Below are 55,062 nucleotides of genomic sequence, written 5' to 3'. Positions count from 1 at the left end.
GAGCACCGTCGTCCCGAAGACGAGCGTCTGGAGCAGGCCCAGTCCGACGACGACTCCGGAGACGGCGAAGGGAGCCATCGAGAGCACGCCGACCGCGCGGGCCAGTCGACCCTCCCGGGTCGAGGCCAGCGCCAACAGCACGCCCATCGGGACCGCGAGGAGCAGGGTGCCGGCCCCAAACAACAGGCTGTTGCGCACCGCGAGAGTGGGACTCACCTGCGCGCTCGTCGCCTCCGCGCCCCGTTCGAGCAGGAACCGATAGTAGCGCAGCGTCAGCCCCTCGGGGCTGGTGACGCTGGCGGCGAGCATGCTCACGATGGGCAGGAGGAAGACGCCCGCGACGACGACGCCGTAGCCGGCGAGCGCGACCCGCTTCGCGTCGAACCGGACGAGGGGGTCGCGGTCCAGCGGCGAACTGACGCGGTCGCCACGGCTCGTCGCGGCCTCGTACCGGAGATACGCGTAGGTGAGTCCGAGCGAGACGACGGTCTCGAGCACCGCGAGCACCGCGGCTTCCTGGATGTCGAGTTGGCCGACGCGGTTGTAGAGCCACACCTCGACGGTCGCGTACTCCAGGCCGCCGAGCGCGAGCACGATGGGAAACGACATGAAGGTGAAGATGAAGGTGAGCAGCGCGCCCGTCGCCACCGCCGGCAGCAGTTGCGGGACGACCACGTCGCGGAACGCCCGGGCCGGCGAGGCACCCAGCGAGCGCGCGGTCTCGACGGCCCGCGCGTCGACGCTCTCCCACGCGGCCGCGACGATACGCGTCACCAGCGGCGCGTTGTAGAAGGCGTGGGCGATGATGATGATTTCGAGCGAGAACAGCAGTTCGACGGTCGGGAGACCGAGCGCGGCGAGCGCGCGGTTGAGGGGGCCGTTGACGCCGAACGCGGCGACGAACCCGACTGCGACCATGATGGAGGGGAGCACGAACGGGACGGCCGTCAGCGACTCCAGCGTCCGGCGGCCGGGGAACTCGAAGCGCGCGAGCACGTACGCCCCTGGCAGGCCGAGCGCGAGACTCGCGACCGTCGAGAGCAGCGCCTGCCACGCCGTGAACCCGAACAAGCCGAACCCCGGAACGACCCCGGCGAGCGCGCCGAGCACGCCACCGACGCCGGCGAGGACTGCTCCGGGCCAGCTCCGGAGTCCAGTCTCGAACGGTGAGACGAGCGTGCCCACGAGACCGGCGAGCGCGCTCGCGATGTCGCTCGCGCTCGCAAGGAGCCAGCCTGCGAGTCCCGCGGGTATCGACGCGGGCGACCGAATCGCGTCCGCGAGCGCGCCGGTGTAGAAGTCGTCGGCGAGCACGCCCCGAATCGGCGCGAGGGTGACGCCGCCGTCGGTGACCGCCTCCGCCAACACCGACCCGACGGGGTAGTAGAACATCACCACCAACAGCGCGGCCGTCGCGACGCCGGCGAGCGGGGCGGCGACCCGGTTACTGGGCAATCTCTCGCGCCCAGTCTTCGACCCAATCCTCGACGCTGCCCTGGAGTTCGTCGTAGGTGAACGTCACCGGCTGGTCGGGTACCTTCGCGTACGTCTGGAACTCCTCGGTGAGCGCCGCCTCTGACTCGGGAATCGCCGGGAACTGGACGTTCCGGACGGCGATTTCGCCCTGTGCCTCGGCGGTCAGCATGAAGTCCATGAACACGGCCGCGAGGTCGGAGTTGTCGCTGCCGGCGAAGCGAGCCATCCCCTCGGGGTTGGCGTACCCCTGTCCGTTGAGCGCGGCGACCTGGTGGCGCGTCATGTCGTAGTCGTAGCGGTTGGCGAACACCTGGTCGGTCGAGTAGGAGACGACCATCGGCCGCTCGCCGTTCATGTAGGCGTTGCTGTACGACTCGGTCCAGCTATCGAGGATGGTGACGCCGTTCGCCTGCAGGTCGCGCCAGTAGTCCAGATAGCCGTCGGTGCCGAACTCCTTGATGGTCCACAGTAGGAACGCCCGGCCCGTCGCGGCCGTCTGGGCGTTCTGTGCGAGCAGGCCGTCTTCCCACTCCGACTCCGTCAGGTCGGTGAACGTCTCCGGGCGTGGGACTTCCGACTCGTCGAAGACGACCGAGATGTACCCCGTGTCGTACGGGACGGCTCGGCCCTGTGGGTCGAACCGGAGACCGTCCTTGACGTTGCGCCCGTTCGACAGCTGTGGCGTGTCGAATAAGTCGGTGTCGAGGTTGCTGTCTGCCGTAATCAGCTGGTCGACGTTCAAGCCGACGTACATGTCGGCGTCGATTGGCGCGCCCTGCTGTTTGCGCTGAACGTAGTGGCTCACCTCGCCGTCCGGTGTCACGTACTCGACCGTCACGTCGGGGTACCGTTCCTCGAACGTCTGTTTCAGCCACGGGCCGGCCGCGCCCTCGTCTTCCACCCACGAGGAGTAGGTCGCGACGGTTAGCGTCCCCGACAGCGACTCCGGCGTCGCCGTCGGCGTCCCCGTCACGACCGGCGTGTCCGTCGCCGTCTCGCCTTCGGGTGCGGCTCCGTCTCCGCCGCTGGAACAGCCGGCCAACATCGCAATTCCCGTGCCGGCAGTCGCTAGATACGCCCGCCGGCTCACGCGCTCGTCTGTCATTACCCAGTGGTTCCACTCCGTGGTCTTAAACGACGCGGCTCGCTGCCGGGGCAAAAGGTTACTCCGCGGGGCGGAGAGTCACAGCCGTGCCCCGCCGGAACAACCGCTACGTCCTCGCTGGCATCCTCGTCGGACTGCTCGTTCTCGCGGGTTTTCTCCTGCGGGCCGTCATCACGACGGCCTTCTTCGCGATCACGGTCGCGTACGTGTTACACCCGATGCGGGAGTATCTGCGCCGACGCGGGCTCTCGCGGCGGTGGTCGGCGGCGGCGCTCGCGGTCGGGGCCTTCGGAATCGTCCTCACCGGACTCGGGCTGGCGGCGTTCTCGCTGTACCGGCGTCGCGACGCCGTCATCGCGCTCATCACCGAGTTCCCCTCCGAGTTCACCGTCCAGTTTGCCACCTTCAGTTACACGCTCGAACGCGCCACGTTCGTTGAGCCGCTCGCCGGTGTCGTCCGCGAGATAGCGGTCAGCGCCGCCAGCGCCGCGCCCGTCCTCGGGTTGAAACTCCTCCTGTTCAGTCTCATCGTCTACGGGTTGCTCCTGCGGCCGGGTGCGGTCTCACAGACCGTCTTCACGGTCGTCCCGCGACGGTATCACGACATCGTCGAGCGGTTCCACCTCCGCATGCGCGACACGCTGTACGGCATCTACATCCTACAGGCGGCGACCGCCGCCGGGACGTTCCTCGTCGCGCTCATCACGTTCCTCCCGCTCGGCTACCCAGCGCCGTTCACGCTCGCGCTCATCGCCGGCGGACTTCAGTTCATCCCCATCCTCGGGCCAGGAGTCCTCCTCGGCGTGCTCGCAGTCGCCGACATCCTCGCCGGAAACATCGGACGCGCCGTCCTCGTCGCCGTCGTCGGCGGCGTCCTCATCGGGCTGGTCCCGGATATGGTGATTCGGCCGCGGCTCGCCAGCTACGCCGCGGACCTCCCCGTGACGCTCTACTTCGTCGGCTTCGTCGGCGGCATTCTCTCGCTCGGCGTCATCGGCTTCATCGCCGGACCGCTCATCGTCGCACTCGTCGTCGAGGCCGTCGCGCTCGCGTCCGTTCACGAGGACAGCCAGCAATCTACGTTCTGATTAGCTCGCCGCCCTCGCGTTCCCACTCCGTCAGCGACCCCTCGTAGAAGGAGAGCCGTTCGTAACCGAGGTGGCGCAACACGGTGTAGGTGTGGCTGACCCGGCGTGCGGTGTTACAGTAGAGTACGATGTGGTCTTCGGGGTCGACACCGCGGTCGGACAGAATCTCCCGTAGCTCCGACTCTGGCTTGAGTCCCCGCGTCTCGTCGTCGACGAACGCCCGCCAGTTCAGCCGGACGGCCCCCTCGATGTGGCCCTCGTCGTATTCGTCCTGTTCGCGCGTGTCCACGAGCGTCGCGCCCGCCTCGATTGCCTCACGCACCTCGTGCATCTCGATGAGCGGGCCGCGGGTGTCGAACTGTGCCTCGTAGTCGGTCGGCGTTCGGGCCGTCTCCTCGCTCGTCGTCTCGTACTCCCGTTGCCACGCGGTGAAGTCCCCGTCGAGTAAGGCGAGCCTCTCGGGGTCGTGGCCGTACAGCTCCGCCGTCACGAGAAACCGGGCCGCGAAGACGCCGTGGTGGTCGTCGTACGCGACAATCGCATCCTCGTTGCCGATGCCGGCCTCCTCGACGAGCGCGGCGAACACCGCTGCCCCCGGCAGTTTGCCGGCCTCGCCGTCGTCGCCTCGGAAGCTGTCGAACGGTATGTTAACCGCGCCCGGGACGTGGCCGATACCGTCGAACTCCCACGCGTCTCGTACGTCTACGACGACCGCCTCGTCGGCGAGCCACGCCGGCGACACGACTGTGTCCATACGTGTCGGTCGTCGCCCGCCCGCTTGAACCCGACGCCATCGCTCGCGGCCGGCGACTCCACGATACCGGCAACAAATACCTATAGAATCACTCGATACGGCTCTCGGGCGCTTTTGGCGGCGTTTTGAACCGATTCCGTGCGAGCAGTTGACACGATTGTAGCGGCAAAAATATCTGGAAAACGAGAGTGGTGGCCGAACTGTCCGAATGGAGGGTATCTATGAAGGGGGCGGTCGTTGATAGGGTGAGTTATGACTGATTATGCAAACGACGTGATCGTCTCCGCCGACTGGGTGGAGGGGCACCTCGATGAGTTCCAGAGCGACGACCCCGACCATCGGCTGGTCGAGGTCGACGTGGACACCGAGGCGTACGACGAGGCCCACGCGCCGGGCGCGGTCGGCTTCAACTGGGAGACCCAACTGCAGGACCAGCAGACCCGCGACATCCTCGACAAGTCCGAGTTCGAGAATCTGCTCGGCAGCCACGGCATCACCGAGGACACGACGGTCGTCCTCTACGGTGACAACTCCAACTGGTTTGCCGCCTACTCCTACTGGCAGTTCAAGTACTGGGGCCACGACGACGTGAAGCTGCTCGACGGCGGCCGCGAGTACTGGGTGGAAAGCGACTACCCGACCACCGACGAGGCCCCGAGCTACTCCGCACAGGAGTACACCGCCTCCGGGCCGCGCGAGTCCATCCGCGCCTACCGCGACGACGTGGAGAACGCCATCGAGCGCGAGATTCCGCTCGTCGACGTTCGCTCGCCCGAGGAGTTCTCCGGCGAGATTCTCGCGCCCCCGGGCCTGCAGGAGACCGCCCAGCGCGGCGGCCACGTCCCCGGTGCCCGCAACATCTCGTGGGCGGCCGTGACGAACGACGACGGGACGTTCAAGAACTTCGACGAGCTGGAGACGCTCTACGCCGAGGAGGGCATCGACGGCGAGGGGACGACCGTCGCCTACTGCCGTATCGGCGAGCGCTCGTCGGTCGCGTGGTTCGCACTGCATGAACTGCTCGGCTACGACGACACTGTCAACTACGACGGCTCGTGGACCGAGTGGGGTAACCTCGTCGGCGCGCCCATCGAGACCGGCTCCGCAGAGTAAACAGCCGCTGCTCGGTTTTTTATACCAGAATCTCCACGTCGTAGCCCTCGGCTTCGAGTGCGGCGATGAGCTCGGCGACGTGGTCGTGACCTCGCGTTTCGAGGTCCAACTCCACCTCCGTCGCGCCGACGCTCATCTCCAGGGAGGTGCGCTCGTGTTCGATACCGAAGATGTTTGCGCGCGCGTCGGCGATGATGCCGATGAGCCGTTCGAGCGCGCCGGGGCGGTCCTCCAGCGTGGTCTTCAACTTGAGGTAGCGGCCGTCCTCAACCAGTCCGCGCGTAATGACGTTGCGCAGGACGTTCAGGTCGATGTTTCCCCCACACAGCGCCGGGACGATGACTTCCCCCGCCTCGTAGTCGAAGGCCTCCTCCACGACCGCGGTGAGCGCAATCGCGCCGGCCCCCTCCACGAGCGTCTTCGACCGTTCGAGCAGGTCGACGAGCGTGCGGGCGATGGCGGCGTCGTTGACGGTGACGATCTCGTCGACGCGCTCTTTCACGACCTCGAAGGTGAGCGAGCCGGGCTGGCCGACGGCGATGCCGTCGGCGATGGTGTCGACGGCTTCGGTCTCGACGCGCTCGCCCTTCTCCAGCGACTGGGCCATCGCCGAGGCTCCCTCGGCTTGGACGCCGACGACGCGCGTCTCGGGGTCGTTCGCCTTCACCGCCGTCGCCACCCCGGAGATGAGGCCGCCGCCGCCGATGGGAACGACGACCGTCTCCACGTCGGGCTGGTCTTCGACGATTTCGAGACCCAGCGTCCCCTGTCCGGCCATCACGTCGTAGTCGTCGAACGCGTGGACGTAGGTGCGGCCCTCCAGCTCCTCCAGCTCGTGGGCCTTCTCCTGTGCGGCGTCGTAGTCGATGCCGTGGAGGATGACCTCCGCGCCGTACGAGCGAGTCGCCTCCACCTTCGAGACGGGGGCGTACTCCGGCATGACGATCTTCGCATCGATGCCCGCCCGATCTGCCGCCAGCGCGACGCCCTGTGCGTGGTTGCCGGCGCTCGCGGTGACGACGCCGGCCTCGCGCTCGTCGTCGTCGAGGTGTGCGAGCTTGTTCGTCGCCCCCCGGATCTTGAACGAGCCGGTTCGCTGGAGGTTTTCGAGCTTGAGATACACGTCTGCTCCGGTCGTCTTCGAGAAGGTATGCGAGTAGTCGAGCGAGGTGCGGCGGGCGACTTCCATCACCCGCTGGCGCGCTTCGAGTACATCTGCAACGTCGAGCATACCTACGGCTACCCCGCCCGGGGTCCTATCGGTTTCGACAGAAGGGAAGGAGCGTGTGCAGCCGTTTGTACGGCGTGTCGGTATATAAACTCCCGCCATCCAGAGCGGAAGTGAAATCGCGGGACGGGAGCAGGGTGAAACTGCTGTCAGACGGGTGTCTGCTGTGTGTCGCTCAGACGACGTGCTCGGTGTCGTAGCTCCCGAGCACGCGCACCCACCCCTCGTCTGCGATCTCCTCTAGCTCAGCGACCGCACCTTTCGTGCGCCCCTCGTAGAGTCCGGCTTCGATGTCGATATGGAAGACGTAATCGCCGAGTCGCTCGCCCGAGGGCCGCGATTCCACTCGCGAGAGGTTGATGTCGCGCTCGGCGAACGGCTCCAGCAGGTCGAGCAACAGCCCCGGGTGGTTCGTGTTCGGATAGACGACGAAGGAGGTCTTCCCGCCGGCCTCGCTGCGCTCGGATTCGGGCGCGACGACGAGAAAGCGCGTCGCGTTCGAACTCCGGTCTTGGATGTCGCTCTCGAGCACGCGGAGGTCGTCGCCCGCGTTCGCCGGGTGACCGATTCCGGCGACGCTGCTGTCCTCGCGGGCGCGCTCGACCCCGCGGGCAGTGGAGGCTACCGGCTCGGTCACCACGTCGGGATACTCTCGATTCAGATACTCGCGACACTGCGCGAGCGCCTGCTGGTGGCTCGCCACCGTCTCGAACGTCTCGGTCTGTGCGAGCAGCGAGTGTCGAATCGGCGTGACGACCTCGCGCACGACGGCGACCCGCTGGTCGGCCAAGGCGTCGAGCGACTCCGTGACGCTGCCCTCGATGCTGTTCTCGATGGGGACGACACCGCGGTCGTACGCGCCCGTCGCGACTCCCTCGACGATGGCCGTCACCGACTCGGCGAAGTCGATGTCGTCGGCGACCGACTGCGTCGCGCGGTGCGAGTAGGTCCCCTCCGGGCCGAGCGTGAGTGCGTTCATACACCCGTCTCGCGACACGCCCGTATCAGGGTGTCGACGGCCACAACGACCGAAGATGTTCGCCACACTACCCATCCGACGGTCGCTGTTATCCAATTGTGATGCGACAACTCGCCATCGTCCTCGTCGGTTTCCTCCTGCTCGCGGGGGTCGCGACCGGCGTTCCGCTCCCCGCGCCAGCAGAGACACAGGCCCAGCCGACCGGACAGGCCCACCACGGTCACGGCAACCACACCGATTGCGACGGTCCACGCGGCCACGGTCACGAGCACGAAGGGCACGGCTACGAGAACCAGAGCCACAACCCACGGTACCGACACCACGCCAGCCAGCAGCCAGCCCACGCACAGCAGTCGCTCGGCGAGAGTGAACAGCCCGTCGGCGTGAGTCCCGGCGAACAGCCGGACGGCAACTGCGACGACGACTGCCGGTAGCTATCGGTTCAGCGTGTGAACCGCGTGCCCCTGGGCGTTCATCGCGGCCTCCATCACGGCCTCCGACAGCGTCGGGTGCGTGTGGACGGTCGACGCGAGGTCCTCCAGAGTTGCGCCCATCTCGATTGCCAGGCCGACCTCGCCGATGAGTTCGGAGGCCTCCGGCGCGACGATTTGGGCACCGAGCACGAACTCCGTCTCCGCGTCGGCGACGATGCGGGCGAACCCGTCGGGTTCATCCATCGTGAGCGCGCGCCCGGAGGCGTTCATCGGCATCTGGCCGACGACCGGCTCAAAGCCGGCCTCCTCGGCCTCCGTCTCGGTCATCCCGACGGTCCCGATTTCGGGGTCGGTGAACACCGCGCCCGGAATCGACTGGAAATCCATCGCGGACGGCTCGCCGGCGATGTGCTCGGCGACGACCTCCCCCTCGGCAGAGGCCTTGTGCGCTAACATCGGCTCGCCGGCCACGTCGCCGACGGCGTAGACGTTCTCCACGTCGGTCTCGCCGAACTCGTCGCTCTCGAGGAACCCCGCCTCGGTCGGTTCAAGCCCGATTGCGTCGAGACCGAGCGTGTCGGTGACGGGTTGGCGACCCACGGCCACGAGGATGTGGTCGGCCTCGTAGGTCGACTGTTCGCCGTCGTCGGTCTCGGTGGTGAGCCGGACGCCGCCGTCGACGGTTTCCTCCCACTCGCTCGCGCCCTCGCCGAAGTTGAAGCCGACGCCCAACTCCTCGGCCCGCTTTCGGACGACCCGTGCCACGTCGTCCTCGTAGACGGGCAAGGCGCTGTCGAGCATCTCGATGACCTCAACGTTCGTCCCGAGCTTCGCGTACGTCGTGGACAGCTCCATTCCGATGTAGCCGGCCCCCACGACGAGCAGGTCCTCGGGGACGCTCGTCAGGTTCAACGCGCCCGTCGAGGAGAGGACGTGCTCCTCGTCGTACTCGAAGCCGGGAATCTGGATGGGTCGCGAGCCGGTGGCGACGATGGCGTGTTCGTACTCGATGGTTTCTGAACCTTGGCCGTCGCCCCCGTGCATCACGCGGACCGACCCTTCCCCGTCGAACTCCGCCGTCCCCTCGATGAGGTTGACGCCGTTCGCCTTACACAGCTTCTCGACGCCGCCGGTCAGCTGGTCGACCACGTCGTCTTTCCAACTCGACAGCGCGGCCATGTCGACGGCGGGATCGGCGTGGATGCCCATCCGCTCTGCCGACGCGGCGCCGTGGGCGGTGTCCGCCCCGGTGATGAGTGCCTTCGACGGGATACAGCCCCGATTCAGACAGACGCCGCCGTAGGCGTCCTTCTCGACGAGCGTCGTGTCGAGACCGAGCTGTGCGGCGCGGATGGCGGCGACGTAGCCGCCCGGTCCCGCGCCGATGACCAGTACCTCAGTGCCAGTTGCGATGTCTCCGACGACCATTAGAGTAACAAGAGTTCGGGGTTCTGCAGGTGTTCTTTCACCGTGTTCGTGAACGCGGCCGCCTCGGCCCCGTCGATGACGCGGTGGTCGATGCTAAGAGAGAGGGTCAACACGTGGCGGGGAACGACCTCGCCGTCCACCACGCGCGGCTTCTCCTTGATAGCGCCCAATCCGAGGATTGCGGTCTCGGGATAGTTGATGATGGGCGTGGCGTACTCGCCGCCGATGGCTCCGAAGTTCGTAATCGAGAACGTGCCGCCCTGCATATCTTCGCGGGCGATGGAGCGGTCACGCGCCGCCGCGACCAGCTCGTTCATCTCCTCGGACAGCTGGAGCAGCCCCTTCTGGTCGACCGCATCGACCACGGGCACCATCAGACCGGCGTCCGTCGCGGCCGCGACGCCGATGTTGTAGTAGTGTTTCGTGACGATTTCGTCTGCCTCCTCGTCTAGCTGGCTGTTGAGCACCGGATACTCGCGCAGTCCGGCGACGACGGCCTTCAGCACGAACGGCATGTACGAGAGCTTCTGGCCCCGAGCTTCGGCCTCCTCTTTCAGCCGCGCGCGCGTCTCCACCAGCTTCGTCACGTCCACCTCGTCGTGGTGGGTGACGTGTGGCGCGGTGTACTTCGAGGTCTCCATCTGCTCGCCGATGGTGCGGCGAATCCCGGTGTACGGTTCGCGCGTCTCGCGCTGGTCGACCTGTTCGGGCGTGGTCGAGACCGCGCCGGCCTCCTGGCCCGCCTGCACCGCTTCGGTGTCGGCGGCCTGTGCGGCCCGCTGCGTCTCGGCGAACTCACGCACCTGTTCTGGCCGGACGAACGCCTCGCCGTCGCGCGTCTCGTCGGTCGGCACGTCGTCGAGATTGACGCTCTCCTCCTCGGCCAGCCGTCGGGTCGCCGGCGCGGCCAGCGTCTGGTCGCGCCCTGCGCGCGCTACGTCGCCGGTCGGCGCTGGCTCCTCCTCGTCGTCCTCCCCGACCTTCGCGGTCGCGGGTTCGACCGCCGACTCGACTGCTTCCTCCTCGTCGTCGCTCGCTGCGTGTGCCCGCACGTCGGCGTCGGAGACGCGCCCGCCGGGACCGCTCCCCTCGACGGCCGCGATGTCCACGTCGAGTTCGCGGGCGAGTCGGCGCGCGCTCGGCGAGGCGAACACGCGGCCGCCCTTCGCGGCCGTGCCCCCGGCCTCCGCATCTTCGTCTTCGTCGCCGACTTCGGAGACGGCCGAGATTGCCGATTCGGCTTCGCTCTCGTCCGATTCCGTGTCTCCGCTCTCCTCGCTCGCGGTCTCGTCCTCTTCGGTGGCGAACGTGATGATGACGTTCCCGACGGGGACCATCTCGCCTTCCTCGGCGAGTATTTCCTTCACAGTGCCGTTGACCGGCGACGGCACCTCCACGACCGCCTTGTCGGTCTCGACCTCGGCGACCGGCTGGTCTTCCGTCACCGCGTCGCCGACGGAGACGAGCCACGAGACGACTTCGGCCTCGGCCAGTCCCTCGCCCACGTCGGGCAACTCGAACTCGCGGACCATCAGAACTCTACCGCCTCCCTGATTCCGTCCTCGATGCGCGCGGCTTCTGGCATGTAGTAATCCTCCAGCGCATACAGCGGGAAGGGCGTATCGAAGCCGGTGACCCGCGTCACGGGTGCCCTCTGGTAGCCGAGTGCCTCCTCCTGAATCGTGGCTGTGATCTCAGCGCCCAGCCCGCCGGTCTTCGGGGCTTCGTGGACGACGACCGCGCGACCCGTCTTCTTGAACGACTCAACGATGGCGTCCCAGTCCATCGGCGACAGCGTGCGGAGGTCGACGACCTCCACATCGATGTCGCCCTCGAGTTGCTCCGCGGCTTCGAGCGACGGCCGGGTCATGGCTCCCCACGTGAACACGGACACGTCCGACCCTTCGCGGCGGGTCTTCGCCTCGCCGAGTTCGACGGTGTAGGTCTCGTCGGGCACCTCCTCGCGGAAGGCCCGGTAGATGAGCTTCGGCTCCATGAACACGACCGGGTCGGGGTCGCGGATAGAGGCCGCGAGCAGCCCCTTCGTGTCTCGGGGGGTCGAGGGAACGACGACCTTCAGCCCGGCCTCGTGGGTGTAGAAGGCCTCCTTCGACTCGGAGTGGTGTTCGGGTGCGCGGATGCCGCCACCGTAGGGCATCCGGAGTGTCATCGGCACCGAGAAGCGACTTCGCGAGCGCGTGCGGAGCCGCGCGGCGTGTGAGACGATCTGGTCGAAGGCAGGGTAGGCGAAGCCGGAAAACTGCATCTCGGGCACGGGCTTCATCCCGTAGGCCGCCATCCCGATTGCGGTGCCGACGATGCCTGATTCCGCAAGCGGCGTGTCGAAGACGCGGTCCTCGCCGAACTCGTCGTGAAGTCCCTGCGTGGCGCGGAAGACGCCGCCGTTCTTGCCGACGTCTTCGCCGAAGACGACCACGTCGTCGTCGCGTTCCAGTTCGCCTTTCAGTCCGTCGCGAACCGCCTGTACGAGTGTGAGATTCTGTGTGTCGCTCATTCCAGTAGTTCCTCGTCACCGTGCTTCGACTGGAGCCGGTCGAGATACGCCTTCTGCTCGCGGAGTCGCTCCGGCATGTCGGCGTAGACGTGCTCGAACATGCTGTCCGTCGTCGGTCGCGTGAACCCCTCCGCGGTCTCGATCGCCGCTGCCACCTCGTCCTCGATGGACTCGGTGATTTCGGCGACGCGCTCGTCGTCGAGGACACCGCGGTCGCGCAGGAACGTCTCCATGCGCGGAATCGGGTCTTTTGCCTTCCACTCCTCGACCTCGTCGTCCTGTCGGTAGACGGACGGGTCGTCGGCGGTCGTGTGGGCGCCGTACCGGTACTGTACCGCCTCGATGAGGGTCGGACGGAGTTTGTCCCCCTCGCCGTTGCGCGCGCGGTCGACGGCCGCCTTCGCTACCTTGTAGACGGCAAGCGGGTCCATCCCGTCGACTTGCACGCCGTCTATCCCGTAGGCGATTGCCTTCTGCGCGATGGTCTCGGAGGCGGTCTGCTTCTCTCGCGGGACGGAAATCGCCCACTGATTGTTGTTACAGAAGAAGACGGTCGGCGTGTCGAAGACGCCGCCGAAGTTCAGTCCCTCGTGGAAGTCACCCTCCGACGTTGCGCCGTCGCCGAAGTAACACATGAACACCTCGTCGGTGTCGTTGTAGTTGGCAGCCATCCCCAAGCCGGCGGCGTGGGGGACCTGTGAGGCGATTGGCACGGCGACGGGGAAGATGTTCAGATCGTCCAGCTTGTTGCCTCGCTCGTCGCCCATCCAGTAGCGAAGCGTCCCTTCGAGCGTCAGCCCGTGGACGTAGGACGCAGCGTGCTCGCGGTAGGACGGGATGAGCCAATCCTGCTCGTCGAGCGCCATCGCGGAGCCGACCTGTGCGGCCTCCTGCCCCGCTAGGGGCGGGTACGTTCCCATCCGGCCCTGTCGCTGGAGGCTGACGGCACGCTGGTCGAAGTGGCGGGCCAGCTTCATCGTCCGGTACATCTCCACGAACTCCTCCTCGGAGAGGTCGGGGACGGTCGCTCCCTCGACCACCGACCCGCCCTCCGCGAGCACCTGCACCTGCTCGCGTGGGTCCGTATCGAGTACGCTCACCGCCGTACCACCCGGTCTATCATACTCGTGGTGTCAGAGCCACCGGACAAAGTAGTTTCGTAAATACCTTTCGTAGGCCGTGACTATTGCCACGAGATACGACGAACGGTCAAAAATATCGCCTCCGCGTTCGGCATTTTCATGTGTTTGTCGGCTCTCTCGCGGAGGCGTGGTACGTGATGGCGTCTCAGTCCCCCCGGGCGTGGGCCTGTTCGCGCGCCTCCGCCGGCGACAACCCCTCGCGGGCGACCGCCTCCACGAAGAACTCACCCGCCTTGAACGAGGAGCGTACCATCGGACCCGAGGCACAGTAGCGGAACTCGAACCGCTCTTCGGCGACGGTCTGCCACGTGTCGAACTTGTCGGGGTGGACGTACTCGAACACCTCCAGATGGCGCGTCGACGGCTGGAGATACTGCCCGAGCGTGACGATGTCGACCCCGACCTCGCGGAGGTCGGACAGCGTCTGGTACACCTCGTGGTCGTACTCGCCGACCCCGAGCATAATGGAGGTTTTCGCGTAACAGTCGGAGTCGGCAATCTGTGCGAGCACGTCGAGCGACTGCTGGTAGCCCGCCCGGCGGTCCCGTACCGGCCACTGGAGGCGGTCGACCGTCTCGATGTTGTGGGCCAACACGTCCGGTCCGGCGTCGATGACCTCCTGGACTGCGCGTTCGTCCCCCTGGAAGTCGGGGATGAGCGCCTCCACGAGAATCGACTCGTCGCGGCGTTTGATTTCCCGAATCGTCTCCGCGAAGTGGCCCGCACCGCCGTCGGCGAGGTCGTCGCGGTCCACGCTCGTCAAGACGACGTAATCGAGCCCGATTTCGGCGACGGCGCTCGCGACGTTCGCCGGTTCCTCGGCGTCGAGCGACTCCATGCCGCCGGTCTGTACGTCACAGAAGTTACAGCCTCGCGAACAGCGGTCGCCCATCAGCATGAACGTCGCCGTCCCCGGGCCGTTGCGCCCGGACCAGCAGTCGCCGAGGTTCGGACACGACGCCTCCTCACAGACGGTGTGGAGGTCGTGCTCGCGCAGCGTCGACTTGATGTCGGTAAAGCGGTCGCCAGAGGGGGGACGCATCTTCAGCCACTCCGGCTTTCGGGGCCGGTCACGCGAGCGACTCATGTCTGTTCGTTTGCCTCTGTCAGCAAAAACGTGCTGTCCCCTCGGTGGAGTTGGATACTCGGTTTGTTTTCTTGTCTCGGATGGTCGGGAACTGCTGGATGTGTCGGTTGGTGGTTTTGGCTATCTCGGTTGCTCTCGTAGTGCTGTTGTGTACGGCTTGAACTCTCTGGGTGTGTCGCCCGCTGACTGCTCTGTTGTGAACGGCCCGAAAGTCCCGGGGGTGTCGCGGTCTTGCCGGCGGCTTCACCGCCGGCTGCTTGGGAGCGCTTCGCTCTCCCTCTGTCCCCGTGACATATCGGTCGCTCACTGCGTTCGCTCCCGATAGTGGTCACGGAGCCGACCATGTGAACGCGACACGCCCGTCTGAGCAAGACGCTGCGCGTCTTGCTGACCCTGAAGTCTGCTATGGCCGACTTCAGGACCCCTTTCAGTCCACCCGACAGCACCGCCCACGAGCCTCCCCAGCCGACTCCCTCGCTACGCTCGCTCGTCCCTCGCGCTGACTCGCGCGCACAGGGCGCGCTCGGACCACGCCACTACGTCGCTTGAGTAAGCAACCGAGGCGGTGGCCTGACGCACCGCTCGCCGTGCGAGCGTGTGCGTCGTGGGGAAAGGTTGGTATGGTTGCGGTGCTGTTTCCCCGAAGCCAAGCGACGAGCGTGGTCGCGGTGCTGTCGAAGTCAGAGCAAACAGCGCATTGCTGTCGATTTCAAACTAAATTCCGTCAGAACACGCCTCCTACGTCCATCGCATATCGAGACCACGAACGAGCGCACCGAAGACGAACCCGAGAAACAGCGCGAGCGCCGCACCACTAACAGGGTCGAAGGCGAGCGTCCCGGCGATGAACGCGAGCACCGCTACCAGCGCGATGACCGCATCCTGTCGGTCCATATCCGTACTCACCGGGGGAATGGAAAAAAACGGGCGGGTCAGTCAGCAGCACGAGGCCGACCACCGGACCCTCCACGCCGGCCACCAAGCGTCACCACGTGTAACACCGCCAGCCCGAGGAAGTACATCCCGACGACCGGAATCCCGAGCAGGAACATCATGAAGACGCCCTGTGGGGAGGCGAACGCGACGATGGTGAGGACGGCGAGGGTGACGACGCGCCACCGGTCGCGCATCTGCTGGTAGTTGACCAGCCCGCCAGCGTGGAACAGCCACATCGTCACTGGGATACAGAAGAGCAGGCCGACCCCGACGGTGGTGAAAAAGACCATCCAGCCGAAGTTGTTGATGCGGTAGGCGATGACCATCGACGCCGTGAGCGCGTCGTTCGCGAGCCACGAGATGATGCGCGGCGCGACAAACAGGAAGCCGACGACTGTGCCGGCAGACAGGGTGGCGAAGACGCTGCCGCCCCACACGAACAGGACCCGACGGTCGCCGCTGGCGAAGCCGCGCTCCTTGAGCGCCGGCCACGCGAAGTACAGCAGTATCGGTAGCGTCGCGACCGCACCGACCACAATCGAGAGCTTGATTTCGAAGATGAGCGCCTCGACCGGGTGGAGCGCGACGGTGTCGACCTGTTCGGCCGAGAACCCCTCCGCGAGCCGCCCGAGGAAGCTGGCCTTCAGCCAGCCGATACCGCCGGTGTAGAGCCACGAGAACATCGCCGCCAACACGATCATGAACGTCCCGACGAGGATGAACGCCTTCGACCGCAGCGAGGAGGCGATGAAGGCGATATCGTGGTAGTAGCCGCCGATGTCGTCTTCGTCCACGTCGTCGGCCGTGAACGCCGACAACATCCCCGCGCCCGTCTCGGTGACGACGTTACCGCCGCCTTCTTCGTCCTCGACTGGCTCGGTCGGGGCCGGTTCGTCTGTGGTGCCGGCCGCAATCTCGTCGTCGGCGTCCGACTCTTCCTGCTCTGCAATCTCGTCGTAGCGGTCGAGAATCGCCTGCGCCTTGGCGTCGTCGCCGTCGTCGAGTGCGCCGCTCGCGAGCGCGAGCGCCTCGTCTTCGGTGAGGGCTTCGAACGGTTCCGGCGGTGCGGCGCGGATGCCGGCGGCGTCGAGTTCCGAGAGGTCGAGTTCGGCCGGGTCGCCGGTGCTCGCGACGCGGGGCGAGCGGTCGGCGACCGCGTCCAGCGCGCGGAACATCAACACGACCGTGACGGCGAAGGCTGCGACAACCGCGAGCAACGCGGCCACGGCCGCCACGACGACCAGCGTGTCGACCCCGAACAGCGTATCCGTCGTCAGCGTCTGCGGGAACCGCTCGGCGAAGGAGGGACCGAAGTACGGGAGCGACTCCAGCGTCCGCATCACGCCGTTGAGCTGGCCGTCGAACGCCGCCCGCCCGAGCAGAAACGCGACCGCGCCGGTGAGGAAGCCGACGCCCGCGAGCACGTTCCAGTTCCGCCGGGCCGTCGGCTTCAGGCCGACCTGTCGTCCGGCGGCCTGTGCCGTGACGAGGAACCGCGTGAGACCAAGGGAGAACGCGTACAACACGACCAACGGGGTCGCCCACATCAGCTGCGTGAGCGGGTCCGGCGGCGTGAATATCGCTCCTGCGGCGTACAACACGACGATGGCGTGTTTCCAGTAGTCGCGGAACGTCTCGTAGGGAACGACGCCCGACAGCGCCATCCCCGACATCGCAAGCGGGAGTTGGGCCGCGAGACCGAACGAAAGCGAGAGCAGGAAGACGAACTGGACCCACTTCACGATGGAGTAGGTCGGCGAGATGTCGGCCGCGGCGGCGTTTGCCGCGAGAAAGTCGAACACGACCGGGAAGAAGAGCAGATAGCCGTAGGCCGCGCCGGCAAGCAGGAGGAGGACGCCTCCGGCGACGACGACGGCGATCTTCCACCGCGGCACGCCCGTCGGCCAGTAGCCTCGCCCTTTGAGCGCGCTGCGCGAGTAGTAGATGAGGAACGGAATCGACAGGAGCAGGCCCACCACCAGCCCGATCTTCACCTGCAACAGAATCACGTCGAACGGCGTGACCGCGACGATGGTCGCCTCCGGAGCCTCGGCCAACAGGTCCGCCTTCATCCGGTCCCAGCCGTAGTTGCGCAAGAACAGAATCGTCGCGATGAGTCCGACCACGAAGACGATGAACACCTTCTGGAGATGGCTCTGTGCGGCCGACAGCATGGAACCGAGCGTCTCGCGACCGCTCTGGAGCCCGCGGGTGACATCATTATCGACGATTCCAGACACGTACGTCGTTGGGTACCGCCGGGTTATCAACCTTTCAGCCTCGGCCGAGCGTCGAGAAGAAGGCTTACAACTGGGCGACGCGGAACGCACGCTAATGCCTGAGGAGTCGGACGACGACACTACCCCTCCAGAGCCCGCGGTTCGTCGGCTCGACGACGAGACGGGTGACGGCTCCGATTCCGACGCCGACGACGCGCCACAGACCGGCAACACGCCTGATTCCGACGACACGACAGCCGGAGCGACCGACTCGGATGAACCGCTCGACCCAGAAGACGACCCCGACACGCCGACGGCTGATCCGGTTGAGACGCCGGCCGACGACGACGGCGACGCTGGCGACGACCCGAACACTTCGCCGACGACGATGGCGGACGACCCGTTCGACGGCTACGAAGTCGACACCACGCCGGCAGTGGAACGCGACTCGCTCGAACGGGACGCCGACGATGATGAGGACGGCCCCGACGAGACCGATGACATCGGCGACCGTGGCGACGCGTCGTTCGACGACGGCTCACCCGGCGTGAGCGGCTCCGTCGGCGACTCCGCAGAGGTCGCACAGCCCGGCCCGGTGAGCGAACCCGAGGAGTTCGAGGGTGCACCCGACGACCAGGAGATGCCGCTTGCCGACCACATCGAGGAGATGGTAAAGCGGCTCGGCGTGGTCATCGTCGTGATGGCGGCCGTCTCCGGCGTCGTCTTCCCGTTCGCGACGTATCTCATCAACTTCCTGTGGTTCAACTATCTGCCCGGGACCGAAGAGATCTGCCGGCAGGTGGCACAGGTCGGCGCGACGAACGTCGATCCACAAACCGCCTGTGCCCGGGTGTATCACCCACTCGCAGTCGTGTTGGCGAGGCTGAAAGTCGCGACGCTCGCCGGCTTCGTCGTCGCGCTCCCGCTGTTTGTCTACGAGACGTATCTGTTCATGCGACCGGGGCTGTATCCCCGCGAACGGCGCTACTACCTGGCGAGCGTGCCGACGAGTCTGGTGCTCGCTGCCGCCGGCATGCTGTTTGCCCACCACCTCGTCATCCCCATCCTCTTTGATTACTTCGTCGGCTACTCCGAGGGCGCGACGACGCTCGCATTCGGGCTGACGGAGACGTTCGACCTCATCGTCCTGATGCTCGGTGCGTTCGCCATCGTGTTCCAGATTCCGCTGTTCATCATGCTGGCGCTGATGATGGGACTCGTCACCCGGACGTGGCTCCAGAGCCGCCGACTCATCTTCTGGGGGCTGTTCGCGGCGCTGGCGTTCCTCTTTACCGGCGACCCGACGGGACTCGGTCCCATCTTCGTCGCCGTGACGATGATCGTCCTCTTCGAGGGGACGCTCCTGCTCGCACAGTGGACCGGCCACGAGTGATCAAAACAGCAGTCCGACGCCGAGCAGATTCCCGAGCGCGATGCCGAGGACGGCCGCGAACGCGAAGTGGAGCACGACGACCGGCACCGCAGACCGGAGCTTCAGCCGGTAGGCGACGCTGACGGCCGCGAGGTCGGCAAGCAGCGCGACTACGAGCGCGACGCCGACGAGCAGGTCCGGGCCGATACCGAACACCCCCGACTGGCCGTACTCGCCGAGCAGAATCGAGACGAGCGCCGGCACCGGGGCGGCGTAGGCGGCCCGCTGTGAGGGCACGTCACCGATGAAGAAGGTGGCAGCGAGATGGAGCGTGAAGGCGTAAAACGCCGCGGTCAGGAGAAACGTCACGACGAGCGCCAGCAGTCCGCCGCCGGCGATGCTTTGCAGGGGAACAACCATCGCCCCGGTCTATGGGGCGTCGCTGTTTATCCGTTACGCGAGCAGCCCGAGTTCGTCGAGCTGCTCGACGATGGTGTCGACGGCTACTTCGGCGTCTTCTGGCTTCTTGCCGCCCGTGATGACGAGCTTGCCGGAGCCGAACAACAGCGCGACCACGTCCGGGTCGTCCAGCCGGTAGACGAGCCCCGGAAACTGCTCGGGTTCGTACTCGATGTTCTCGAGCCCGAGCCCGATGGCGATGGCGTTCAGATTCAGGTCCTCGCCGAGGTCGGCGGAGGTGACGATGTTCTGGACCGTAATCTCCGGGTCGTCTTCGATGGGGATGTCGAGCGCACGCAGTTCATCGAAGACGAGATGAAGCGCCTCGTGCACGTCGGCGGTCGATTTCGCGCCGGTGCAGACGACCTTCCCAGAGCGAAAGATGAGCGCGGCGGACTTCGGATTCTGCGTTCGGTAGACGAGTCCCGGGAACTGCTCGGGGTCGTAGTCTGCCCCCTCGAGGTCCATCGCGACGCTCTGTAGATCGAGTTCCTGGGCGATACCGGTCGATGCCACCACGTTCTCGATATTGATGGTCGCTTTGGGGTCGTCCATTTAACTCCTGTGTCGGTTCTCCGCCTCAAAAAGGTACGTATGAGACCGCGCGCTATCGTCGGCTTCTTGCGCTCGCCGTTGCGACCTTTGGTGTGTATCTCCTCGAACTCGGTGGGGAAGACGACGCCTTCGCGGCCCGGGAGGCAGCGAGCGCCTGCTCGGACGTGCAGCCGCTGGCTCCCGGACTCGCGACGGCCCGCGGTATCACCGACCGAGTCCGCGGGCTCGCGTACACCCACGCCGCGGACGAACTCGTCGGTACGGCCGAGGGGGGAATCGACGCCGCCGTCGCGCTGCTCGAAGCCGCGTCCATCGACCGCACCGGTACGGTCGCTGTCCGCGCCAGAGACGTACAGGCGACGGCCGACGTGTCGACCCAGCAGGCCGAACGCGACCTCGGCGGTGCGCTCACCGACCGCGGATTTCCGGTCGATCTCGACTCCCCCGACCACGAGCTCCGAGCGCTCTTCGCGGGCGAGACGGCCGCGCTCGCGTGGCTGGAAACCGAATCCGTCCGCGACTTCGGCAGCCGTCGCCCGACGGACAAGCCTTTCTTTCAGCCCGGCAGTATGGACCCGCTGTTGGCGCGGGCGGTCGCCAATATCGCCGGCGCACGCCCCGGTCGCACGGTGCTTGACCCGATGTGTGGCACCGGTGGCGGACTCGTCGAGGCGGGACTCGTCGGGGCGGACGTGCTCGGCAACGACGCCCAGTGGAAGATGAGCCACGGCGCACGCGACAACCTCGCGCACTTCCTCGACGGTGACGGCGTCGCCGGGCTGCCGTCGCCCGGTCGGTACGACGTGGTTCGGGGCGACGCGACCCGGCTCCCCCTGCGTAACGAGGCCGCCGACTGCGCGGTCTTCGATGCGCCGTACGGCCGCCAGTCGAAGATTGCCAATCAGTCGCTGTCTGCGCTCGTCGAAGACGCGCTCGCCGAGACCCACCGCGTTACAGACCGGGGCGTTCTCGTCTGTGACCGCGAGTGGGACGACGCCGCCCGCGAGGCCGGCTGGACCGTCGAGTCCCGATTCGTTCGGCCCGTTCACGGGAGCTTGGACCGCCACATCCTCGTGTTGCGGTAGGCTCCGACGTATCTTTCCGCGTTGGCGCGTGTATCTCCTGTATGAGCGATTCGCCAGCGGTGAGAGCATGACTGGAAAAGACGAGTACTACAACCGCGCGAAACAGGAGGGGTATCGCGCTCGCTCCGCGTACAAGCTGAAGCAACTGGACGAGACGGCCGGCTTGTTCGGGCCGGGCAACACCGTCGTCGATTTGGGTGCGGCCCCCGGCGGCTGGTCGCAGGTCGCCAGCGAGCGCGTCGGCGAACAGGGCACCGTCATCGCGGTCGACCTCCAGCGCATCGAGGATATCGACGGCGTCGAGACGCTCCGTGGCGACATGACCGACGACGACACCCGCGAGCGCATCATCGAGCGGGTCGGCGAGGCCGACGCGGTCGTCTCCGACATGGCACCGAACATGACCGGCGAGTACCACCTCGACGCCGCGCGGTCTGCACACCTCGCCCGGATGGCCTTCGAGACGGCGCTGGAACTACTCGGTGCCGGCGGCGACCTCGCGGTCAAGATTTTTGAGGGACAGGACGTGGCTCCGTTGCGCGAGGACATGGAGAGTGAGTTCGAGTATGTGCGCGCCGTCCACCCGGACGCCTCGCGCGACTCCTCCTCAGAGCTGTATCTCGTCGCGAAGGGGAGACTCACTGCCCCGGTGCGAGAGGGCGACGAGCTGACGGTCGATATCGTCGACGAGGGAAGCGAGGGGGACGGCATCGCGAAGGTTGAGGGGTTCACCGTTTTCATCCCCGACGCCGCGACCGGCGAGGAGGTCGACGTGCGCGTCGACGACGTGAAGCCGCGGTTCGCCTTCGCCGAGCGACGATGAGATAACACTCAAAGAGGATTACAAGACGAACGAACTATTATTTCGGATGCGCCTACCCTCCCGTATGCCCAAAATCAGCGTCGAGATTCCGGGGGAACTGCTCGCTGACCTCGACGACCACGTCGGCTCCGAGGGGAAGTACGTGAACCGGTCGGACGCGATCCGCGCGTCGATTCGCAAGAACCTCGACATCCTCGACGACATCGACGCTCGCCACGGCCGACTGGACGACGATGAGTGACCGACCGATTCCACTCGGCGCGACGATTCTCGCCGCCTTGTTCGTCACCGCGCTCGTCACCTCACAGCTGACGGCGGCGAAGGTGCTCGCGTTCGGCATCCCGTTTTCGCTCCCGATCGTCGACTCCTCGCTCGTCCTCCCGGGTGCGGCGCTCGCGTACGCGGTGACGTTCTTCGCCTCCGACTGCTTCACCGAACTGTACGGCAAGCGGTCGGCTCGCCGGCTCGTCAACGTCGCGTTCGCGATGAACTTCGTCATGCTCGCGTTGGTCTACTCGACCATCGCCGCGCCGGCCGCCGGGTCGAGTATCGACCCCGAGATGTTCGCAACCGTGCTCGGCGCGTCGACGAACATCGTCCTCGGCTCGCTGGTCGCGTATCTCGTCTCGCAAAACTGGGACGTGTACGTGTTCCACGCGATTCGCGAACGCACGGGCAAAGAGAAGCTGTGGCTCCGCAACGTCGCCTCGACGGCCAGCTCACAGGCCATCGATACCGTGCTGTTCGTCGGTATCGCCTTTTATCTGCTCCCGCAGTACGCCGGCATCGGCCCGGACCTCCCGAATTCGGTCGTGTTGAGTCTCGCCGTCGGGCAGTATCTGCTCAAACTCCTCATCGCGGTCGTCGACACGCCGTTCGTCTATCTCGCCACGCGACTCGTCCGCCGGCGCGAGTCGATGCTCGCCGGCTGAACAGCGATACGTCTTAGTTCGCGACGCCGGGAGGTGAGCCATGCCGCGCTTCGAGTACCCGTGTCCGGGCTGTCGCACCCGTACGAACCTCCACGACGTCGACTGTGACTTCGACGGCGTCCGCTGGACCGACATCGAAGCCGCCTACGTCGATATCCTCTCGCGACTCTCGACTGAACCGCACACGCAGGCCGACCTCCGAGCCAACATCGAGGAGTGGGGCGGGCTTCACGCCGCCGGTCTCTCCCGACTCCGTGCCGACCAGCGCGTCGACGGCGACGACGACGAGCCGCTGGAGCTGCTCACCGCAGAAGCGTACAAAGAGCGCGTCACCCACCCGACGATGGAGCCGCTGAAGACTATCTACGAGAAGGGGTCCGTCCACGGCGCACACGACAACGCCGTCTTCGCGCTCGTCGCCTTCTACGAGATGGTGGGGCTCTCGTGGCAGGAGACCCGCGAGCAGATGCTCACGTGGCTAGAGGAGTCGGGCACGTGGGCACGCGGCGGCTTCGAGGAGGCGAGTCCCGAGGAGCTGGTCGACTCGAAGCGGCACGTCTACGAGCGGGGCTACGGGTGGAAACAGGCAGGCAGAGAGGCGAAGGCAGTTATCGACCGCCGCTTGGGGTAATTAGTCGCTCTGGATGCGTGGCGCTAGCATAAATGTTACACTACCTTCACCTTCGGCGATATCGAAGTGGAGCTTGACGGGGAACTCCTCGCCCAGCTCCATCGTTACCTCGGCGTCGGAGGGAATCGCCTTGTTCATGTCCTGCAGGTAATCGAGCGAGAAGAGCGAGCGGGCGTCGCCGGCGGTCAGGTCGATGAGGTCCTCGCGGGTGAGTTCGAGGTGCACGTCGTCGGTGTCACCCTCCGCGTCGACGTAGAACAGTTCCTCGTCGGCGTCGACGCCGAGCGCGATGTGGTCGGAGACCATGTCGGCGGCCTTGACGGCGCGGGCGATATCGGCTCCTTCGACGACGACGTTCGCCGGCAGGTCGAGGTCCGGTAAGTCCGGCTCCTGGCGGATGGAGTCGGGGTCGATGAGCGCGAGCGTCCCCTCGAGTCCCTCGATCTGGACGTGGAGTTTGCGGGTCTCCTCGTCGAGTTCGAGTTGGACCAACTGCCCGGCGTCGGCCATGCCGACGAACTCCTCCAGTCGCGAGAGGTTGACGCCGATGACGCCCCCGTCGGTCTCGTAGGACTCGAAGGCGGCAGCATCGAGCGTTAAATCGACCATGCCGACGTTCGCAGGGTCGACGGCGCGAATCGTGAGCCCCTCCTCTTCGAGTCGAATCTTACACTCGTCGACCAGCACGCTCACGGAGTCTAACGCGTCTCCGAGCGTGTCAGCGCTCACAATAGCCTTGAACATCTTGTCGCCGGCTACGAAACGGCGTGATAAAAACTCTCTCATGCCCGCTCGCGCGTGCGACGCGCCCGCGAACGGGCCGCGCTACTCGTCCGCCGGTCGCCCGATCTCCGCGAGCAGATGGCCCAACTGCACCCGGTCGCTCGTCGACTCCGTCAGGTCGAAATCCACCTCGCCCGCGATACGGTACAGCTTCGCCAGTCGACGACCGTCGTAGCGGGACCGCGCCACTCCCAACACGTCCGAGAGAATCTCGTCGCCGTCGTACCCCTCGTCGTAGATGAGCGTGTCCAACTCCGAGCGCGCGTCCTCGAAGTTGCTCTGCTCGGCAGCCTCGAGCATCGTCTCCACCACGTCGTCGTGGCCGATGTCGCCGAGCGTCTCGTAGGCGGCGGTCATCGTCACCTCGCCTTCGGCTTCGGCGGTCGTCTGTGCCCCGAGCACGGCCTCCCGGACGTTGCCGTCGCCGTAGCCGGCCAGATACTCCAAGCCGTCGTCGTCGTACTCCACGCCGGCGAGGGAGACGACCCGCTCGACGGTCTCGACCATCGCGTCGTGGCCGGGCGCGCGCATCGACACGGAGAAACACCGCGAGCGAATCGGCGGAATCAGCTTCGACGGCTGGCGGGTCGCGATGACGAACTGCGTGTTCTCGGCGTAGCGCTCCATCACTCGCCGGAGCGCCTGCTGGAAGTCCTCGCGGATGGCCTCGGCGTTGTCCAACAGAACGGTCTTGTACCGGCCGGAGACCGGCTGGTAGCTCGCCGACTCCTTCAGGACGTGGTTTATCATGTCGCGTTTCGACATGCGGGAGTTTCCGCGCAGGAAGGAGGCGAACCGCTCGTCGTTTTTGATCTCCTTTTTTGTTCGGTCGAAGAAGTCGGCGACGTTCAGCTCCACGAGGTCGTTGTCGGGGTCCTCGTGGGCGGCCGCCGCAAGTGCACGGACGGCGGCGGTCTTCCCGACCCCCGGCGGGCCGTGGACGACGAGGTTCAGCGGCTCGTCGACGGCCGTCTCGAAGTAGTCGCGAGCGTCCGGCTGTGGCAGGTCGCTGATCTCGGGAGCGAACTCGTCGGTCCACAGCGGCGATTCCATACCCCGAGTTGGGCAGTCGGCGGCATGAAGGTGGCCCTTTCGGCCCGCGAGGCGAACGCTGAAGGCGACGCCACGCCCGGGTGAGGTATGCGTATCGTAGTCTTGCGACACGGCGAAACCGCGTGGAACGACGAGGGCCGAATGCAGGGGTGGGCACCGGTCCCGCTCAACGAGACCGGCCGCGAGCAGGCCACTGCCGCCGGCCGTCATCTCGCCGGCGAGTACGAGTTCGACGCCGTCTACGCCTCCGACCTCGAACGCACCCGCGAGACGACCGAACGGGTCGCGACGATGCTCCCCGCGACGAACGTCGAGTACGACTCAGCCTTCCGTGAACGCGACGTGGGGATGTATCAGGGGCTCACCTACGACACCGTCTTCGAGAAGTACCCCCGGTTCGCACTCGGAAAGGCGGCCGCCGAGGCCGCACGCGAGGTGCCGGAATCCGGCGAGAGCCTCGTGCACATGTACGACCGGGTCACCGACGGTATCGAGCGCATCGCCGACCGCGAGCACGACACCGTCCTCCTTGTCACCCACGGCGGTCCCATCCACCTGCTCCACGGCTACGCGAAGGAGATGGACGTGCCCGAGGCGATGTTAGCCCACGAGCAGGACAACTGCGGTATCAACGTCTTCGACGTGGACGAGACCATCGAGAGCGTCACCGAAAACCACACCCCGTGGCGCTAGCTGGTCGGGTACTCCGCCGACAGCACGTTCGTCCGGTCGGTCTGTTCGTCCGCTTCCTCGCCCGCCGGTGACACCGACCCCGTCGCGTACCCCTCCAAATCGAGGGTGACGTGGTCGAAGCCACACTCGAGCAGGTGCTCGCGGGCGGCGCGGACGAAATCGGGGTCGAGCGCGCGCGGCAGTTCCTCTTCGTCGACCTCGATGCGCGCCAGCCCGTCGTGGTCGCGCACGCGGAACTGCTCGAAGCCCCACGTCCGGAGGAGTTCCTCCGCCTGCTCCACCCGCGAGAGCCGCTCCTCGGTGACGGCCAGCCCGGTCGGAATCCGGGAGGAGAGACACGCCATCGACGGCTTGTCCGCGACCGAGAGGTCGAAGTGGTCGGCGATGGCGCGCACTTCCGCTTTCGTGATGTCGTGTTCGAGCAGCGGGGAGTAGGCGTCCAACTCCTCGACGGCGCGCAGTCCGGGGCGGTGGCCCTCGCCGGGGTCGTCGGCGTTCGTGCCGTCACACACCGTCTCGATGCCGAGTCGGCGTGCGGTGTCGAACAGTTCGCCGAGCCGCATCGTCCGGCAGTGGTAACAGCGGTCGCCGTCGTTCTCGACGAAGGCCGGGTCGTCAAGCTCCGAGAAGCTCGTCGTCTCGTGGCGGATGCCGATCTCCTCGGCGACGGCGAACGCGTCATCGAGTTCCGCCTCGGGGAGCGTCTCGGATTTCGCGGTACAGGCGACGGCGTCCTCGCCCAGGGCGTCGTGAGCGATGGCGGCGACGACGGCGGAGTCGACGCCGCCGGAGAAGGCGACGAGCACGCTGTCACGGGTCGCGAGGTCGGCGCTCGCCGCGTCGAGTTTCGCGGCGGTGGCGTCGGCGAGTGTCATACCCCCGCTCGGTGGGCGAGCGAGAAAAGTTCGCCGGGACGCCAACTACAAGCCGCCCGCTCACGACGAGTGAGTATGAACGCCGAGGAGTTCACCGAGACCGTCCGGACGGACAACGACACCGCTCTCTCGCGGCTCGGATCGTCGAAGTCGCTGTACGCCGACACCGCCGGCGAGATGGACCCCGAGACCGTCCTCGAAGCTGCGGCCGCCGCGGAACGCACCGCGAGCGAGACGTTCGGGGCGTGGACCGACGACGACGCTGCGGGCGAGTTCTTCGCGTCCGTCGCCAACGAGGAGCGGGACCACTACGAGCAGGTGCTCGCCGAACTCGGGACCGACGCGGTCGAGACCGACGTGACTGCCATGCACGAGGGACTGCGCGCCCGTACCGATAGTATCGAGCGTCTCGGCGCGTTCGTCGGTCGCGCACTCGTCGCCGAGAAGTCCAAAGAGCAGGTGACGGGATTCTTCGTCGGGCAGGCCGACCCCCAGACTGCGAGCACGTTCCGCGCGCTCGGCGGTGACCTCGACGAGCAGTTGGCCGGTGCGACGGACCACCTGGCCGCGCTGTGTGCGTCCGACGACGACTGGGAGCGCGCGCTCGAAGCCGCACGCGAGACGATTCAGACGGCCTACGAGACCTACACCGACCAGCTGGAGTCGATGGGCGTCAACCCGAAGCCGGTCTGTTAGCTCACCCGACCGGACACTTCGGCTGTCTGCCGGGCGTCTGGAGTTCGATGGCACACAGCTTCACGTAGCCGAGCTTCGGGATGCCGAACTCGGCGCTGCCGACGATCCACGACGGCTTCACCGGCTCGGTCAGCGGGCCGAGCTGGTCGTACTGTGGGTTGTTGTCGCCCTTCGTGATGAAGCCGGCGTGGGGAGCCGGACAGTTCCGGAGGTCCCCGCAGTTGTCGGCCCCGCCGATGTGGTCGGGATTCGTTCGGTCGTACCAGTTTTCCCCCTCCTCGACCCAGAAGCGAGCCCGGTGGATGATGGGCGTCCCGGACCCGTTGTCGGCCCTGAAGATGATGACATCACCGTAGTCGGAGAACTTGCTGTAGCCGACCTCGCGGCCGTCTTTGTAGGTGACGACGCCCGTGCCGGCGTAGGCGGCGTCGGCCGCGAACCGCTCTTCGTCCATCACGAAGACTAGGTCACCGACGTTCATGTTCGGCTCCATGCTGCCGGACTCGACGGCGACCATCGGGGGCCAGACGCCGCTGACGGCGAACAACAGCAGTCCCACGAGCAACACCGCGGCGATGCTCATCCCCATCTCCCGCACGTAGACGACGGCTCCGTGGTCCGTCGTCCGGAACCAGTGGAACCACTCGCGCAGTCCCTCCGGTTCCGACTCGTCGCTCATTGTCTCTAGTGGCGACGCGAGTCGCTTCAACGTTCTGGGTTTCGGCACGCTTTTCTCGCTCAGCCGCCTCCCTCGGGCCATGCCGATGGCGTCGCCCGCCCGTATTGCCAGTCTCCTCGCGAGCCACGGCTACAACGCCTCTCGCGAGGCCGTCACCCTGCTTGCCGGCACCGACGACCCCGAGCAGGCGCTCGTACTCGCAGTTGAAGCGACGCCCGACGACGAACTCGTTCTCACCGCCGACCACGTGAATGCCGCCCTCGCGGACCGACGCGCCACGGAACGTCCGGCCGGTCCGAGCGAGAGCGAAGATGCGCCCCACGACACCGACCCACACGACCCCTCTGTTTCAACTGGAACCAACCCCGCGGAATCGAGCACCGACGGTGGGGACGTTCCAGTCGAAACGAGGGGGTCTAACAGCGTCTCTCGCGACCAGTCGAAACAATCGATTTCGGTCGCACAGGACATCACGGGCCAGTCGACGGGCACCGGCGAGTACGACGACTTCGTCACCGTGTTCCGCGACCGCTACGAGAAGCTCGCCGGCCAGCTCCGCGGTCGAGTCCAGCATCGCCCGACCACCTCACTCCAGAGCTCACAGGGGGGTGGCGAGGCCGGGCTCGTCGGGATGGTCAACGACATCCGGTCGACCGCGAGCGGCCACTGGCTCATCGAACTGGAAGACACCAACGGCGTCTTCCCGTGTCTCGTCATGAAGGACCGTCCGATTGCTGACCTCGTCGACGAACTCCTCCTCGATGAGGTCATCGCCGTCGAAGGGGGGTTGAGCGACGACGGCTCCATCATGTTCGTCGACGCCATCCACTTCCCCGAGGTGCCCCGGACCTACAGCCCGAACACCGCAGACCGCCACGTGCAGGCCGCGCTCATCTCGGATATCCACGTCGGCTCCGACGAGTTCCTCGAGGACGCGTGGCACCGATTCGCACAATGGCTCCACACCGACGAGGCCGAACACGTCGAGTATCTCCTCATCGCCGGCGACATGGTCGAGGGGGTCGGCGTCTACCCGAACCAGGACGAGGAGCTGTCGATCGTCGACATCTACGACCAGTACGAGCAGTTCTGTGAGCACCTGAAGGAGGTGCCCGGCGACATGGAGATTCTGCTGATTCCGGGCAACCACGACGCCGTCAGGCTCGCCGAACCACAGCCCGGTTTTGACGAAGAACTGCGCGACATCATGTCTGCCCACGACGCCCGCATCCACGGCAACCCCGCGCTCGTGGACGTGGAGGGGGTCAAGATTCTGATGTACCACGGCGTCTCACTTGACGAGGTTATCGCCGAACTCCCCGAGGAGAAGGCCAGCTACGACGAACCCCACAAGGCGATGTACCAACTCCTGAAGAAGCGCCACGTCGCCCCGCAGTTCGGCGGCAAGACCCGCGTCGCCCCCGAGGAGGAGGATTACCTCGTGATGGAGGAGGTGCCCGACGTGTTCCACACCGGCCACGTCCACAAGCTCGGCTGGGGGAAGTATCGCCGCGTCATCGCGGTCAACTCGGGCTGCTGGCAGGCACAGACCGACTTCCAGAAATCCGTCAACATCGACCCCGACGCCGGCTTCGCGCCCATCCTCGATTTGGACACGCTCTCGATGACCGTCCGCTCGTTCAACTGATCACTCGACGGCGACCGTCCGCGTCTCGCTTTCGGGCAACAGCGGAAGCTCGGCAAACGCCACCTCCACGCGGAAGGTGAGCTCGTCGGCGTCGGCCCCGAACACGCCGACCGGCACCGTCGCCTCGCCCAGATACCGCGACTCGCTGGACATCTCGACGCCGTTGACGGTGACGCGCACCTCGCCGCGTGCGCCGCCGCCCGTGTTCTTGACCGTCACGTCGTGCATCTCGCTCGTGCCGTGGGCGATACGGTCGGGGAACTCGCTCCACTCGACTTCGACGACCGGGAGGTCACGCGCCTGCTCGATGACGCGCTCGGCGAGCCCTTCCGAAAGCCCCGCATCGACGAGGCCATCGACGCCGGCAGCAAGCACGTCGGCGGGCGTCTGGAGGCCCTCCTTCGCGAGCTTGACGCCCCTCCCCTTCCCGATGCCGTCGATAGCCGTCAGCCCGACGGCGTCGGCCGAAATCCCGTTCTCGACGCGCGCCTCGACCCGGCAGGCCACGTTCGCGGCGTACGGACCGGCGAAGCGGTCGAGGAACTCTCGGAGGGCGGCCACCATCCGGAGCGCGTTCTGGCGGATGACCCACGCGTCAGAGCGCAGCTCCGAGGGCGTATTCCCGTCCATCGAGGCGCGCAGGATGGCGAGCACCTTCCGGTTGCCGGGGTCGAGGTCGTCGCCGTCCGGTCCGAGGACGGCCCGGACCGCGTCGCGCTCGTCCCGGCGCGCGCTCACGCTGTCGAACTCGCCGGCGGTCGCGACCGCCTCCAACACGTCGGCATCCGAGAGGGTCTCCTCGGCTGCGCGGTCGGCGAGCGTCTTGAACCCTTCTGCGGTGTCGAGCCGGAGATAGAACTTCGAGGCGAGCCGTCCGAGCGGGGTCCCCTCGACCCGGAGTTCGTCGTCCGTCTCCACGAACCCCGAGGCGACGAGGTCCTGCAGCGTCTCGCGGACGCGCTCGCGGAGCTTTCCCCCGAAGCGGTACTGGTCGGGCGCGGACTGGGCGCGCACGTAGTAGAACGTCGTCTGGAGCCACTCCATCACGTCGTCGAGGTCGCGAATCGTCCCCAGCGCGATTTCGGCGTTGAGATGCGAATCGAGTTCGGCGGCGAGTCGCGACTCGATTTCTTTTCCTTCCCGGAGGAGCCGGCGATACTTCTCGGCGTCGCGCCCCTCACAGACGACGTGAGCGTACCCCTTGTCGTCGTAGCCGGGTCTGCCGGCCCGTCCGAGCATCTGAAGCACGTCGAGCGGGCTCATGTCTACCTCGCCCTCGAGCGGGTCGTGGAGCTTCGTGTCCCGGATGACGACACATCGGGCGGGGAGGTTAACCCCCCACGCGAGCGTCGAGGTGGAAAAGAGCAGCTGAATCTTCCCCTCTTTGAACCACGCCTCGACGGCGTTCTTGTCCTCTCGCGAGAGGCCGGCGTGGTGGAAGGCCACGCCGTCGACGACCGACTGGCGGAGGGTGTCGTTGCGGAGGTCCTGTGCGTCGGTGTGCAGGTCGTAGTCGCCGCGCGCCCCGATGTCGATGTCGCGTTCGGCGAGCACGTCGCGGGCCTTCTTCGCCGCCCGAACCGTGTCCTGTCTGGAGGCGACGAAGACGAGCGACTGGCCGTCCTCTTCGATGTGGGGCTGTGCCAGATCGAGCGCGCGATACAGCCGGCGGTACTTGTTCTGGAAGGCGTTCTCGCCCGTCGCGTACGTCTCGACGCTGGCGTGCAGCGGGACGGGCCGGTAGTCGTCGCCGAACTGGAACGTGCAGGCGTCGGGCGCGTCGAGCCAGTCGGCGATGTCCTCGACGTTCGGCATCGTCGCTGACAGCGCGACGATACGCGGCTCACAGAGCCGGCGGAGCCGCGAGATGGTGACTTCGAGGACGGCACCGCGCTTGTCGGAGTCGAGCAGATGCACCTCGTCGATGACACAGCAGTCAACGTCCGTGATGAACGAGTAGCGCGCCGAGTCGTGTTTTCTGGTCGCGGAGTCGGTCTTCTCGGGCGTCATCACGAGGATGTCGGCGCGCTCGGCGCGGCGCGTGTTCAGGTCGCGTTCGCCAGTGACGACGTAGACGGAGTATCCCATCTCCTCGAACCGCTCCCACTCGCTTTCCTTCTCGTTGGTGAGCGCACGCAGCGGGGCTAAAAAGAGGGCGGTCCCGCCGGCGGCGAGCGTCTTGCAGATCGCGAGTTCGGCGAGGGCGGTCTTCCCGCTCGCGGTCGGGGCGGAGACGACGACGTTGTCGTCGCGCTCTAAGATTGCGGGAAGCGTCTCCGACTGCATTCGATTGAACGTCTCGAAGCCGAAGGCGTCGGCAAAGTCGGGAACGGCGTCGGCGACGGCCTGTGTCGGTGCCACTACCGGGAGACAGGAGGCGTCAGACAAAGGGGTTCCGTGTCGACGCGGTGGTCGTGGTTGTCGCGTTCCGGTCTCCCGCCGACTCGGACTCAGCGTTCGGGTATCGCGTCTGCGATGGTATCGACCGCCGCCTGCCACCCGTCGGGACGGTCGCCGCCGCGCTTCGGTGGGTCGATGTCGAGTGTCAGGGGAGTGTACTCGAACCCGGCAAGGGCATCCGTCGCGACCTCGCCGACGAACTCGGCGTTTTGCCGTTTCGAACTCACACCGCCCGACTGGAGGTCGTAGTAGCGGCTGAACAGTTGGACGACGACCACTTCGTCGTCGAGCGTGCCCTCGGCGAGGTGGCGAAACAGCTTCGCGGTGTTGTTGACCGGATCGGCGCGTCGCCACTCCACCTCGACGGCGACCGTCGGCTCGCGACCCAACACGTCGACGGGTGTGCCGGCGATGGACGCCTCCGTCTCCCACTCGCCCCCGAGACGGGCGGCGAGCGCGTCGCGGAGCCGTTCCTGTACCTTAGTGGCGAAGGTGCCCACGGTGGGCGAGCTCGCCCCGCGAGCAAAACGTTACTCCTCGATGTCGATGGCCGGCCGACCGGGTTCGGCGTGGCTGTCGTCGTCGGCCTCTTCGGCGGTGAGCACGCGCACCTCGGCGTCGAACTCGCGTTCGATGAGCCACGCGGCCCGCTGGAGCGTCTCGTACTCCGTCTCGGGGGTGAGCGGTCGGGTCAGCGCCTCACGGTTCTCCTGGAGGTCCTGTCCGTAGCTGGCGGCGGCGTCCCCCTGCTCGCGGATGGACGGTTCGGACATCAGCTCGGAGATGACGTTCGGCGCGTCCGACTCGATGGCGATTCCGAGCGCGTCGTACTTCCACTCGGGCGTGACGACAACGTCGATGCGCTGTGGGTCCTCGATGCCCGCCACGTCGATGATGTCGCGCACGTCCTCGCGGGTGTTCTCCACGAGGGTTCGGCGGGCGGCTGCGTCTTCTGCGTCCCCGCCGTCCGGCCACGCGGCGTTCACGAGGAACTCGTCGTGCCCGAGCGTCTCCCACAGCTCCTCCGCGAGGTGGGGTGCGACGGGTGCGAGCAGAGAGACGACGGCGTGCAGCCCCCGCCCGACCGTCTCGGCGTGCGGGTCGTCGACGTACTCGACGTAGCCGCGCAGGGTGCGAGAGAGGTCCTGTGCCTCCCGGACTGCGACGTTGAATCTGAGGTCGTCGTACTCGTCGGCGGCGATGGCGACCGCGGCGTCGATCTCGCTCGCGACGTACTCGGCGGTCGTGTCGCGCTCGCCGGCGTAATCACCCTCTGTCAGGTCGGTGACCTGCTCGTGGAGGCGGTCGAGGAACGCCCGCGTCGACCTGACGCCCTGTTCGCTCCAGTCGAAGTCGCGGGCCGGCTGGGCCGCCTCCATGATGAACAAGCGGGCGGTGTCGGCCCCGTACTCGTCGACGATGCGCTGGGGCGAGACGGTGTTCCCCTTCGACTTCGACATCTTCGAGCCGTCGAGTTGGACCATCCCCTGTGCGAGCAGGTTCTCGAACGGCTCGCGGTGGTCGAGTCCTTCGGTGTCGGCCAACACCTTCGTGAAGAAGCGAGCGTAGAGCAGATGCATCACGGCGTGTTCGTCGCCGCCGACGTACTGGTCGACGGGCATCCACTCGTTGGCTCGCTCGCGGTCGAACGGTGCCTCAGCGAGGTCGGGTGAGACGTACCGCAGGAAGTACCACGAGGAGTCGACGAAGGTGTCCATCGTGTCCGTCTCGCGGGTGGCCTCGCCGCCACAGTCGGGACAGGTCGTCTCTTTCCACTCCTCGGCGGCGTCCAACGGATTTCCGGTCGTGTTGATGAACTCCGGCAGTTCGACCGGGAGGTCCCCGTCGGGGACCATCACCGGGCCGCAGCCGTCACAGTGGACGACCGGAATCGGCGTCCCCCAGTAGCGCTGGCGGGAGATTCCCCAGTCGCGCAGTCGGTACTGGGTCGTCGCTTCTGCGCCCGCGGTGTCGGCGGTAATCTGTTGGCGTGCGGCCTCGGAGTCCACCCCGGAGTAGTCGCCGCTGTTGACGACGACTCCGTCTTCGGTATACGCCGACTCGGACACGTCCGGAACTTCGTCCTCGCTCGGGGCGATGACCGGGAGGATGTCGATACCGAGCTTCGTCGCGAACTCGTGGTCGCGCTCGTCGTGGCCGGGCACGCCCATCAGGGCACCCGTCCCCACGTCCGAGAGGACGAAGTCGGCGACGTAGACGGGAAGCTCCTCGCCCGTCACCGGATTCGTCGCCGTCAGGTCGGTGGCGACGCCGTTCGGCTCCTCCCCCTCGGGGTCGGCCTCTTCCGCGATGAAGTGGGCCACGTCGTCGTCGCGCCCGGCGACGGCCTGTGCGATCTCGTGACCGGGGGCGAGTGCGAAGAATGTCGCGCCGTAGGCGGTGTCCGCACGGGTCGTGAACGCCTCCACTTCGCCGTACTCCTCGCCGCGCTGTGGCTCACGAACCTCGAACGGGAGTTGTGTCCCCTCCTGTCGACCGATCCAGTTGCGCTGCATCTGCCGGACGGAGTCGGGCCACCCCTCCAGGTCGTCGATGGCGTCGAGCAGTTCGTCGGCGTACTCCGTGATGGCGAGGAACCACTGGTCGAGCTCGCGCTGCTCGACCGGGGTGTCACACCGCCAGCAGAGCTCCGCGTCGCCTTCCACCTGTTCGTCGGCGAGCACCGTCTCACAGGAGGGACACCAGTTCACCTCGGACTCGTGGCGGTCGACCAGCCCTTCCTCGTGGAAGCGGGTGAACAGCCACTGGTTCCACTGGTAGTAGTCGGGGGTGCAGGTCGTGATTTCCCGCTCCCAGTCGTAGCCAAAGCCCATCGACCGCATCTGGTCGCGCATGGTGTCGATACAGTCCATCGTCCAGTCATGGGGATTCGTGTCGCGCTCCTTGGCGGCGTTTTCCGCGGGCAGCCCGAACGAATCCCACCCCATCGGGTGAAGCACGTCGTCGCCACACATCCGGCGGTAGCGGGCGTACGCGTCCGTAATCGTGTAGTTTCGGACGTGGCCCATGTGGAGTTTTCCCGACGGGTACGGATACATCCCGAGAACGTACATCGGGTCCTCGGCGTCGTCGGGCGTCCGGTAGACGTTCTCGTCGTCCCAGCGGTCCTGCCAGCGTCGTTCGACCGTCGTGTGGTCGTAGCCGTGTTCGGCGTCGCTCATAGAATCCTCGTTGGCCGAAGTGGGCGGCGTTCGGGCCTTAAGCTTTCCATCCGCTGTGGGTGGCTCACACAGCCTTCTGTGCGACCGTCGTACTTATCCACAGCCCCCGACAACTCGGCCTGTGCAACGACTCCACGCCCGCTACCCGTTCCTCGATGCCTCCCGCGAGGCCGTGGAGACCGCAGACGTGGACTTAGCGACCGTCGTACAGGAGGGTGGTCCCGCCGTCGAGCGCGGCGTCGAGCGCGTCGAGCGCGCGCTCGTCGAGGGGACCGTCGCGCCCGAGAGCCGCTGGAGCGTGCGCGCGGAACTGCTCTCGTACCCGGTCGCGCGCGTGCTCGTCTCTCTGCTCGACGTGCGCGGTGCCGTCGAGAAGTACGCCACCGCCGAGGCGACGCTCGCGTACGAGCGATTCACCGACGACTTCGACGCCGACACGCGGCTCAAATCGACGAGCGACGACGCGCTCACCCTCCCCTCCCTGCTCGCTGACTTCGACGTTGGCGGCGACGTGACCGCCGTCGGCGACGGCCGCTTCGAGGTGGGCGTGACGACGTATCTCGAACTGGCCGCGCCGCTGGACGGTCGGCGGTGGCGGCTGGCGACCCGCGCGCTCGCCGACGGGACGGTCATCGTCTCGCGGCGCGAACTGTACGGACTCCTGCGAGAGGCCGTGCGCGAGCGCGTGGCCGACGGGCTTCCCCTCTCTGTGCCCGACTCCATCGCCGACGCGCTCGCCCCGGAGGTCGAGACGCTCCAGCACGCGCTCGCGCCGGTCGAGTCGACGGGCGACGTGGACGAGTTCGAACCCGCGGCGTTCCCGCCGTGTATCGACAGATTGGTCGAGGAGGCCCGCGAGGACGAGATTAGCGTGACGGGCCGGTACGCGGTGTTGACGTTCCTCGCCGCGACGGGCGCGAGCTACGCCGAAATCGCAGCTGTCGTCGGCGACGACGAGGAGCGACACCGCTACCAGTATGAACGGCTCGCCGGCGAGAACGGTTCGCAGTTCTCCCCGCCTTCGTGTGCGACGATGGAGGCGAACGGCGACTGCGAGCCGGACGCCTGCGGCGACTTCTCACACCCGCTCGCCTACTACGAACACCAACTCCGAGCGGGTGAGTGAGATGGAGGTGACCTGTGAGGTGGTCGGTGAAGCGACCGAGACCGTCACCGTCGGGAGCGAGGCGACCTACGGGGACCTCATCGAACGGCTGGGCTACTCGATGCACGAGGCGACGGTGCTCGTCGACGGGACCCCCGTCCCCGAGGACGCGCCGGTCGAGACAGACCGCGTCCGGGTGCTTCGGCTCATCAAAGGCGGTCGCTGGGGTTAACACGGCTCGCGTCCCTCCTTCCGGTATGAACGTCCGTGGAGCGACGAGCGGCGAGTACCAGACCGTCCGCTCCATCTTCGACGTGGCGATGTTGCAGGTGCCGGACCTCCCGACGATGGAGGTGCTCGTTGCGACTGAGTCGGACCGCATCCTCGGCGGCGCGGCAGTCGAGGTCGACGGCGGCCGGGGCGACCGAGGGGAACTCCACGCGATTGCCGTTCGCCCGCGCCGCCGCGGGCAGGGTATCGGCACCGAACTCGTCGAGGAGGCAACCGAGCGGTGGGACCCCGTCGTCGCTAGCTTCGACGAGCGCGTCCGTCCCTTCTACGAGACGCTCGAGTTCGACATCTCGCCGACCGGAAACGGGCGGCTCCGTGGCGTCCGCTCAGACGAGCGGCTCCACGAGTGACTCGCCGGCCGCGAGAATCGCCTTCACCCGGCGCGAGGACGACGATTCCGCGTAGACGCGTAACTTCGGTTCCGTCCCGCTCGGTCGGACGAGCAGCCACGAGCCGTCCGACAACAGGAGTTTGAACCCGTCGACGGTGACGACACGCTCCACCGCCGCGCCGACCACCTCGTCGGGAATCTCGCCTTCCAAGGCCGCGAGCACGGCGTCTTTCCGGTCGTCGGGACAGTCGACGCTCACGCGGTCCTGCACCACTTCGCCGTGGGTCGCGAGCAGCCGGTCGACCCTGGCGTCGAACCGCTCGTCGCGCTCTGCGGCCGCGGTTAGGAGTGCGAACAACACGCCGTCCTTGTTGGGAAGGTGGCCACGGAGACCGAACCCGCCCGACTCCTCGCCGCCGACGCGGGCGTCGTGGTCAGTCATCGCCTGCGCGACCCATTTGAACCCGACTGCCGTCTCGTGGGCGGAGTGGCCGTGTGCCTGCGCCACGCGGTCCAAGAGGAAGGTCGTGCTCACGGTCCGGACCACGTCGCCGGGATCGGACCCGAGCAGGTCGTCGGCGATCGCCGCGAAGTAGCGGTTCGGGTCGAGGTAGCCGCGCTCGGGCGTGACGACGCCGAGTCGGTCGGCGTCGCCGTCGTTCGCCACGCCGATGTCGGCCTCGCCCGTCTCGACCGTGCGTATCAGCTTTCCTAACCGCGGGCCGGTCGGCTCGGGCGGCGTGCCGCCGAACTCGGGGTCCGTCTCGCAGTGGAGCCGAACCACCTCCGCGCCGGCCGCCTCCAGCAGCCGGTCGGTGACGCCGCGCCCGGAGCCGTACATCGCGTCGTACGCCACCGTCAGCCCCGAGAGGTCGGCGTCGACGAGTCCGAGCGCGTGGTCGAGATACGGCCCTAGTAGGTCACGTTCCGTCACTGCACCCGACCCGTTGTCCCGTTCGTCGCTCGCGATTGGCTCACGGAGATTCGTGGCGACGGCCTCGGTCCGTTCCGGTAACGCGGGTGCACCGGTCTCACCGATGAGTTTCACGCCGTTGTACTCGGGTGGGTTGTGACTGGCCGTTACCATCAACGCGCTGGCGAACTCTCCGTCGCGTGCGGCCCACGCGACGACCGGCGTCGGGGTGTCGCGCTCGGGGAGCACGCAGTCGATACCGTTCGCTGTCAACACGTCGGCGAGCGACTCGGCGAAGCCCCGCGAGGTGGGGCGAGCGTCGTAGCCGACGACGAGCGGGCCGCCGTCTATGGTGTCGGCGACCGCCTGCCCGACGATACGCACCCGCTCGTCGGTGAACACGTCGAGCGTGGCGCGCCAGCCGTCGGTTCCGAACGCGATATCGTCCATACGACGACTCGGCCCCCCGGCTTGAAAAAGACTCACAGATTATTATCGAAGCCGCCACACTCCCCGCGTGTCCACGTTCGCCGACCTCGCCGCCGCCGCGTACTGCCCGCGCAAGCTCTACTACCGCCGTCGCGACGACGAGTTCGAGATCCCCGAGACCGTCCGGGCGAAGCGGCGACTCGCCTTCCGGTATTCCGAACTCGCCGACCCGGACAGCGACCTCGCGAGCGAGCCGATTGCCGTCACGCCGACCCAGTACCGGGCGAACCTCGGCTGTCTGCGCGAACACGACGCGTGGGAGCTACTCGCGGAGCCGGACCGGACGGAGGTGCTGCTGGAGGGGAAAGACGCCCGCGGCATCGCCCACAAGGTCGACGATTCGGTGCCGACAGTCTCGCTCGTCTCGGCCGGCGAGCCGCCTGAGGAGGGCGTCTGGGCACCACAGAGCGTGCGCGCTGTCGCGGCGGCGAAGGCGCTCGCGTGGGAGCTGGGCGAATCGATCGAGCGCGCGTACGTCGAGTATCCGACCTACGGCCGGGTCCGGACGGTCGAACTCACGACGCGCAAGAAGGCGCGCTACCGGGAGGCGCTGGCTCGTGCCAGCAGCATCGACGGGCCGCCCTCGCGCATCGAGAACGACGCGAAGTGTGACGCCTGCGAGTACCGGTCGCGGTGCGGGACGAAGACGCGGTCGCTCCGGTCGCTACTGTGAGGCGAGCCACGCCTCGATATCGTCCACGAGTGGTCCAGCCCGGTGGACCGTCTCGCGGCCCACGTCAACGACGGTGGACGGCTCCCCGCCCGGGGTTTTCCCGCCGTCGAGCACGACGCTCGCTGCCTCGCGAATCTCCGCATCGAGGTCGGCGACGGTGCGGGCGCTCTCGCGTCCGGAGACGTTCGCGCTCGTCGCCGTGATCGGCGCGACGCGGTCGAGCAGGTCGCGCGCGAGCGGATGTTCCGGAACGCGCACGCCGACCCGGCCACCGCCGCCGGTGAGTGTCGCCGGTAGGTCACCCCTGTCCACGACGACCGTCACGGGACCGGGGAGGAACTCGCCCGCGAACCGTCGCTCGCGATCGGTCAGCGGGAGCAGGTCTACAAGGGCTGTGACCGACGGGACGGCGACGGAGACGGGTTTGTCCGGGGCACGTTGCTTCGCCGAGAACACGCGCTCGACGGCCGCGGAATCGGTGGCGTCGGCTGCGAGTCCGTACACGGTCTCTGTCGGGTAGACGACGAGCTTGCCGGCACGGATGGCGTCGGCCGCGCGGTCGACGTCGCTCACCTACAGGTCGTCGAGTTCGCTCTCGATGGCGTCGTACGGCGGGAAGTCGGGCCATTCCTCGGCGACCCACGCCCACTCGACCGTCAGGTCCGAATCGAGCAGATACACCGCCGGCCGCGGCTCTTCGATGCCCGCCATGCCGTCGAGGTCGTTCACGATGTCGTACTCCTGTGCCACGCCGTTTGCCGGGTCCGAGAAGAACTGGAACTGCTCGAACTCCTTCCAGTCGCGCATGAACGTCTTGTGCTCGTACGGCGTCGAGATGGAGAGTCCGACGAGCTTGACGTCGTAGTCGCTCCACTCGCGGTCGCGAATCTCCTGCCAGATGTACGTCGCCGGGAAGTCGCCGTCCATCGGGTGGAAGACGAGCAGGACGGGGTCGTCAGCGGCGAGTTCAGACAGGGAGGCGTCCTCCCAGTACTCGTGGTTGACAAGCGGGCGGGTGAAGTCGGGGGCGGTGTCGCCCGCGGCGACGTGGTCCGTCTCCTCGAACTCGACGACGTCGAACTCCAATTCCATCTACGCGTCCCCCCCGTCGGCCCGTACCTGTTCGCTCTCGGTGTGGCCGTACGTCCGCTCGACGTACTCGACGATGTTGGCCGACTCGGACATCGTGACGCCGGTGTTCTCGTCGACGATGGCTGGGACAGTTCGCGACCCCGAGATGCGCTGGACGGCGTTTCGCCGGGAGTGGCGCGCCTCGACGAACCGGGAGTCGTACTCGACGCCGTGATCCTGCAGCGCGCGGACGACCCGCTCACAGAACGGACAGCCCTGCAGCCGGTACAGCGTTATCGGTGCTGACATACGCCGGGGTACGACTGACGGCTCTGTAAGCATACCGCCCGGGGAAACGGGAGACAAGGCTTAATCCCCTCCCCCGGTAACCTCGTGTCGTCTCAAATGGGCATACCACCGGAACTCGGCGTTCTCCTGCAGTCGGGCCAAATCGACTTGTACGTCACGACGGTCTCGAAAGAGGCGTTCTTCGCGTTCGGCATCGCCGTCATCTGCGTACTCATCGTCTTCTCGGCGTTCTTCTCCTCCTCGGAGATTGCGCTGTTTTCACTCGCGAGCCACCGCATCGAAACGCTGGCCGAGGAGGGCACCCCCGGCGCTGACACGCTCAAGCAGCTTCGCGACGACCCCCACCGGCTCCTGATTACGATTCTCGTCGGCAACAACATCGTCAACATCGCGATGTCCTCTATCGCGACCGGTGTGTTCGCGCTGTATCTCTCACAGGGGCAGGCGGTCGCCGTCGCCACCTTCGGCATCACGGCTATCGTCCTGCTGTTCGGCGAGTCCGCACCCAAGAGCTACGCCGTCGAGAACACGGAGTCGTGGTCGCTGCGGGTGGCTCGCCCGCTCAAGATCGCCGAGTACGTCCTCTACCCGCTCATCATCATCTTCGATCACCTGACCCGGCTGGTCAACAAGATCACCGGCGGGCGGTCGGCCATCGAAACGTCGTACGTCACCCGCGAGGAGATTCGCGACATCATCGAGACGGGCGAACGCGAGGGGGTCATCGAGGAGGACGAACGCGAGATGTTCCAGCGCGTCTTCCGATTCAACAACACCATCGCCAAGGAGGTGATGACGCCGCGACTCGACATGACGGCCGTTCCCGTCGACGCCGCCGCCGAGGAGGCCATCGAGACCTGTATCCAGTCGGGCCACGCCCGGCTTCCGGTCTACGAGGGCAGCCTCGACAACGTCGTCGGCGTCGTCCACATCCGCGACCTCGTCCGCGACCTCGATTACGGCGAGAACGAGGACCTCGACTTGGAGCAGGTCATCGAGCCGACGCTCCACGTCCCCGAATCGAAGAACGTCGACGAACTGCTGAAAGAGATGCGGCACAACCGGATGCCGCTCGTCGTCGTCATCGACGAGTTCGGGACGACCGAGGGGCTGCTCACGATGGAGGACCTCACCGAGGAGATCGTCGGCGAGATTCTCGAAGGCGAGGAGGACGAGCCGATCGAGTTCGTCGACGACGACACCGCCATCGTGCGCGGCGAGGTGAACATCGAGGACGTGAACGACCGGCTCGACATCGAACTCCCCGAAGGCCAGGAGTTCGAGACTATCGCCGGCTTCATCTTCAATCGCGCGGGCCGACTCGTCGAGGAGGGCGAGACCATCGAGTTCGACAACGTCGAGATTCGGGTCGAAGCCGTCGAGAACACCCGCATCATGAAAGCGCGCGTCACCCGCCTCGCCGACGCCGAGGAAGATGGACTGGCGGCCGACCCCGAAAACGAGTAAGCTACTCGGGCGGCTCCAGCGCGACGAACTCCAACCCCTGTTCGGCGAGCAGTTCACTCGCCTGCTCGGTCACCGACGGCGCGACCAGGATTCCTCGTACCGTCGTTCCGTCGTGGCTCTCCCGTCGGAGTGCCGTGACGTACCGGTCTAACTGCCCGACTGCGTCGGGACCGACCCGCCGCCGCTTCAACTCTACGACGACCGCGTTCCCGTCCCCGTCGACGCCGTAGATGTCGACCGCGCCGGCGGCGGTCCCCCGTTCCGTCGCCCGCGGCTCGAAGCCCGACTCCACGAGCGAGGGCGACTCGAGGACGCGTTCACGCAGGTCTGCCTCCGTCCCCGACACCGACAGCTCCGAGTCGTCGGTGACGGCGTATCGGTTCACCGCGGCGACCGACGCGAAGTACATGTCCAGCGTCTCCTCGGGGGTCGTGCGCGTGCTGTGGATGTGGAGCTCACCGTCCGTGAGTCGGCTCTCGTGGTCGCAGCCGGGGGGCTGCCAGTTCACCGGCTGGTGCCCCTCGTCGGTGTGGACGAGCGCGGTGCCGTCGGGCTTCAACACGAGCAGCCGGTCGCCCGGTCCGAGCTCCGAACTCGCCCGGCCGTCGTAGTCGACGCGACACCGACCGAACACCGTCACCATCTCCCCGGCGTCGAGTCCGGCCTGCACCTCGTTGCGTGTCTCGCTCGCGTCGCGGTCCATACTGACGGCTGGGTCGGCGGTCGCTAAACCGCTCCGACTCGGGGATAACAGTCCCGCTCTCCGGCGAAGGAGCGCACCCGGCCGTCCATGTACTCGCGGGCGCGCTCTTCGCCGAACACGCCACACCCGACCATATCGGCGGTCGCGGCCTTCGTCCCCTCGAACCAGCCGTGAGCGTACTCGCGCTCGTGGTCCGCGACCGGCAGGATAACCCCGTCGCCGACCGGGTCGCGCTCTTTCCCGCCGCGCGCGCCGAGTCCGAGATGACAGACGAGATACTGCTCGACGGTCCACTCACGATCGATGCGATAACACCAGGTGTACGTCTGGTAATCGAGTCCCGCGACGACCTCTCGCCACGTCAGACCGGTGGATTCCGGGAGCGGGGAGACGGCGGTCCGGTCGCCGGCGTCGGTGAGGTCGATGCCGAGCGGGTCGAGCCGCGCCTGCAGGCGGTCGAGGTCGCGGTCGGTCGGTCCGCCGAAGGGGGTCGCCGGCGTGAGTTGGTCGGGGTCGGGGCGGTCGTGGGCGTAGTGGGCGTCGTAGCCGTCGGCGCGTTCGTACGCGACGAGCGTTCGGTCGGCCATACCGGGGGTGGCCGCGGCTTCCCACTTAACTTCGGACCGAAGCTGCTTTTGCTCCGGTCGTGTGCTCCTGTGTATGAGCGAGCGCAGCGAAACCGAACAGGAGGCGATGGCCGCCACGTACGCCGCGCTTGTCGACCACGGCTACGCCGGCCTCACTATCCAGGCCATCGCCGACGAGTTTCCGAAGAGCAAGTCGCTGCTCTACTACCACTACGACGACAAAGACGCCATCCTCCGCGAGTTCCTCTCGTATCTGGTCGAGGAGTTCCGCGCCGACTTCGATATCGACGGTGACGACGACCCCCGCGAGACGCTCGACAGCCTGCTCGACGGGATTCTCCCCCGCGACATCGACCCCGACCGGCGCGCCTTTCGGGTCGCGCTGCTCGAGCTGCTCGCGCGCGCCGCCCACGACGACGCGTACGCCGACTCGCTGTCCGACCTCCACGCCGCTATCCACGACCGCATCGCCGCGGTCATCGACGCCGGCGTCGAGGCGGGCGCGTTCCACCCCGTCGACCCCGACGACACCGCGGTGGTGCTCGTCGCGCTCGCCTCCGGTGGGATGTTGTGGGGCGTGACGACCGACCCGTCGATCGCCCGCCGCGTCCGCGCCGTCCTTGACGCGTATCTCGACGCCGAACTCTATCGGTAGGCCTCCCGCAGGAACGCGACTGCCGCACCGAACATCGCCAGATTCCCGAAGAAGGCGAGCCGCTCGCCGCTCGCGTCCTCCTTGTTCCAGAAGTCGTGCATCGTCGGCGTCACGACGGCGAGAAACGCCACCACCGCTCCCGTCGCCACCTTCGGCAGCTTCCACGCCGCGATGCCGAGCCCGCCGAGCAGGGCCGTCCCCGAGCCGAGCGGCGCGGCGAGTTCGGGGAACGGCACGTCCGCGGAGTCGGCGTATTCGACGTTGTCCTCCATGTCGCGGAAGTCCTCCGACGCCTGTAGCGCGATACCCAGTCCGAACAGGATGCGTCCGAGCCGCGACACCGTCTGTCGCTTCTTCCCCGTGTCGATGCGGTCGATTGTCGAATCGTCGCCCATAGGCCGTGTGGGCGTGGCTGGGGGAAAAGTGTATCCGCGATTTTCCGAGTGGGGACTTCGCTTCTCGGCAGCTCCCCAAACTCCTCACGTTTCGAGTCACGCCTCGGAACTATGTGTGGATTCGTGAACGCGCTGGGAATCTCTCGGGGGGCGAGTATTCTGCGCCCCTCGGCTCGGGTCATGTTAAACTGCTGTCTGAGCAGAAGCGTCCCCGCTCACGACCCCTTCCGACGGAGCCGTTGCCAGATTGGAAACACCTCTGCCGCAGCAATCAGGCTCAACAGCACCCCTGCAATAACCATCTTCGTATCCTCGCTCATGTGTGAGTGTATGCACGCCTCGGGCAAGTGGTTTGCTCTCTATTCACATGGCTGTCGCGTACGGACAGGTGTGGGTGACACACAGATGTTGCTGGACCGAAATAATATGTTGGTTGGAACCAATAGATATGCGTGAGCACATCAAACGAACTCACGGACGGTATCGATGACAACAGCTTCGGGCCGGTGGTGCTGGCGTCTATCGGCTCGGTTATGCTGGCGCTGTACTTCTACTACGTGCAGGGTGACAAACAGCGCGGGCAGTTCGTGGGCTTTTGGCCCGTTACGATTCTCGCGTTAGCCTCCTACTTCCGCCTCGAAGAAATCAAAGAGCTGCTGGCGGACGACGAGTAACCGCCACCCGCTTTTATTTCAGCGACCGCCTGCAGTCGTTCGTCTACTTGCCCTGTCGCTGGTTCGAAGAGACGGACGGGCGGGTCTGCTCGGTACCCTTTCCGCGCGTGCGGAGTCCGCGTCCCTGCGAGCCGGCGCTGGTCTTGCCACGGAAGACGCGCCCCTGCTGGCTGTCGTCGCAGATCCAGTTCAGGTCGTCGTCGTTCTGAATCGCACCGTGCTCGGGGTCGAGCAGGATGACTTCGAACCACTTGCGCGAGCCGTCCTCGCCGACCCAGTAGCTGTTGAGGACGCGCAGATTGCGGAACTTCCGCGAGACGCGCTCCTCGCCGATGCGCTGGATGGACTTGCGGCGCGTGATCTTGTTGACACCCTGTCGCTTCGACCGGCGACCGGCCTTGAAACGCTGTTTGCGCGCGCTGCCCTTGCGAACGGCGACGCGGGCGACGACGACGCCCTGCTTGGCCTTGTAGCCGAGCGAGCGTGCGCGGTCGAGTCGGGTGGGGTGGTCGATGCGCTCGATTGCGCCCTGCTTGCGCCACTCCTGTTGGCGCTGCCACTGCAGCTCTGCGAGTTTCCCCTCCTTCGGGGTCTGCCATGCCTCCGCGATGTGTGAGTAGAAGCTTCGTGCCATAGTTCTCCGCGGGCGTTCGTGGTTCAACACGTCCGTCGTGTCACATTCCGGCCTGCCGTAGCAGGTGCCCATCGGAAGCCCGCCGAACCGATGTGCTTGCTTCGTCTTCTCCGCTCGCGGGCAAAAGGGCGTCGAAACCGTAGCCACAAGCCGTATGGCTCGACCCTGCGAACGAAACGTATGCGCCGTGGTCTCGCGCTCGCCTCGCTCGCACTCGTCGTCCTGCTGGCCGGCTGTGGCGGGTCGCTCCCCGCTCCGGTCGACAGCGGCACGGCGACACCGTCGTGGACCGGCGACCCGGACAACCCCTACCGCGAGCAGACGCTGACCGTCGCGCTCGCCGACGAGGTCGGCACCGACCGCGACTACGCCCGGCTCGTGCAGGACGCCCTCGCCTACTGGGAACAGCGCAGCGAGGAGTACGCCGGCTACCCAATCGAGTATGAACTCCGAGCGAACGCGACCGACCCCGACGTGCGCGTGCGGTTCGTCGAGACCATCGACAGCTGCGGCCACGACGGCACCCAACTCACCGCCGGCTGTGCGCCGTATGTCACCGACGGCCCGGTGAACCGGCCGGCGAACGTCCGCATCGAGACGGATTACGACGACGCCTCGACCGTGCTCCTGCTCCAGCACGAACTCGGCCACACGCTCGGCTTGAGCCACGACGGCGAGCCGCGCGACGTGATGAGCGCGCAGGCGAAGCTGTACACGCTTTCGCAGCCGGACGCAACCGAGCGCGCGCTCCCGTGGGCCTCGCCGGACCTCACGTACGCCGTCGACTACGACGGGGTCGCCCCGAGTGAGCGCGACGCCACCCGGCGACAGATCGAGGCCGTGCTCGGCTACGTCGCCGACGGTGCCGAGGGCACGATTCCGGAGAACGTCACCTTCACGCGCGTCTCGGACCCCGAACAGGCGAACGTCACGATCCGACTCACCGACAGCGACCCCTGTAGCGACGGTGACGGTTCGTGTGGCTCGCTGCGCGGGCTGGACCCCGACGGCGACGACGCGTTGGAGACGTACTCGCGGCTGTCGATAACGGTCGCCGGGCTCGACACCGAGGCGCGCGGCTGGCACGTCGGCTACTGGACGGCCCGCGGCTTCGGGCTACGCGGCGATGGTCTCCCCGAACCGCTGCGGTCGTCGGACCCGGACGTGCGCCGGAGCGAGTGGTGGCACTAGGCGCGTTCCTCGCGGTGCTGTCGCCGTCTCTCCTCGCGGGCGAGTTCTCTCTCCAGCGCGTGAATGTGTTCGATACTCTCCTCGACGTATCGGCGCGTCTCACGGCCGTCGTCGGCGTTGAGCGCCTCGTGGAGGGCGGCGCGTGCGGCGGTCAGTTTCACGCTCATGCGAACAGCTACGAGCGTTTCGCTTATAATACTGAATACTAGTTCAGCCTCACTCCCACCGGAACCGACCGTCCGCCTGGACGGTCTCGCCGTCGACCGAGAGCCGCGACTCCCCACGCATGTCCGTGATGAGGTCGACGTGGACCGCGGAGTCGTTGCCGGACTCGCCCTCGGGATGGTTCGAGTCGTAGGCGCGCCCGAGCGCGAGGTGGACGGTGCCGCCCATCTTCTCGTCGAAGAGGATGTTGTCGGTGATGCGGTCGATGCCGCGGTTCATCCCGATTCCCAACTCGCCGAGCCGACGGGACCCTTCGTCGGTCTCGACGATGTCCCAGAGCACGCTCTCGCCCTGCGCGGCGTCGATACTGGTCACTTCGCCGTCCGAGAACTCAAATCGCGCGTCGCGAATCGGCTTGCCTCGCACGGTCATCGGGATGTCGAACGTGACGTGCCCTTCGGTCGCGTACGGGGCCGTAAACACCTCGCCGGAGGGGAGATTGTGCGAGTCGTACGCGACGCTGGCACAGGAGTTGACGGCGGTACGTCCGTCGATTCGCATCGTGAGGTCGGTCCCCTCATTTTCGATGTGGACCTCACTGCCGGCGTCGAGTACGTCCTTCATCTGTGCCATCTCGTCGGCGAGCGACTGCCAGTCGCGGAGCACGGCGTCGTAGACGAACTCCCGGTAGTCGGCAATCGACATCCCTGCCTGCTGGGCGAGCGACCGCGTCGGGTGGACGGTCGACATCCAGTCGATGTCGGAGCGAGCCTCACGAATCGCCTCGCGGGACTCGGCGTAGGCCCGCTGTGTCTCCGAATCCACGTCGGCGGTCTCCGCCGTGTTGTTCCCGCCGCCGAGTCTGAGCACGGCGTCGGCGTTCTCATACAGCGCGAGTTCGTGGGCGGGGTCGGCGTCGAACTCACCGTCGTGGGCGTCGAGATACGCCCGCGACAGCTCGCTGGAGCCGTAGGTCGTGTGGACGTTCGCGCCCCGTTCACCGAGCGCGCCGGCGACGGCGACGCCGAGGTCGTGGGCACCCTCAGCGACGCTGAGGACGACGTCGTCGCCCGATTCGATGCGTGCACTCCAGTCGACCAGCGTCTCGGCGTGGTCGTGAATCCGTTGGTCCATGTCGAGGGCACACGGGGCAAGCGGGTGAGTGTTGTGCCATCCGTCGACGTGTGAAAAGTAACGCCTATACGCGGCCGTTCAGTAGCACACCTATGCAACGGCGAGTCGCGGCGATATATCTCGTCTTCTTCGCGCTGCTGGGAGCGAGCGCGTTCTCGGTGCACGCGCTGGCCGACCAGCCGGAGATTACGGCACCCGGCCAGGAACAGGCAGAGATTGACACGACCCTTCCGAACGGCGAACTGTACGAGAACGGCTCGACCTTCACCCGCGGCGGCACCCAGTACACCGTCCTGCTGTCGATGGAAGAAGCCAGTGGTGGCGGCCACGGGGGCGGTGGGGGGATGGCTCCGGTGGGGAGTCTGAGCTACACCGCGACCGGAGTCGAACAGACAGCCGAGTGGGAAAACGGCTCCACCGTCACCTACGACGGCACCGACTACACCGTTACGCTCGACGCCGACGCCAGCCCACCGACCGCGACCCTGACCCAGACGTTCGACACGACGGCGCTGCTTGAAGCCGACAGCGCGGTCTACAACCAGACCGTCATGCAGGACGGCCTCGAGTACATCACCTACCGCTCGAACGACACCAACGTCCCGCTCTCGGAGTATCTCCCCGAGCCGGCGGCCGAGACGTTCGAACAGGGCGACACCGTCGAGTACGAAAACACCACGACCACGATGAGTGAGGTCACGAGCGACGTGGCCACCCTCTCGTGGACCATCTCCGAGTCGACAGAGCGGGAACTCGCCGAAGGTGGCAACGTCACGCTCGCCGACGACAACAGCTACTTCGCCCACTTCAGGGGCCACAGCGAGGAGGACCTGCGCGTGATTCTCGCACCCTCCGACTCCGACTGGAGCGCGTACCAGACCGGGCTTGGCCGACAGGACTACTACCACGAGCGACAAAACGGGCTGTGGGGCGTCATCTACATCACGGCCATCGCGTCGCTGCTCATCGTCGGACTGGCGTACATGCCGGTCCGCGGCTAATTCTGCACCCGTTTTCCGTCAGCGGTCCGTCTGACAGGATTATAAACAGCATACGCTACTCTCTCACATAATGGTCGCTATCATCACGCTGGCCGTCGCCGCTCTCGCCTCACTGTTCATGGCATGGGCTATCGGAGCCGGTTCGTCCGGCTCGACGCCGTTCGCGCCAGCCGTCGGTGCGAACGCCATCAGCGTGATGCGGGCCGGCTTCGTCGTCGGTCTCCTCGGGCTGGCGGGCGCATTTCTCCAGGGGGCGAACGTCACCGAAGCCGTCGGCTCCGAACTCGTCGTCGGCGGGAGTCTCTCTCCGACGGCCGCAATCGTCGCGCTCGCGACGGCGGCCGCGCTCGTCGCCGTCGGCGTCTTCGCCGGCTACCCGATTGCGACGGCGTTTACGGTCACCGGTGCCGTCGTCGGCTCCGGACTCGCGCTCGGGCTCGGTCCTGCGTGGCCGAAGTACGTCGAAATCGCGTCGCTGTGGCTGCTCACGCCGTTCATCGGCGGCGGAATCGCCTTTGTGACGGCGAAGCTACTCCGAAACGAGCGGGTCCCCGAGTCGGTTGCTGTCCCCGCACTCGCCTTCCTCGTCGGTATCCTGCTCGCCAACATCGAGTTCGTCATCCTCGGTCCCGGAAACACCGGACGCAGTATCGCGAGCGCAGCCACTCGCGCGGTCGTCGGTGAGGCCGCGACCGGAACCACTGTCCTCGCCGGAACCGTCCTCGCGACGCTCGCGTTCGCCGGCTTCTTCGCCGGCCTGCTCCGGCTCGATTTGACCCGCGACGAGGCGGCCGGACAGCGGCACTTCCTGCTCGCGCTCGGCGGGCTGGTCGCCTTCTCGGCCGGCGGTTCGCAGGTCGGTCTCGCGCTCGGGCCGCTCATCCCGCTGCTCGAACAGGGGAACATCGACATCGCGCTGCCCGTCCTGCTGTTCGCTGGCGGGCTCGGCCTGCTCGCCGGCTCGTGGACCGGCGCGCCCCGCATGATCAAGGCGCTCTCACAGGACTACTCCAGTCTCGGGTCGCGCCGGTCGATCGCCGCGCTCATCCCCTCTTTTGCCATCGCGCAGTCGGCCGTCTTCTTCGGCGTCCCCGTCTCGTTCAACGAGATTATCGTCTCGGCGATTATCGGCTCGGGCTACGCTGCCGGCGGTGCGGGCGTCTCCCGACAGAAGATGGTGTACACGGTGCTCGCGTGGCTCGGCTCGCTCGCGCTCGCGCTCGGGGTCAGCTACGGCGGCTTCCTGCTCGTCGACGCGCTACTCCAGCTGTGATTTGAGCTCGGATAGCAGCTCCAGCGCCTCCAGTGGCGTCGTCTGTGCGATGTCGACCCCGTGGAGCCGCCCGACGGCGCCGTCGGGTAGTTCTGTCTCCTCGCTCGACTCTCCCGCCTGCTCGTCGGTCTCCCGGTCCAGCAGCTCGTGTGCCCGCGAGACGACGGGGTCTGGAACGCCGGCGCTGCGTGCGACCTCGATACCGTACGAGCCACTCGCCGCGCCGGGCTTCAGCTCGTGAGAGAAGGAAACAGTCCCCCCGCTCCCGTCGGCGGCGAAGTGATAGTTCCTCGCGCGCGGGAGCCGGTCTGCCGTCTCCGTCAGGGCGTGGTGGTGGGTCGCGAACAGCGTGGTCGCCCCGACCACGTCGTGGAGCTGCTCGACGACGGCCTGTGCGAGTGCCAGTCCGTCGGCCGTCGAGGTACCACGACCCACCTCGTCGAGGAGGACGAGCGACCGCTCGGTCACCGCGTCGAGGATCGTCGCGAGTTCGGTCATCTCGACCATGAACGTGGAGCGCCCGCCGGCGATGTCGTCGCTCGCACCCACTCGGGTGAACAGCCGGTCCACGACTGGAAGCCGTGCCGACGCCGCCGGCACGAACCCGCCGGCCTGCGCCAACACGACCGCGAGTGCCACCTGCCGCATGTACGTCGACTTGCCGGCCATGTTCGGCCCGGTGATGATGGCGATATCGCCCCGGGAGAGCGTCGTCGGATTCGGCACGAACGACTGCTGAGTCCGCTCGACCACCGGATGGCGACCCCCCTCGACTTCCACTGCGTCGCCGCCCAACTCCGGCCGGCAGTAGTCACGCTCGGCCGCGACCGTCGCGAACGACTGGAGCGCATCGAGGGCGGCGAGCGCGTCGGCGACCGACTGGATGCGCTCGGTTTCGGCCGCGATGGAGCTTCGCAGGTCGGTAAAGAGGTCGTACTCCAGTTCGTCGGCCCGCTGTTCTGCCGTGACGATCTCGGATTCGCGCTCCTTCAGTTCCGGCGTGACGAACCGCTCGGAGTTCTTCAGCGTCTGGCGGCGCTGGTAGTCGTCGGGGACGGCGTCCAGATTCGGATTCGTCACCTCGATGTAGTAGCCGTGGACCTGATTGTAGCCGACCTTCAGCGAGTCGATGCCGGTGTGCTCGCGCTCGGTTGTCTCCAGCTCGTCGATCCAGTTTTTTCCCTCCCGTTCGGTCGCGCGCAGGGAATCGAGGTCCGGATCGTACCCCTCGGCGATGAGTCCCCCTTCGGTGAGTTCGATTGGCGGCTCGGCGACGAGCGCGGTGTCGATTTCATTGCGCACGTCCCGACAGGGGTCGAGTCGGTCGTGGAGGGCGGTGAGCCGTTGGCTCTCGCTTCCCGCCAGCGCGTCGCGAATCGCCGGTACCACGTCGAGCGTCGACTTGAGCGACCGGAGGTCGCGGGCGTTCGCCCGCCCGCGCGAGACGCGCGAGACCAGCCGCTCGATGTCGTACACGTCCCGGAGTTTCTCGTGGAGCCGCTCGCGGGTGCGCACGTCGCCGCGAAGTTCGCCCACGGCGTCGTGGCGCGCGGCAATTTCGTCGGTGTCGAGCAGCGGCCGCCGGAGGCGGTCGGTGAGTTCACGCGCGCCGAGCGCGCTCGCCGTCTCGTCGACGGTATCGAACAGCGTCGCGTCGGTCTGGCCGCCGACGCCGCGGCGCTCGAACAGCTCGAGCGACCGCAGCGCGACCGCATCGAGCAGCAGGTGCTCACGCGGGTCGTACCGGGTCAGGCGGTTCAGGTAGTCGAGCCGGTCGGCCTCGCCCGCGCGGGTGTGTTCCGCGTACGCGAGCAGCGCACCACAGGCCCGAATCTCGGCGTCGGTCGCGAGCACGGTGTCGGGGTCGCCGAAGTAGGCGGCGACCCGGTCGCGCGCGGAATCGAGGCCGAAGGCGTCCGGTCGGAACGGCGACACCATCGTCTCCCCGTCGAAGGCGTCGGCGTCGAGCCCCGGCGCGATGACCGCCTCCTCCGGGGCGAAGCGGTCGATTTCGTCGCGTACCGACCGCGTGTCGCCGCCGGTCGCGTAGAAGTCCCCCGTCGACACGTCGAGCACGGCCAGTCCGCGCTCGTCGCCCTCCCCGTCTGCGAGTCCGGCGACGAAGGTGTTCGACTCATCGAGGAAGGCGTCCTCGGTGAGCGTGCCGGGGGTGACGATACGAGTCACGGCCCGGTCGACGATGCCGGCCGTCTCCGACGGCTCCTGCACCTGGTCGGCGACGGCGACCCGGTAGCCCGCATCGAGTAAGGTCTCGATGTAGCTTTCGGCGTTGTCGATGGGGATACCGGCCATCGGATACCGGCCCGTCGAATCCTCGCGTTTCGTCAGCGTAATCTCTAGCAGGCGCGCCGTCAACTCGGCGGCCTCACAGAACGTCTCGTAGAAGTCTCCGACCTGAAACAAGACGAGCGAGTCGGGGTACTGCTCGCATAAGTCGAGATACTGCGACAACATCGGCGTGAGTTCCTCGCGCCGGTCGGCCATCTTCGCCGGCGCGCCGAGCGCGTCCGTCTCCATACCTCCGCAAGCGCGTCGGCGTGCAAATGCCGTTCGGCTCCGGGCGAGCGATACTTGAGCCGCCGCGACCTACGAGTGGTATGAACGACGCCGCCAAGCCGGAACAACTTGCCGACGAGCATGCTCTCGACGCCTTCCTCGCATCCCACGACCTCGCGCTCGTCGAAGCCTACACCAAGGGGTGTGCGCTGTGTCAGGCGATGGAGCCCGTCCTCGGCAACGTCGCCCGCGCCAGCGACATCGCCGTCGGAATGGTGAACCCGGGCGAGGATATCGGGCTGGTCGACCGCTTCGACATCCGGTCGGTGCCGACACTCCTCCTGTTCCGTGACGGCGAGCTCGTGGCTCGCCGGTCGGAGGGATTCCAGGGTGCGAGCGACGTGCTCGACTTCCTCGACGAGCACACGGACGTTGACATCGGCGTCGAGGCCTGAATCCCTCGGCTCGGTTCCGATGGCGATGTGATTTTCCCGCTTGATACCCTCCTCTACGTATGAGTGACACAGCTAGCCGCGAGCAGATCACCGTCTTCTCCGATTACGTCTGTCCCTTCTGTTATCTGGGTCGCCACTCGCTCGATCAGTATCAGGAGACGCGCGAGGAGCCGCTGGAAATCGACTGGCACCCGTTCGACTTGCGCTCACAGAAGCGCAACCCCGACGGGAGCATCGACCACTCCGTCGACGACGGCAAAGACGAGGAGTACTTCGAGCAGGCGAAGGAGAACGTCCGCCGCTTGCAGGAGGAGTACGACGTGGAGATGGACCTCGAACTCTCCCGCGACGTGGACTCCCTGCCCGCCCAGATGGCCTCCGTCCGAGTCCACGACGAGTACGACTACGAGACGTGGCTCACGTTCGACTGGGGAATCTTCGAGGCGCTGTGGACCGAGGGCCGCGACATCGGCGACGCAGACGTGCTCGCCGACGTTGCCGAGGCGGCGGGCGTCGACCCGGACCTCGTGCGCGAGGCCGTCGACGACGACGACCTCCGCGAGCGCGTTCGCGGGATGTTCGAGGAAGCCAGCCAGCAGGGCGTGACCGGCGTGCCCACGTTCGCGTACGACGGCTACGGCGCACGCGGTGCCGTCCCCCCCGAGCAGTTGGAGCGACTCGTCGAAGGCACCTGAGCGGAAGTTGGCAGATACCAACTGTCTTATCACTGGAGCGCGTCCCTCCGCGTATGCGCGAGTTCGAATTCGTCGTTCACTACGGGCCGGGAGCCGATTCGCTGATGGACGTGTTCCACGACCATCCGGGACTGACCGCCCGCACCTCCGAGTGTACGACCACGACCGACGCGATGTGGCGGGTCGACCACCTCCGGGGGCCGGCGACGGCAATCAGCGCTGCCGAGGAGATTTTCATCGACCACGACCGCTGTAACGAGTGTCTCGACGACCACGCCTGTGACACCTACCGCGAGTACCACGTCCTCGACCGCGAGGCGACGAGTCTGACCGTCTACACCTACCGGCGCGAGATTCAGGACTGTCACTCCGTGCCCTATATCGTCACCGACCACGTCGGCGAGGGGGCCATCTTCGAGGCCAGCCGCTCGGGCGGCGAGTACCGCTGGAAGGTGCTCTACCCCGAAGACCAGCCCGTCGGCGAACTGTACGACGCCATCGAGACCGAACTCCGCGAGGGTCTCTCGCTCGAAGTCTCACACCTCACCGAGGCCGGCCGCTGGGACCCCATCTCACAGGCCGAGGCCGACCTCTCGCCCGACGCGCGGGGCGTGCTCGAAGCCGCGGCCGACGCGGGCTACTACGAGCGCCCCCGCGAGACGACCGTCGGCAAGCTCAGCGAGGAACTCGACGTGCCACGCTCTACCCTCCAGTATCGGCTCCGCAACGCCGAAGACGCCGTTCTCTCGCAGTTCGTCGAGGTGAGCCAGTAGCCGCTGGCCACGCCGGTCCTCGACTCCCTCGGTCGTCTCTCCGGGTGAGAGCGCCCGGCCGGTTTTAGCAGAATACAGGCGCTAAGCCCCCGTCCTCAAGGAGCAACGCAGGGCAAAGCCCGAGTAGCGCAGTAGGGCGGGGATACAGCGCCGTCATCACCTGTTCGTACACTGTTCTATTGCAGGCCCAC

The 55,062-nt window shown here is 66.8% G+C and carries 57 protein-coding genes (1 of these 57 only partly in view); 25 read left to right on the top strand and 32 right to left on the bottom strand.

From position 1 onward, the window contains the following. Both DMP03_RS07845 and DMP03_RS07840 read right to left on the bottom strand, forming a co-directional pair. Window positions 1–1,392: the 5' portion of an ABC transporter permease gene (locus tag DMP03_RS07845; RefSeq protein ID WP_152120458.1), read on the bottom strand. Its footprint begins 432 nt before the window's first position; the window shows 1,392 of its 1,824 coding nt (coding positions 1–1,392); it begins with the start codon at window positions 1,390–1,392; its stop codon lies beyond the left edge, outside the window. A 52-nt stretch (window positions 1,393–1,444) separates the two neighbouring features. Beyond that, window positions 1,445–2,581, bottom strand: a complete 1,137-nt coding sequence (locus DMP03_RS07840; RefSeq protein ID WP_394349306.1) for a thiamine ABC transporter substrate-binding protein — start codon at window positions 2,579–2,581, stop codon at window positions 1,445–1,447. A gap of 86 nt (window positions 2,582–2,667) precedes the next feature. Between DMP03_RS07840 and DMP03_RS07835 the strand changes: the two genes are divergently transcribed. Then, window positions 2,668–3,669, top strand: a complete 1,002-nt coding sequence (locus DMP03_RS07835) for an AI-2E family transporter (protein ID WP_152120157.1) — start codon at window positions 2,668–2,670, stop codon at window positions 3,667–3,669. On the opposite strand, the gene DMP03_RS07830 is transcribed toward DMP03_RS07835, so the two are convergent. Continuing rightward, entirely contained in the window at window positions 3,659–4,423 is a 765-nt protein-coding gene (locus tag DMP03_RS07830; protein WP_152120156.1) for a sulfurtransferase, read from the bottom strand. The two genes, DMP03_RS07835 and DMP03_RS07830, sit on opposite strands and share 11 nt — an antisense overlap. Before the next feature lie 252 nt (window positions 4,424–4,675). Between DMP03_RS07830 and DMP03_RS07825 the strand changes: the two genes are divergently transcribed. Next, window positions 4,676–5,536: a sulfurtransferase gene (locus DMP03_RS07825; RefSeq protein WP_152120155.1), complete on the top strand. Its 861-nt coding sequence runs from the start codon at window positions 4,676–4,678 to the stop codon at window positions 5,534–5,536. A gap of 19 nt (window positions 5,537–5,555) precedes the next feature. Here the strand turns inward: DMP03_RS07825 and ilvA are convergent, their stop codons facing one another. Then, the gene (gene ilvA / locus DMP03_RS07820; protein WP_152120154.1) at window positions 5,556–6,767 is read right to left on the bottom strand and encodes a threonine ammonia-lyase; all 1,212 of its coding nucleotides are present in this window, start codon (window positions 6,765–6,767) and stop codon (window positions 5,556–5,558) included. 172 nt (window positions 6,768–6,939) lie between these two features. After that, complete coding sequence (pheA, locus tag DMP03_RS07815) at window positions 6,940–7,743, bottom strand: prephenate dehydratase (protein ID WP_152120153.1); 804 nt, start codon at window positions 7,741–7,743, stop codon at window positions 6,940–6,942. A 101-nt stretch (window positions 7,744–7,844) separates the two neighbouring features. Here pheA and DMP03_RS07810 point away from each other — a divergent pair, with 101 nt between their 5' ends. Continuing rightward, entirely contained in the window at window positions 7,845–8,177 is a 333-nt protein-coding gene (locus tag DMP03_RS07810) for a hypothetical protein (protein WP_152120152.1), read from the top strand. On the opposite strand, the gene lpdA is transcribed toward DMP03_RS07810, so the two are convergent. The 7 genes from lpdA to DMP03_RS07780 form a co-directional block, all read right to left on the bottom strand. Then, window positions 8,178–9,605, bottom strand: a complete 1,428-nt coding sequence (gene lpdA, locus DMP03_RS07805) for a dihydrolipoyl dehydrogenase (RefSeq protein ID WP_152120151.1) — start codon at window positions 9,603–9,605, stop codon at window positions 8,178–8,180. Then, a complete protein-coding gene (locus DMP03_RS07800; protein WP_152120150.1) occupies window positions 9,605–11,137 on the bottom strand; it encodes a dihydrolipoamide acetyltransferase family protein in 1,533 nt (510 codons plus the stop codon). Before DMP03_RS07800 ends, lpdA begins: the two co-directional genes overlap by 1 nt. Continuing rightward, entirely contained in the window at window positions 11,137–12,120 is a 984-nt protein-coding gene (locus DMP03_RS07795) for an alpha-ketoacid dehydrogenase subunit beta (RefSeq protein ID WP_152120149.1), read from the bottom strand. Before DMP03_RS07795 ends, DMP03_RS07800 begins: the two co-directional genes overlap by 1 nt. Further along, window positions 12,117–13,220 carry a pyruvate dehydrogenase (acetyl-transferring) E1 component subunit alpha gene (gene pdhA, locus DMP03_RS07790; protein ID WP_152120148.1) on the bottom strand — a complete coding sequence of 368 codons (1,104 nt, stop codon included), beginning with the start codon at window positions 13,218–13,220 and terminating at the stop codon, window positions 12,117–12,119. The genes DMP03_RS07795 and pdhA overlap by 4 nt, the downstream gene beginning before the upstream one ends. A gap of 187 nt (window positions 13,221–13,407) precedes the next feature. After that, window positions 13,408–14,349 (bottom strand): lipoyl synthase, encoded by a 942-nt coding sequence (lipA, locus tag DMP03_RS07785; protein WP_152120147.1) that lies wholly within the window; start codon window positions 14,347–14,349, stop codon window positions 13,408–13,410. 738 nt (window positions 14,350–15,087) lie between these two features. Beyond that, window positions 15,088–15,243 (bottom strand): hypothetical protein, encoded by a 156-nt coding sequence (locus tag DMP03_RS14270; protein ID WP_172967103.1) that lies wholly within the window; start codon window positions 15,241–15,243, stop codon window positions 15,088–15,090. A gap of 38 nt (window positions 15,244–15,281) precedes the next feature. Beyond that, window positions 15,282–17,525 (bottom strand): twin-arginine translocase subunit TatC, encoded by a 2,244-nt coding sequence (locus DMP03_RS07780; protein WP_152120146.1) that lies wholly within the window; start codon window positions 17,523–17,525, stop codon window positions 15,282–15,284. Between the two features lie 94 nt (window positions 17,526–17,619). On the opposite strand from DMP03_RS07780, the gene tatC reads away from it, so the two are divergent. Continuing rightward, complete coding sequence (gene tatC / locus DMP03_RS14825) at window positions 17,620–18,897, top strand: twin-arginine translocase subunit TatC (RefSeq protein WP_152120145.1); 1,278 nt, start codon at window positions 17,620–17,622, stop codon at window positions 18,895–18,897. Here tatC and DMP03_RS07770 read toward each other — a convergent pair whose 3' ends face one another. Together DMP03_RS07770 and DMP03_RS07765 are read right to left on the bottom strand one after the other, a co-directional pair. Then, window positions 18,898–19,296 (bottom strand): DUF7473 family protein, encoded by a 399-nt coding sequence (locus DMP03_RS07770; RefSeq protein ID WP_152120144.1) that lies wholly within the window; start codon window positions 19,294–19,296, stop codon window positions 18,898–18,900. Window positions 19,297–19,329: 33 nt separating this feature from the next. Continuing rightward, window positions 19,330–19,890: a TATA-box-binding protein gene (locus DMP03_RS07765; protein ID WP_152120143.1), complete on the bottom strand. Its 561-nt coding sequence runs from the start codon at window positions 19,888–19,890 to the stop codon at window positions 19,330–19,332. A 92-nt stretch (window positions 19,891–19,982) separates the two neighbouring features. Here DMP03_RS07765 and DMP03_RS07760 point away from each other — a divergent pair, with 92 nt between their 5' ends. The 5 genes from DMP03_RS07760 (at window position 19,983) to DMP03_RS07740 (ending at window position 23,361) form a co-directional block, all read left to right on the top strand. Then, on the top strand, window positions 19,983–20,975 hold the full coding sequence (locus tag DMP03_RS07760) for a THUMP domain-containing protein (RefSeq protein ID WP_152120142.1): 993 nt from the start codon (window positions 19,983–19,985) through the stop codon (window positions 20,973–20,975). A 67-nt stretch (window positions 20,976–21,042) separates the two neighbouring features. After that, complete coding sequence (locus DMP03_RS07755) at window positions 21,043–21,798, top strand: RlmE family RNA methyltransferase (protein WP_152120141.1); 756 nt, start codon at window positions 21,043–21,045, stop codon at window positions 21,796–21,798. A 64-nt stretch (window positions 21,799–21,862) separates the two neighbouring features. After that, window positions 21,863–22,039, top strand: coding sequence for a ribbon-helix-helix domain-containing protein (locus DMP03_RS07750; protein ID WP_075937671.1), 177 nt, complete (start codon window positions 21,863–21,865; stop codon window positions 22,037–22,039). Next, complete coding sequence (locus DMP03_RS07745) at window positions 22,032–22,730, top strand: queuosine precursor transporter (protein WP_152120140.1); 699 nt, start codon at window positions 22,032–22,034, stop codon at window positions 22,728–22,730. Before DMP03_RS07750 ends, DMP03_RS07745 begins: the two co-directional genes overlap by 8 nt. Before the next feature lie 40 nt (window positions 22,731–22,770). Beyond that, entirely contained in the window at window positions 22,771–23,361 is a 591-nt protein-coding gene (locus DMP03_RS07740; RefSeq protein WP_152120139.1) for a DUF7474 family protein, read from the top strand. Here the strand turns inward: DMP03_RS07740 and DMP03_RS07735 are convergent, their stop codons facing one another. Next, window positions 23,362–24,105, bottom strand: coding sequence for a DNA polymerase sliding clamp (locus DMP03_RS07735; protein WP_152120138.1), 744 nt, complete (start codon window positions 24,103–24,105; stop codon window positions 23,362–23,364). A gap of 81 nt (window positions 24,106–24,186) precedes the next feature. Further along, the gene (locus DMP03_RS07730) at window positions 24,187–25,197 is read right to left on the bottom strand and encodes an AAA family ATPase (protein WP_152120137.1); all 1,011 of its coding nucleotides are present in this window, start codon (window positions 25,195–25,197) and stop codon (window positions 24,187–24,189) included. 87 nt (window positions 25,198–25,284) lie between these two features. Between DMP03_RS07730 and DMP03_RS07725 the strand changes: the two genes are divergently transcribed. Next, a complete protein-coding gene (locus DMP03_RS07725; RefSeq protein WP_152120136.1) occupies window positions 25,285–25,890 on the top strand; it encodes a histidine phosphatase family protein in 606 nt (201 codons plus the stop codon). On the opposite strand, the gene larE is transcribed toward DMP03_RS07725, so the two are convergent. Continuing rightward, window positions 25,887–26,765 (bottom strand): ATP-dependent sacrificial sulfur transferase LarE, encoded by an 879-nt coding sequence (gene larE / locus DMP03_RS07720; RefSeq protein WP_152120135.1) that lies wholly within the window; start codon window positions 26,763–26,765, stop codon window positions 25,887–25,889. The two genes, DMP03_RS07725 and larE, sit on opposite strands and share 4 nt — an antisense overlap. A gap of 75 nt (window positions 26,766–26,840) precedes the next feature. Between larE and DMP03_RS07715 the strand changes: the two genes are divergently transcribed. Beyond that, complete coding sequence (locus DMP03_RS07715; protein WP_152120134.1) at window positions 26,841–27,461, top strand: rubrerythrin family protein; 621 nt, start codon at window positions 26,841–26,843, stop codon at window positions 27,459–27,461. A gap of 1 nt (window position 27,462) precedes the next feature. Here the strand turns inward: DMP03_RS07715 and DMP03_RS07710 are convergent, their stop codons facing one another. Further along, the gene (locus DMP03_RS07710; protein WP_152120133.1) at window positions 27,463–28,140 is read right to left on the bottom strand and encodes a S26 family signal peptidase; all 678 of its coding nucleotides are present in this window, start codon (window positions 28,138–28,140) and stop codon (window positions 27,463–27,465) included. A gap of 79 nt (window positions 28,141–28,219) precedes the next feature. Between DMP03_RS07710 and DMP03_RS07705 the strand changes: the two genes are divergently transcribed. After that, entirely contained in the window at window positions 28,220–29,788 is a 1,569-nt protein-coding gene (locus tag DMP03_RS07705; RefSeq protein ID WP_152120132.1) for a DNA-directed DNA polymerase II small subunit, read from the top strand. Here the strand turns inward: DMP03_RS07705 and DMP03_RS07700 are convergent, their stop codons facing one another. The 3 genes from DMP03_RS07700 to leuS form a co-directional block, all read right to left on the bottom strand. Next, complete coding sequence (locus DMP03_RS07700) at window positions 29,789–32,149, bottom strand: DEAD/DEAH box helicase (RefSeq protein ID WP_225871826.1); 2,361 nt, start codon at window positions 32,147–32,149, stop codon at window positions 29,789–29,791. An 89-nt stretch (window positions 32,150–32,238) separates the two neighbouring features. After that, window positions 32,239–32,688: a hypothetical protein gene (locus tag DMP03_RS07695; protein WP_152120131.1), complete on the bottom strand. Its 450-nt coding sequence runs from the start codon at window positions 32,686–32,688 to the stop codon at window positions 32,239–32,241. A gap of 30 nt (window positions 32,689–32,718) precedes the next feature. After that, window positions 32,719–35,370, bottom strand: coding sequence for a leucine--tRNA ligase (gene leuS / locus DMP03_RS07690; RefSeq protein WP_152120130.1), 2,652 nt, complete (start codon window positions 35,368–35,370; stop codon window positions 32,719–32,721). 121 nt (window positions 35,371–35,491) lie between these two features. On the opposite strand from leuS, the gene DMP03_RS07685 reads away from it, so the two are divergent. Genes DMP03_RS07685 through DMP03_RS07675 form a run of 3 tightly spaced genes read left to right on the top strand, consistent with a single transcriptional unit; the run spans window position 35,492 to window position 37,116 of the window. After that, window positions 35,492–36,496 (top strand): DNA primase large subunit PriL, encoded by a 1,005-nt coding sequence (locus tag DMP03_RS07685; protein ID WP_152120129.1) that lies wholly within the window; start codon window positions 35,492–35,494, stop codon window positions 36,494–36,496. Window position 36,497: 1 nt separating this feature from the next. Beyond that, a complete protein-coding gene (gene samp2, locus DMP03_RS07680; RefSeq protein ID WP_152120128.1) occupies window positions 36,498–36,707 on the top strand; it encodes a ubiquitin-like small modifier protein SAMP2 in 210 nt (69 codons plus the stop codon). A gap of 25 nt (window positions 36,708–36,732) precedes the next feature. Beyond that, window positions 36,733–37,116, top strand: coding sequence for a GNAT family N-acetyltransferase (locus tag DMP03_RS07675; protein ID WP_152120127.1), 384 nt, complete (start codon window positions 36,733–36,735; stop codon window positions 37,114–37,116). Here DMP03_RS07675 and DMP03_RS07670 read toward each other — a convergent pair. Further along, entirely contained in the window at window positions 37,093–38,460 is a 1,368-nt protein-coding gene (locus tag DMP03_RS07670) for a phosphoglucomutase/phosphomannomutase family protein (RefSeq protein WP_152120126.1), read from the bottom strand. The two genes, DMP03_RS07675 and DMP03_RS07670, sit on opposite strands and share 24 nt — an antisense overlap. 67 nt (window positions 38,461–38,527) lie before the next feature. Here DMP03_RS07670 and DMP03_RS07665 point away from each other — a divergent pair, with 67 nt between their 5' ends. Beyond that, window positions 38,528–39,172 (top strand): CRISPR-associated protein Cas4, encoded by a 645-nt coding sequence (locus tag DMP03_RS07665; protein WP_152120125.1) that lies wholly within the window; start codon window positions 38,528–38,530, stop codon window positions 39,170–39,172. Here DMP03_RS07665 and DMP03_RS07660 read toward each other — a convergent pair. From DMP03_RS07660 to DMP03_RS07650, 3 genes are read right to left on the bottom strand one after another with little or no spacing between them, the layout of a single operon-like run. After that, on the bottom strand, window positions 39,164–39,745 hold the full coding sequence (locus DMP03_RS07660; protein ID WP_152120124.1) for an L-threonylcarbamoyladenylate synthase: 582 nt from the start codon (window positions 39,743–39,745) through the stop codon (window positions 39,164–39,166). The genes DMP03_RS07665 and DMP03_RS07660 overlap by 9 nt on opposite strands. Further along, entirely contained in the window at window positions 39,746–40,264 is a 519-nt protein-coding gene (locus tag DMP03_RS07655) for a redoxin domain-containing protein (protein WP_152120123.1), read from the bottom strand. It abuts the gene before it with no gap. Beyond that, the gene (locus DMP03_RS07650) at window positions 40,265–40,552 is read right to left on the bottom strand and encodes a glutaredoxin family protein (RefSeq protein WP_152120122.1); all 288 of its coding nucleotides are present in this window, start codon (window positions 40,550–40,552) and stop codon (window positions 40,265–40,267) included. A gap of 96 nt (window positions 40,553–40,648) precedes the next feature. Between DMP03_RS07650 and DMP03_RS07645 the strand changes: the two genes are divergently transcribed. Next, complete coding sequence (locus DMP03_RS07645; protein WP_152120121.1) at window positions 40,649–42,019, top strand: hemolysin family protein; 1,371 nt, start codon at window positions 40,649–40,651, stop codon at window positions 42,017–42,019. Between the two features lies 1 nt (window position 42,020). On the opposite strand, the gene nucS is transcribed toward DMP03_RS07645, so the two are convergent. Together nucS and DMP03_RS07635 are read right to left on the bottom strand one after the other, a co-directional pair. Then, on the bottom strand, window positions 42,021–42,722 hold the full coding sequence (nucS, locus tag DMP03_RS07640) for an endonuclease NucS (protein WP_152120120.1): 702 nt from the start codon (window positions 42,720–42,722) through the stop codon (window positions 42,021–42,023). A gap of 23 nt (window positions 42,723–42,745) precedes the next feature. After that, window positions 42,746–43,309, bottom strand: a complete 564-nt coding sequence (locus DMP03_RS07635; protein WP_152120119.1) for a DUF6735 family protein — start codon at window positions 43,307–43,309, stop codon at window positions 42,746–42,748. A 73-nt stretch (window positions 43,310–43,382) separates the two neighbouring features. Between DMP03_RS07635 and DMP03_RS07630 the strand changes: the two genes are divergently transcribed. Beyond that, complete coding sequence (locus DMP03_RS07630) at window positions 43,383–43,964, top strand: TetR/AcrR family transcriptional regulator (RefSeq protein ID WP_152120118.1); 582 nt, start codon at window positions 43,383–43,385, stop codon at window positions 43,962–43,964. Here the strand turns inward: DMP03_RS07630 and DMP03_RS07625 are convergent. Beyond that, window positions 43,955–44,359: a DoxX family protein gene (locus DMP03_RS07625; RefSeq protein ID WP_152120117.1), complete on the bottom strand. Its 405-nt coding sequence runs from the start codon at window positions 44,357–44,359 to the stop codon at window positions 43,955–43,957. The genes DMP03_RS07630 and DMP03_RS07625 overlap by 10 nt on opposite strands. A gap of 452 nt (window positions 44,360–44,811) precedes the next feature. Between DMP03_RS07625 and DMP03_RS07620 the strand changes: the two genes are divergently transcribed. Beyond that, entirely contained in the window at window positions 44,812–45,033 is a 222-nt protein-coding gene (locus DMP03_RS07620; RefSeq protein ID WP_225870789.1) for a hypothetical protein, read from the top strand. Window positions 45,034–45,076: 43 nt separating this feature from the next. Here DMP03_RS07620 and DMP03_RS07615 read toward each other — a convergent pair whose 3' ends face one another. Then, complete coding sequence (locus DMP03_RS07615; protein WP_152120115.1) at window positions 45,077–45,667, bottom strand: 50S ribosomal protein L15e; 591 nt, start codon at window positions 45,665–45,667, stop codon at window positions 45,077–45,079. Window positions 45,668–45,847: 180 nt separating this feature from the next. Here DMP03_RS07615 and DMP03_RS07610 point away from each other — a divergent pair, with 180 nt between their 5' ends. Then, window positions 45,848–46,858: a matrixin family metalloprotease gene (locus DMP03_RS07610; RefSeq protein WP_152120114.1), complete on the top strand. Its 1,011-nt coding sequence runs from the start codon at window positions 45,848–45,850 to the stop codon at window positions 46,856–46,858. On the opposite strand, the gene DMP03_RS14265 is transcribed toward DMP03_RS07610, so the two are convergent. Both DMP03_RS14265 and DMP03_RS07605 read right to left on the bottom strand, forming a co-directional pair. Continuing rightward, a complete protein-coding gene (locus DMP03_RS14265; RefSeq protein ID WP_172967102.1) occupies window positions 46,855–47,025 on the bottom strand; it encodes a hypothetical protein in 171 nt (56 codons plus the stop codon). The genes DMP03_RS07610 and DMP03_RS14265 overlap by 4 nt on opposite strands. Before the next feature lie 49 nt (window positions 47,026–47,074). Then, window positions 47,075–48,157, bottom strand: a complete 1,083-nt coding sequence (locus tag DMP03_RS07605; protein WP_152120113.1) for an aminopeptidase — start codon at window positions 48,155–48,157, stop codon at window positions 47,075–47,077. Between the two features lie 92 nt (window positions 48,158–48,249). Here DMP03_RS07605 and DMP03_RS07600 point away from each other — a divergent pair, with 92 nt between their 5' ends. Both DMP03_RS07600 and DMP03_RS07595 read left to right on the top strand, forming a co-directional pair. After that, the gene (locus DMP03_RS07600; protein ID WP_152120112.1) at window positions 48,250–49,158 is read left to right on the top strand and encodes a hypothetical protein; all 909 of its coding nucleotides are present in this window, start codon (window positions 48,250–48,252) and stop codon (window positions 49,156–49,158) included. A 70-nt stretch (window positions 49,159–49,228) separates the two neighbouring features. Further along, the gene (locus DMP03_RS07595; RefSeq protein WP_152120111.1) at window positions 49,229–50,431 is read left to right on the top strand and encodes an inorganic phosphate transporter; all 1,203 of its coding nucleotides are present in this window, start codon (window positions 49,229–49,231) and stop codon (window positions 50,429–50,431) included. Here DMP03_RS07595 and mutS read toward each other — a convergent pair. Continuing rightward, window positions 50,417–52,969: a DNA mismatch repair protein MutS gene (gene mutS / locus DMP03_RS07590; protein WP_197739307.1), complete on the bottom strand. Its 2,553-nt coding sequence runs from the start codon at window positions 52,967–52,969 to the stop codon at window positions 50,417–50,419. The genes DMP03_RS07595 and mutS overlap by 15 nt on opposite strands. A gap of 80 nt (window positions 52,970–53,049) precedes the next feature. Between mutS and DMP03_RS07585 the strand changes: the two genes are divergently transcribed. From DMP03_RS07585 to DMP03_RS07575, 3 genes are read left to right on the top strand one after another with little or no spacing between them, the layout of a single operon-like run. Further along, the gene (locus DMP03_RS07585; protein WP_152120110.1) at window positions 53,050–53,403 is read left to right on the top strand and encodes a thioredoxin family protein; all 354 of its coding nucleotides are present in this window, start codon (window positions 53,050–53,052) and stop codon (window positions 53,401–53,403) included. Between the two features lie 59 nt (window positions 53,404–53,462). Continuing rightward, entirely contained in the window at window positions 53,463–54,098 is a 636-nt protein-coding gene (locus tag DMP03_RS07580; RefSeq protein WP_152120109.1) for a DsbA family oxidoreductase, read from the top strand. Between the two features lie 53 nt (window positions 54,099–54,151). Then, window positions 54,152–54,871: a helix-turn-helix domain-containing protein gene (locus DMP03_RS07575; protein WP_152120108.1), complete on the top strand. Its 720-nt coding sequence runs from the start codon at window positions 54,152–54,154 to the stop codon at window positions 54,869–54,871. The last annotated feature ends 191 nt before the right edge of the window (window positions 54,872–55,062 follow it).

Origin of the sequence: Halosegnis rubeus (assembly GCF_009184545.1) — an archaeon.
GTDB classification, from domain to species: domain Archaea; phylum Halobacteriota; class Halobacteria; order Halobacteriales; family Haloarculaceae; genus Halosegnis; species Halosegnis rubeus.
Note: the sequence above shows the minus strand (reverse complement) of the source record. Positions and strands in the feature narration are given on the sequence as shown.

Excerpts from the sequence above, each read along its gene's own strand:
- DMP03_RS07615 (WP_152120115.1), bottom strand. The coding sequence starts at position 45,667 with ATGGCACGAAGCTTCTACTCACACATCGCGGAGGCATGGCAGACCCCG.
- DMP03_RS07825 (WP_152120155.1), top strand. The coding sequence starts at position 4,676 with ATGACTGATTATGCAAACGACGTGATCGTCTCCGCCGACTGGGTGGAG.
- DMP03_RS07725 (WP_152120136.1), top strand. The coding sequence starts at position 25,285 with ATGCGTATCGTAGTCTTGCGACACGGCGAAACCGCGTGGAACGACGAG.
- DMP03_RS07630 (WP_152120118.1), top strand. The coding sequence starts at position 43,383 with ATGAGCGAGCGCAGCGAAACCGAACAGGAGGCGATGGCCGCCACGTAC.
- lpdA (WP_152120151.1), bottom strand. The coding sequence starts at position 9,605 with ATGGTCGTCGGAGACATCGCAACTGGCACTGAGGTACTGGTCATCGGC.
- tatC (WP_152120145.1), top strand. The coding sequence starts at position 17,620 with ATGCCTGAGGAGTCGGACGACGACACTACCCCTCCAGAGCCCGCGGTT.
- DMP03_RS07655 (WP_152120123.1), bottom strand. The coding sequence starts at position 40,264 with ATGGAATTGGAGTTCGACGTCGTCGAGTTCGAGGAGACGGACCACGTC.
- DMP03_RS07800 (WP_152120150.1), bottom strand. The coding sequence starts at position 11,137 with ATGGTCCGCGAGTTCGAGTTGCCCGACGTGGGCGAGGGACTGGCCGAG.
- nucS (WP_152120120.1), bottom strand. The coding sequence starts at position 42,722 with ATGGACCGCGACGCGAGCGAGACACGCAACGAGGTGCAGGCCGGACTC.
- samp2 (WP_152120128.1), top strand. The coding sequence starts at position 36,498 with ATGGAGGTGACCTGTGAGGTGGTCGGTGAAGCGACCGAGACCGTCACC.
- DMP03_RS07710 (WP_152120133.1), bottom strand. The coding sequence starts at position 28,140 with ATGAGCGACGAGTCGGAACCGGAGGGACTGCGCGAGTGGTTCCACTGG.
- DMP03_RS07830 (WP_152120156.1), bottom strand. The coding sequence starts at position 4,423 with ATGGACACAGTCGTGTCGCCGGCGTGGCTCGCCGACGAGGCGGTCGTC.
- DMP03_RS07810 (WP_152120152.1), top strand. The coding sequence starts at position 7,845 with ATGCGACAACTCGCCATCGTCCTCGTCGGTTTCCTCCTGCTCGCGGGG.
- DMP03_RS07625 (WP_152120117.1), bottom strand. The coding sequence starts at position 44,359 with ATGGGCGACGATTCGACAATCGACCGCATCGACACGGGGAAGAAGCGA.
- pheA (WP_152120153.1), bottom strand. The coding sequence starts at position 7,743 with ATGAACGCACTCACGCTCGGCCCGGAGGGGACCTACTCGCACCGCGCG.
- DMP03_RS07675 (WP_152120127.1), top strand. The coding sequence starts at position 36,733 with ATGAACGTCCGTGGAGCGACGAGCGGCGAGTACCAGACCGTCCGCTCC.
- DMP03_RS07635 (WP_152120119.1), bottom strand. The coding sequence starts at position 43,309 with ATGGCCGACCGAACGCTCGTCGCGTACGAACGCGCCGACGGCTACGAC.
- DMP03_RS07585 (WP_152120110.1), top strand. The coding sequence starts at position 53,050 with ATGAACGACGCCGCCAAGCCGGAACAACTTGCCGACGAGCATGCTCTC.
- DMP03_RS07770 (WP_152120144.1), bottom strand. The coding sequence starts at position 19,296 with ATGGTTGTTCCCCTGCAAAGCATCGCCGGCGGCGGACTGCTGGCGCTC.
- DMP03_RS07705 (WP_152120132.1), top strand. The coding sequence starts at position 28,220 with ATGCCGATGGCGTCGCCCGCCCGTATTGCCAGTCTCCTCGCGAGCCAC.
- leuS (WP_152120130.1), bottom strand. The coding sequence starts at position 35,370 with ATGAGCGACGCCGAACACGGCTACGACCACACGACGGTCGAACGACGC.
- DMP03_RS07575 (WP_152120108.1), top strand. The coding sequence starts at position 54,152 with ATGCGCGAGTTCGAATTCGTCGTTCACTACGGGCCGGGAGCCGATTCG.
- DMP03_RS07745 (WP_152120140.1), top strand. The coding sequence starts at position 22,032 with ATGAGTGACCGACCGATTCCACTCGGCGCGACGATTCTCGCCGCCTTG.
- DMP03_RS07750 (WP_075937671.1), top strand. The coding sequence starts at position 21,863 with ATGCCCAAAATCAGCGTCGAGATTCCGGGGGAACTGCTCGCTGACCTC.
- DMP03_RS07840 (WP_394349306.1), bottom strand. The coding sequence starts at position 2,581 with ATGACAGACGAGCGCGTGAGCCGGCGGGCGTATCTAGCGACTGCCGGC.
- DMP03_RS14270 (WP_172967103.1), bottom strand. The coding sequence starts at position 15,243 with ATGGACCGACAGGATGCGGTCATCGCGCTGGTAGCGGTGCTCGCGTTC.
- DMP03_RS07670 (WP_152120126.1), bottom strand. The coding sequence starts at position 38,460 with ATGGACGATATCGCGTTCGGAACCGACGGCTGGCGCGCCACGCTCGAC.
- DMP03_RS07600 (WP_152120112.1), top strand. The coding sequence starts at position 48,250 with ATGCAACGGCGAGTCGCGGCGATATATCTCGTCTTCTTCGCGCTGCTG.
- lipA (WP_152120147.1), bottom strand. The coding sequence starts at position 14,349 with ATGAGTCGCTCGCGTGACCGGCCCCGAAAGCCGGAGTGGCTGAAGATG.
- ilvA (WP_152120154.1), bottom strand. The coding sequence starts at position 6,767 with ATGCTCGACGTTGCAGATGTACTCGAAGCGCGCCAGCGGGTGATGGAA.
- DMP03_RS07795 (WP_152120149.1), bottom strand. The coding sequence starts at position 12,120 with ATGAGCGACACACAGAATCTCACACTCGTACAGGCGGTTCGCGACGGA.
- DMP03_RS07715 (WP_152120134.1), top strand. The coding sequence starts at position 26,841 with ATGAACGCCGAGGAGTTCACCGAGACCGTCCGGACGGACAACGACACC.
- DMP03_RS07605 (WP_152120113.1), bottom strand. The coding sequence starts at position 48,157 with ATGGACCAACGGATTCACGACCACGCCGAGACGCTGGTCGACTGGAGT.
- DMP03_RS07740 (WP_152120139.1), top strand. The coding sequence starts at position 22,771 with ATGCCGCGCTTCGAGTACCCGTGTCCGGGCTGTCGCACCCGTACGAAC.
- DMP03_RS07735 (WP_152120138.1), bottom strand. The coding sequence starts at position 24,105 with ATGTTCAAGGCTATTGTGAGCGCTGACACGCTCGGAGACGCGTTAGAC.
- DMP03_RS07765 (WP_152120143.1), bottom strand. The coding sequence starts at position 19,890 with ATGGACGACCCCAAAGCGACCATCAATATCGAGAACGTGGTGGCATCG.
- DMP03_RS07610 (WP_152120114.1), top strand. The coding sequence starts at position 45,848 with ATGCGCCGTGGTCTCGCGCTCGCCTCGCTCGCACTCGTCGTCCTGCTG.
- DMP03_RS07580 (WP_152120109.1), top strand. The coding sequence starts at position 53,463 with ATGAGTGACACAGCTAGCCGCGAGCAGATCACCGTCTTCTCCGATTAC.
- DMP03_RS07645 (WP_152120121.1), top strand. The coding sequence starts at position 40,649 with ATGGGCATACCACCGGAACTCGGCGTTCTCCTGCAGTCGGGCCAAATC.
- DMP03_RS07650 (WP_152120122.1), bottom strand. The coding sequence starts at position 40,552 with ATGTCAGCACCGATAACGCTGTACCGGCTGCAGGGCTGTCCGTTCTGT.
- larE (WP_152120135.1), bottom strand. The coding sequence starts at position 26,765 with ATGACACTCGCCGACGCCACCGCCGCGAAACTCGACGCGGCGAGCGCC.
- DMP03_RS07595 (WP_152120111.1), top strand. The coding sequence starts at position 49,229 with ATGGTCGCTATCATCACGCTGGCCGTCGCCGCTCTCGCCTCACTGTTC.
- DMP03_RS14265 (WP_172967102.1), bottom strand. The coding sequence starts at position 47,025 with ATGAGCGTGAAACTGACCGCCGCACGCGCCGCCCTCCACGAGGCGCTC.
- mutS (WP_197739307.1), bottom strand. The coding sequence starts at position 52,969 with ATGGAGACGGACGCGCTCGGCGCGCCGGCGAAGATGGCCGACCGGCGC.
- DMP03_RS07730 (WP_152120137.1), bottom strand. The coding sequence starts at position 25,197 with ATGGAATCGCCGCTGTGGACCGACGAGTTCGCTCCCGAGATCAGCGAC.
- DMP03_RS07755 (WP_152120141.1), top strand. The coding sequence starts at position 21,043 with ATGACTGGAAAAGACGAGTACTACAACCGCGCGAAACAGGAGGGGTAT.